Annotated in this window: 53 protein-coding genes, 1 other RNA gene and 3 pseudogenes (1 of these 57 running past the window's edge); 31 read left to right on the top strand and 26 right to left on the bottom strand. The window is 41.3% G+C overall.

Going from position 1 to position 57,671, the window contains the following annotated elements:
- Positions 1 to 451, top strand: partial view of a VP0952 family biofilm-associated protein gene (locus ACTRWI_RS07755; RefSeq protein WP_499130298.1) — the 3' portion only. Its footprint begins 293 nt before the window's first position; only the last 451 of its 744 coding nucleotides appear in the window; the start codon falls outside the window, past its left edge; the stop codon is at positions 449 to 451.
- A gap of 211 nt (positions 452 to 662) precedes the next feature.
- Positions 663 to 759, top strand: an RNA gene (gene ffs / locus ACTRWI_RS07750) — signal recognition particle sRNA small type.
- 108 nt (positions 760 to 867) lie between these two features.
- Here ffs and ACTRWI_RS07745 read toward each other — a convergent pair.
- Positions 868 to 1,629: a transporter substrate-binding domain-containing protein gene (locus ACTRWI_RS07745; RefSeq protein ID WP_499130297.1), complete on the bottom strand. Its 762-nt coding sequence runs from the start codon at positions 1,627 to 1,629 to the stop codon at positions 868 to 870.
- 192 nt (positions 1,630 to 1,821) lie between these two features.
- The gene (locus ACTRWI_RS07740; RefSeq protein WP_499130296.1) at positions 1,822 to 2,127 is read right to left on the bottom strand and encodes a hypothetical protein; all 306 of its coding nucleotides are present in this window, start codon (positions 2,125 to 2,127) and stop codon (positions 1,822 to 1,824) included.
- A gap of 248 nt (positions 2,128 to 2,375) precedes the next feature.
- Here ACTRWI_RS07740 and ACTRWI_RS07735 point away from each other — a divergent pair, with 248 nt between their 5' ends.
- The 13 genes from ACTRWI_RS07735 (at position 2,376) to ACTRWI_RS07675 (ending at position 10,063) form a co-directional block, all read left to right on the top strand.
- Positions 2,376 to 3,209: an AraC family transcriptional regulator gene (locus ACTRWI_RS07735; RefSeq protein WP_004739967.1), complete on the top strand. Its 834-nt coding sequence runs from the start codon at positions 2,376 to 2,378 to the stop codon at positions 3,207 to 3,209.
- 104 nt (positions 3,210 to 3,313) lie between these two features.
- Positions 3,314 to 4,042, top strand: coding sequence for an AzlC family ABC transporter permease (locus tag ACTRWI_RS07730; protein WP_499130293.1), 729 nt, complete (start codon positions 3,314 to 3,316; stop codon positions 4,040 to 4,042).
- Between the two features lie 2 nt (positions 4,043 to 4,044).
- On the top strand, positions 4,045 to 4,374 hold the full coding sequence (locus ACTRWI_RS07725) for an AzlD domain-containing protein (protein WP_499130291.1): 330 nt from the start codon (positions 4,045 to 4,047) through the stop codon (positions 4,372 to 4,374).
- 60 nt (positions 4,375 to 4,434) lie between these two features.
- Positions 4,435 to 4,740: an NIPSNAP family protein gene (locus ACTRWI_RS07720; protein WP_499130289.1), complete on the top strand. Its 306-nt coding sequence runs from the start codon at positions 4,435 to 4,437 to the stop codon at positions 4,738 to 4,740.
- Positions 4,741 to 4,821: 81 nt separating this feature from the next.
- Positions 4,822 to 5,604, top strand: a complete 783-nt coding sequence (locus ACTRWI_RS07715) for a ribonuclease H1 domain-containing protein (protein WP_499130287.1) — start codon at positions 4,822 to 4,824, stop codon at positions 5,602 to 5,604.
- 189 nt (positions 5,605 to 5,793) lie between these two features.
- A complete protein-coding gene (locus ACTRWI_RS07710) occupies positions 5,794 to 6,405 on the top strand; it encodes a polysaccharide biosynthesis protein (RefSeq protein WP_499130286.1) in 612 nt (203 codons plus the stop codon).
- Between the two features lie 7 nt (positions 6,406 to 6,412).
- Complete coding sequence (locus tag ACTRWI_RS07705) at positions 6,413 to 6,706, top strand: hypothetical protein (protein WP_499130284.1); 294 nt, start codon at positions 6,413 to 6,415, stop codon at positions 6,704 to 6,706.
- Positions 6,707 to 6,720: 14 nt separating this feature from the next.
- Positions 6,721 to 7,038 (top strand): hypothetical protein, encoded by a 318-nt coding sequence (locus ACTRWI_RS07700; protein WP_499130282.1) that lies wholly within the window; start codon positions 6,721 to 6,723, stop codon positions 7,036 to 7,038.
- A gap of 127 nt (positions 7,039 to 7,165) precedes the next feature.
- Positions 7,166 to 7,780 (top strand): LysE family translocator, encoded by a 615-nt coding sequence (locus ACTRWI_RS07695; protein WP_499130280.1) that lies wholly within the window; start codon positions 7,166 to 7,168, stop codon positions 7,778 to 7,780.
- A gap of 21 nt (positions 7,781 to 7,801) precedes the next feature.
- Positions 7,802 to 8,782: a phosphotransferase enzyme family protein gene (locus tag ACTRWI_RS07690; protein ID WP_499130279.1), complete on the top strand. Its 981-nt coding sequence runs from the start codon at positions 7,802 to 7,804 to the stop codon at positions 8,780 to 8,782.
- A gap of 36 nt (positions 8,783 to 8,818) precedes the next feature.
- The gene (locus ACTRWI_RS07685; RefSeq protein ID WP_499130277.1) at positions 8,819 to 9,595 is read left to right on the top strand and encodes a phosphotransferase family protein; all 777 of its coding nucleotides are present in this window, start codon (positions 8,819 to 8,821) and stop codon (positions 9,593 to 9,595) included.
- Between the two features lie 33 nt (positions 9,596 to 9,628).
- A complete protein-coding gene (locus ACTRWI_RS07680) occupies positions 9,629 to 9,772 on the top strand; it encodes a hypothetical protein (protein WP_499130275.1) in 144 nt (47 codons plus the stop codon).
- A 9-nt stretch (positions 9,773 to 9,781) separates the two neighbouring features.
- A complete protein-coding gene (locus tag ACTRWI_RS07675) occupies positions 9,782 to 10,063 on the top strand; it encodes a GNAT family N-acetyltransferase (RefSeq protein WP_499130314.1) in 282 nt (93 codons plus the stop codon).
- Between the two features lie 56 nt (positions 10,064 to 10,119).
- Here the strand turns inward: ACTRWI_RS07675 and ACTRWI_RS07670 are convergent, their stop codons facing one another.
- The 4 genes from ACTRWI_RS07670 to ACTRWI_RS07655 all read right to left on the bottom strand — a co-directional run bounded on the left by ACTRWI_RS07670 (position 10,120) and on the right by ACTRWI_RS07655 (position 13,165).
- Complete coding sequence (locus tag ACTRWI_RS07670; RefSeq protein ID WP_499130274.1) at positions 10,120 to 10,572, bottom strand: DUF3429 domain-containing protein; 453 nt, start codon at positions 10,570 to 10,572, stop codon at positions 10,120 to 10,122.
- A gap of 11 nt (positions 10,573 to 10,583) precedes the next feature.
- Positions 10,584 to 11,129: a glutathione peroxidase gene (locus tag ACTRWI_RS07665; RefSeq protein ID WP_499130272.1), complete on the bottom strand. Its 546-nt coding sequence runs from the start codon at positions 11,127 to 11,129 to the stop codon at positions 10,584 to 10,586.
- An 84-nt stretch (positions 11,130 to 11,213) separates the two neighbouring features.
- A complete protein-coding gene (locus ACTRWI_RS07660) occupies positions 11,214 to 12,557 on the bottom strand; it encodes an ABC1 kinase family protein (protein ID WP_499130271.1) in 1,344 nt (447 codons plus the stop codon).
- 221 nt (positions 12,558 to 12,778) lie between these two features.
- Positions 12,779 to 13,165 (bottom strand): thiol-disulfide oxidoreductase DCC family protein, encoded by a 387-nt coding sequence (locus ACTRWI_RS07655; protein ID WP_499130269.1) that lies wholly within the window; start codon positions 13,163 to 13,165, stop codon positions 12,779 to 12,781.
- Positions 13,166 to 13,327: 162 nt separating this feature from the next.
- Between ACTRWI_RS07655 and ACTRWI_RS07650 the strand changes: the two genes are divergently transcribed.
- The 4 genes and pseudogenes from ACTRWI_RS07650 to ACTRWI_RS07635 form a co-directional block, all read left to right on the top strand.
- Positions 13,328 to 13,885, top strand: a complete 558-nt coding sequence (locus ACTRWI_RS07650; RefSeq protein ID WP_499130267.1) for a YceB family lipoprotein — start codon at positions 13,328 to 13,330, stop codon at positions 13,883 to 13,885.
- A gap of 452 nt (positions 13,886 to 14,337) precedes the next feature.
- Entirely contained in the window at positions 14,338 to 14,859 is a 522-nt protein-coding gene (locus ACTRWI_RS07645; RefSeq protein WP_499130266.1) for an NADPH-dependent FMN reductase, read from the top strand.
- A 187-nt stretch (positions 14,860 to 15,046) separates the two neighbouring features.
- Complete coding sequence (soxR, locus tag ACTRWI_RS07640; RefSeq protein WP_008220909.1) at positions 15,047 to 15,487, top strand: redox-sensitive transcriptional activator SoxR; 441 nt, start codon at positions 15,047 to 15,049, stop codon at positions 15,485 to 15,487.
- 303 nt (positions 15,488 to 15,790) lie between these two features.
- Positions 15,791 to 16,039, top strand: a pseudogene (locus tag ACTRWI_RS07635) (L-serine ammonia-lyase, iron-sulfur-dependent, subunit alpha); the annotation flags it as partial.
- Between the two features lie 106 nt (positions 16,040 to 16,145).
- Here the strand turns inward: ACTRWI_RS07635 and ACTRWI_RS07630 are convergent.
- Positions 16,146 to 16,631 carry an Lrp/AsnC family transcriptional regulator gene (locus ACTRWI_RS07630; protein ID WP_499130265.1) on the bottom strand — a complete coding sequence of 162 codons (486 nt, stop codon included), beginning with the start codon at positions 16,629 to 16,631 and terminating at the stop codon, positions 16,146 to 16,148.
- Positions 16,632 to 16,751: 120 nt separating this feature from the next.
- Here ACTRWI_RS07630 and ACTRWI_RS07625 point away from each other — a divergent pair, with 120 nt between their 5' ends.
- Positions 16,752 to 17,351 (top strand): LysE family translocator, encoded by a 600-nt coding sequence (locus ACTRWI_RS07625; RefSeq protein ID WP_004739990.1) that lies wholly within the window; start codon positions 16,752 to 16,754, stop codon positions 17,349 to 17,351.
- Positions 17,352 to 17,509: 158 nt separating this feature from the next.
- On the opposite strand, the gene ahpF is transcribed toward ACTRWI_RS07625, so the two are convergent.
- Both ahpF and ahpC read right to left on the bottom strand, forming a co-directional pair.
- Complete coding sequence (ahpF, locus tag ACTRWI_RS07620; protein WP_499130262.1) at positions 17,510 to 19,102, bottom strand: alkyl hydroperoxide reductase subunit F; 1,593 nt, start codon at positions 19,100 to 19,102, stop codon at positions 17,510 to 17,512.
- A 201-nt stretch (positions 19,103 to 19,303) separates the two neighbouring features.
- On the bottom strand, positions 19,304 to 19,861 hold the full coding sequence (ahpC, locus tag ACTRWI_RS07615; RefSeq protein WP_008220943.1) for an alkyl hydroperoxide reductase subunit C: 558 nt from the start codon (positions 19,859 to 19,861) through the stop codon (positions 19,304 to 19,306).
- A 437-nt stretch (positions 19,862 to 20,298) separates the two neighbouring features.
- On the opposite strand from ahpC, the pseudogene ACTRWI_RS07610 reads away from it, so the two are divergent.
- The 3 genes and pseudogenes from ACTRWI_RS07610 to ACTRWI_RS07600 all read left to right on the top strand — a co-directional run bounded on the left by ACTRWI_RS07610 (position 20,299) and on the right by ACTRWI_RS07600 (position 21,882).
- Positions 20,299 to 20,776 (top strand): annotated as a pseudogene (locus ACTRWI_RS07610) (VOC family protein).
- 221 nt (positions 20,777 to 20,997) lie between these two features.
- Positions 20,998 to 21,303, top strand: coding sequence for a cytosolic protein (locus ACTRWI_RS07605; RefSeq protein ID WP_499130261.1), 306 nt, complete (start codon positions 20,998 to 21,000; stop codon positions 21,301 to 21,303).
- 240 nt (positions 21,304 to 21,543) lie between these two features.
- Complete coding sequence (locus tag ACTRWI_RS07600; RefSeq protein ID WP_499130259.1) at positions 21,544 to 21,882, top strand: cytosolic protein; 339 nt, start codon at positions 21,544 to 21,546, stop codon at positions 21,880 to 21,882.
- Positions 21,883 to 22,173: 291 nt separating this feature from the next.
- On the opposite strand, the pseudogene ACTRWI_RS07595 reads toward ACTRWI_RS07600, so the two are convergent.
- The 3 genes and pseudogenes from ACTRWI_RS07595 to ACTRWI_RS07585 form a co-directional block, all read right to left on the bottom strand.
- A pseudogene (locus ACTRWI_RS07595) lies at positions 22,174 to 23,112 on the bottom strand (IS110 family RNA-guided transposase); the annotation flags it as partial.
- 327 nt (positions 23,113 to 23,439) lie between these two features.
- Complete coding sequence (locus ACTRWI_RS07590) at positions 23,440 to 23,769, bottom strand: DUF2314 domain-containing protein (RefSeq protein ID WP_499130257.1); 330 nt, start codon at positions 23,767 to 23,769, stop codon at positions 23,440 to 23,442.
- 137 nt (positions 23,770 to 23,906) lie between these two features.
- Positions 23,907 to 24,248, bottom strand: coding sequence for a hypothetical protein (locus ACTRWI_RS07585; protein WP_499130255.1), 342 nt, complete (start codon positions 24,246 to 24,248; stop codon positions 23,907 to 23,909).
- A gap of 788 nt (positions 24,249 to 25,036) precedes the next feature.
- Between ACTRWI_RS07585 and ACTRWI_RS07580 the strand changes: the two genes are divergently transcribed.
- From ACTRWI_RS07580 to ACTRWI_RS07570, 3 genes are read left to right on the top strand one after another with little or no spacing between them, the layout of a single operon-like run.
- Complete coding sequence (locus tag ACTRWI_RS07580; RefSeq protein ID WP_499130253.1) at positions 25,037 to 25,285, top strand: hypothetical protein; 249 nt, start codon at positions 25,037 to 25,039, stop codon at positions 25,283 to 25,285.
- 9 nt (positions 25,286 to 25,294) lie between these two features.
- On the top strand, positions 25,295 to 25,720 hold the full coding sequence (locus ACTRWI_RS07575) for a PD-(D/E)XK nuclease superfamily protein (RefSeq protein WP_499130251.1): 426 nt from the start codon (positions 25,295 to 25,297) through the stop codon (positions 25,718 to 25,720).
- A gap of 51 nt (positions 25,721 to 25,771) precedes the next feature.
- Positions 25,772 to 25,918, top strand: coding sequence for a hypothetical protein (locus tag ACTRWI_RS07570; RefSeq protein WP_499130250.1), 147 nt, complete (start codon positions 25,772 to 25,774; stop codon positions 25,916 to 25,918).
- A gap of 300 nt (positions 25,919 to 26,218) precedes the next feature.
- Here the strand turns inward: ACTRWI_RS07570 and ACTRWI_RS07565 are convergent, their stop codons facing one another.
- Both ACTRWI_RS07565 and ACTRWI_RS07560 read right to left on the bottom strand, forming a co-directional pair.
- Positions 26,219 to 26,755 carry a GNAT family N-acetyltransferase gene (locus ACTRWI_RS07565; RefSeq protein ID WP_499130248.1) on the bottom strand — a complete coding sequence of 179 codons (537 nt, stop codon included), beginning with the start codon at positions 26,753 to 26,755 and terminating at the stop codon, positions 26,219 to 26,221.
- 144 nt (positions 26,756 to 26,899) lie between these two features.
- Positions 26,900 to 27,649 (bottom strand): competence protein CoiA, encoded by a 750-nt coding sequence (locus ACTRWI_RS07560; protein WP_499130247.1) that lies wholly within the window; start codon positions 27,647 to 27,649, stop codon positions 26,900 to 26,902.
- A gap of 464 nt (positions 27,650 to 28,113) precedes the next feature.
- On the opposite strand from ACTRWI_RS07560, the gene ACTRWI_RS07555 reads away from it, so the two are divergent.
- Positions 28,114 to 28,629, top strand: coding sequence for a tyrosine-type recombinase/integrase (locus ACTRWI_RS07555; protein ID WP_499130245.1), 516 nt, complete (start codon positions 28,114 to 28,116; stop codon positions 28,627 to 28,629).
- A 738-nt stretch (positions 28,630 to 29,367) separates the two neighbouring features.
- On the opposite strand, the gene ACTRWI_RS07550 is transcribed toward ACTRWI_RS07555, so the two are convergent.
- Entirely contained in the window at positions 29,368 to 29,655 is a 288-nt protein-coding gene (locus ACTRWI_RS07550) for a hypothetical protein (protein WP_255985426.1), read from the bottom strand.
- A 460-nt stretch (positions 29,656 to 30,115) separates the two neighbouring features.
- On the opposite strand from ACTRWI_RS07550, the gene ACTRWI_RS07545 reads away from it, so the two are divergent.
- From ACTRWI_RS07545 to ACTRWI_RS07535, 3 genes are all read left to right on the top strand, one after another.
- A complete protein-coding gene (locus ACTRWI_RS07545; protein WP_499130244.1) occupies positions 30,116 to 31,222 on the top strand; it encodes an AAA family ATPase in 1,107 nt (368 codons plus the stop codon).
- Between the two features lie 33 nt (positions 31,223 to 31,255).
- Positions 31,256 to 32,134 carry a coiled-coil domain-containing protein gene (locus ACTRWI_RS07540; RefSeq protein WP_499130242.1) on the top strand — a complete coding sequence of 293 codons (879 nt, stop codon included), beginning with the start codon at positions 31,256 to 31,258 and terminating at the stop codon, positions 32,132 to 32,134.
- A gap of 619 nt (positions 32,135 to 32,753) precedes the next feature.
- Positions 32,754 to 37,322, top strand: a complete 4,569-nt coding sequence (locus ACTRWI_RS07535; RefSeq protein ID WP_499130240.1) for an NACHT domain-containing protein — start codon at positions 32,754 to 32,756, stop codon at positions 37,320 to 37,322.
- A 494-nt stretch (positions 37,323 to 37,816) separates the two neighbouring features.
- On the opposite strand, the gene ACTRWI_RS07530 is transcribed toward ACTRWI_RS07535, so the two are convergent.
- The 6 genes from ACTRWI_RS07530 to ACTRWI_RS07505 form a co-directional block, all read right to left on the bottom strand.
- A complete protein-coding gene (locus ACTRWI_RS07530) occupies positions 37,817 to 43,591 on the bottom strand; it encodes an ATP-binding protein (protein ID WP_499130239.1) in 5,775 nt (1,924 codons plus the stop codon).
- A 382-nt stretch (positions 43,592 to 43,973) separates the two neighbouring features.
- Entirely contained in the window at positions 43,974 to 44,177 is a 204-nt protein-coding gene (locus tag ACTRWI_RS07525; RefSeq protein WP_499130238.1) for a hypothetical protein, read from the bottom strand.
- 355 nt (positions 44,178 to 44,532) lie between these two features.
- Positions 44,533 to 45,282, bottom strand: a complete 750-nt coding sequence (locus tag ACTRWI_RS07520) for a hypothetical protein (RefSeq protein WP_499130236.1) — start codon at positions 45,280 to 45,282, stop codon at positions 44,533 to 44,535.
- 908 nt (positions 45,283 to 46,190) lie between these two features.
- Positions 46,191 to 46,478, bottom strand: a complete 288-nt coding sequence (locus ACTRWI_RS07515; RefSeq protein ID WP_499130235.1) for a hypothetical protein — start codon at positions 46,476 to 46,478, stop codon at positions 46,191 to 46,193.
- A 588-nt stretch (positions 46,479 to 47,066) separates the two neighbouring features.
- Positions 47,067 to 48,458 (bottom strand): DEAD/DEAH box helicase, encoded by a 1,392-nt coding sequence (locus ACTRWI_RS07510; protein WP_499130233.1) that lies wholly within the window; start codon positions 48,456 to 48,458, stop codon positions 47,067 to 47,069.
- The gene (locus ACTRWI_RS07505; protein WP_499130231.1) at positions 48,452 to 49,009 is read right to left on the bottom strand and encodes a VspR family transcription factor; all 558 of its coding nucleotides are present in this window, start codon (positions 49,007 to 49,009) and stop codon (positions 48,452 to 48,454) included. The genes ACTRWI_RS07510 and ACTRWI_RS07505 overlap by 7 nt, the downstream gene beginning before the upstream one ends.
- 104 nt (positions 49,010 to 49,113) lie before the next feature.
- On the opposite strand from ACTRWI_RS07505, the gene ACTRWI_RS07500 reads away from it, so the two are divergent.
- Positions 49,114 to 49,431, top strand: coding sequence for a helix-turn-helix domain-containing protein (locus ACTRWI_RS07500; protein ID WP_499130230.1), 318 nt, complete (start codon positions 49,114 to 49,116; stop codon positions 49,429 to 49,431).
- 72 nt (positions 49,432 to 49,503) lie between these two features.
- Here the strand turns inward: ACTRWI_RS07500 and ACTRWI_RS07495 are convergent, their stop codons facing one another.
- The 5 genes from ACTRWI_RS07495 to ACTRWI_RS07475 form a co-directional block, all read right to left on the bottom strand.
- Positions 49,504 to 50,424 carry an IS5 family transposase gene (locus ACTRWI_RS07495; RefSeq protein ID WP_499130228.1) on the bottom strand — a complete coding sequence of 307 codons (921 nt, stop codon included), beginning with the start codon at positions 50,422 to 50,424 and terminating at the stop codon, positions 49,504 to 49,506.
- Positions 50,425 to 50,676: 252 nt separating this feature from the next.
- Complete coding sequence (locus ACTRWI_RS07490) at positions 50,677 to 52,107, bottom strand: tyrosine-type recombinase/integrase (RefSeq protein WP_499130226.1); 1,431 nt, start codon at positions 52,105 to 52,107, stop codon at positions 50,677 to 50,679.
- A complete protein-coding gene (locus tag ACTRWI_RS07485; protein ID WP_499130225.1) occupies positions 52,100 to 52,624 on the bottom strand; it encodes a hypothetical protein in 525 nt (174 codons plus the stop codon). Before ACTRWI_RS07485 ends, ACTRWI_RS07490 begins: the two co-directional genes overlap by 8 nt.
- A complete protein-coding gene (locus ACTRWI_RS07480) occupies positions 52,624 to 55,095 on the bottom strand; it encodes a hypothetical protein (protein WP_499130223.1) in 2,472 nt (823 codons plus the stop codon). The genes ACTRWI_RS07485 and ACTRWI_RS07480 overlap by 1 nt, the downstream gene beginning before the upstream one ends.
- Positions 55,089 to 57,437 carry a hypothetical protein gene (locus tag ACTRWI_RS07475; RefSeq protein WP_499130222.1) on the bottom strand — a complete coding sequence of 783 codons (2,349 nt, stop codon included), beginning with the start codon at positions 57,435 to 57,437 and terminating at the stop codon, positions 55,089 to 55,091. The genes ACTRWI_RS07480 and ACTRWI_RS07475 overlap by 7 nt, the downstream gene beginning before the upstream one ends.
- Between the last annotated feature and the right edge of the window lie 234 nt (positions 57,438 to 57,671).

Below are 57,671 nucleotides of genomic sequence, written 5' to 3'. Positions count from 1 at the left end.
TTTGATCGTGACTACTTTGCAGGTCGGGATTATGGTCACGCAATCAGCAGGTAAGCTTGATGGCACGCCATGGGTGACTCTATTACAAGTCTTATCCATCATGGTTATTTGGTGGGCTGCTAATCATCTTAAACCCGCGAGTCAACATAGCTGGTGGTCATTAGGGTTAATCTTGCCTCTTTGGATAGCCGACTTGCCTTATGCTGCGCTTGTGGCCTTGTGTGTGACGGGCATCATGGCGTCAATGGAAGCGATGATGAAGTTGAAAACCTTCCGCTGGAATAAGTTACTGTGTTGGACGCTACCAACTGCTGGCTTCGCAGCACTAGTGATTACACCGAGCATTGAAGTACCAAGCCCTGTATTTGTAGTCTGGCTATGTTTGTTAGGAACGGCATGGATGACGGACTACATCATTCGTACTGAAGATAACGAAGACATCGATATCTAGTATCTACTCAATCTAGATGATGTTGTACGAGAACTTCAAATCGCAGGTAAATGGCGAATTTACCTGCGATTTACTGATGGTTTGAATAAAGGATAAGCACTTAGACCACAATTGATCAAAAAGAAGGGGGAAGGGCTTGCAATGGTTGCCGGGATGCTTAATAATCCACTCACTCTTTGAGGCAAGCCTCTTAGAAAACGAATCTATGGGGGCCTGGTCCTCCCGCAACAATAGCTCGTGAACTCGGTCAGGTCCGGAAGGAAGCAGCCGCAGCGTGTGACTTGTGTGCCGGGATGTGGCTGGGTTCCCACCCTTTAAAAAAGCCGCTCTTAACGAGCGGCTTTTTGTTATCTGAAGCTTTCCAAAAATTGACCAGCAATTTTCATCAGTGAAGCTCATTCATTTTGTGCGCTAGGCTATTCATAAATACTGTATGAGAAGTACTTGCTAGCAATCTTTTGGTGTTGACCGTTGTCGATCAGTCTTTGTATTCCACTATCGATAAGATCTTTGAGTTCATTATCTTGTTTTCGTACCGCTACACCAATACCACGTCCGAACCACTTCTCCTCGGTGAATTTAGGGCCGGTAAAGTGATAGTCCTTGCCTTGTTCTGTTTCAAGAAAGCCCGAATTGAGGCCCATAGAGCCACCAAATACGGTATCTAGACGACCGTTGAGTAAATCGGTAAAGGCTTCGTCGAATGAGCCATAACGTTTAATGTCTACATCTGGGTAAATCTCAGAAAGGTACTTATCGCCAATAGTTGCTCGCTGAACCCCAATAGTTAGGTCATTCAAGCTGTCGTCGTTCATATTGATCTCTCGATCTTTCTTCATCACAAAACGAGTAGGAACTTTGGCGTAGGGGATAGTGAAGTTTACTTTCTTTTCACGCTCTTCGGTAATTGTCATCGCTGCTATTATTGCATCGTTTTTTCGGCTTAGAAGAGATGGGATAATACCGTCCCAGTCTGTTTTTGAGATGATGCACTTCACCTCTAGCTCGATACACAGTGCGTTGGCCAAATCGACTTCAAATCCTTCTAATTCACCGTCCTGCGTTGTCCAACTGAATGGAGGGTAAGCCCCTTCAACAGTAAATCGAATTTGCTTCCAATCTTTTGCGTATGTGAATACAGAGAAAACACTGACGAATGCAACAAGTATCCATTTCATTTGTTATTTCCTTATAGTCATAATGGACACTGATAATTAACCACTTGTTAACATTTATCAACGTGAATACATATTGTTGTGAGCAAAGGCATAAATGGTGTTCAGTTTGTTTTGGCTCTATTTCTAGAGGTGGCTTTTGCACATCACATTGAGTTTGACCTCTCAATCCGTAGGCAGCACCACCGCCGATGTTTATTCAGAATCTTTTTTGCCTTCAACTTGTTCAGCAACCCAATCAATCGTTTTGGTTAAATAAAGTTTATTGGTTTCTGTATCACACCAATGCTTTGATAGACCTCTGCGATTAAACTCGCTGCCAATAGCGGCCAGTGTTTGATTGCTCGGCCTCCCGTAATACAAGGTATCGCACAGTTGTAGGTTCGACATCGACTGCGGGTATGAATTCACAGACGAAGAGTTCATGCTTAACGCTTTTGACTGGTTGTGAGTGCAGCCTGTTAGGCTTAAGAAGAACATAAGTGCTACGGTTTTTTTCATTATATCTCTCTACGGGTAGCTTATGGTGGGTGAGAATTATTGGCATGATTTAGCCATTCATTTGTCAATTTTTCGCCAAGTACTAGCCTAGCACGACTTCGCTCTTAATTAGAAAGCATTATCCCGAGCTTTGAATCTAAAGCTAAAAATAGTATTACCGACCAAAAGCGCAATTTTGTACAAAAGCTAAAAGAGCCTATAGAGTAGACTGATAAGTCGTTCGATAATTAACAGGCTTGGGAATTGTTATGGAGAACAAGAAACGTTCTAAAGAAAAGGCCGAATATAAAGTCGCTGAGGAGCTCGGCGGCATTGAAATCCTTAATGCTGAGTACGAAAAGCAGAACTTCTCACGTCATAGCCATGAGGGTTACACGCTTGGGGTTATAGAGCAGGGCGCTCAACGTTTCTATCGCACAGGTGGTCACCATATTGCACCACAAGACGCCATTATTCTGGTCAATGCCGACGAGGTACATAGCGGTCATTCGGCAACGGAAGGCGGTTGGGCTTATCGCGCCATGTACCCGCTCCCAGAGCAACTAGCCAAAATTACACAAGAACTAAACCTTCCTAATTATGGTGCCCCTTATTTCCCTAGGGCCGTTGTTGAAGACCCTGAACTCGCTAATCAACTGAGGTTGGTGTTTAATGCGATTGATGAATCGGATAACCGCCTGCTCCGTGAAACCTTGATGTATGGGATGTTGGTTAAGTTGATTAGCCGACATGGTAAGTCGAGCCTTAAGCCTCAGTTGGATAGTAAAACCCAGCGCCAACTTGTTCTGGTTAAAGAGTTTTTAGATGATTTCCCGCAGGCCGATGTCTCTTTGGAAGAGTTATCTAAATTGGCGGCCTTAAGTCCCTTTCATTTAGTTCGATCATTTCAGAAAGAGTTTGGTCTTCCTCCCCATGCTTATCAGATCCAGTCTCGTTTGAGACTCTCTCGCAAGCTTTTGAAGCAAGGGCATACCATTTCAGATACTGCCCAAGAGTGTGGTTTTCACGACCAAAGCCATTTTCACCGACACTTTAAAAAGGCCAATGGTTACACGCCGGGGCAATACATTAAGATGCTTTGAGCGTTGGTGAAAAATACGGTCGCTTAATCGAGCAAGTTTGTACAATCGAATCTACTCAGGTGTTTTTACATTGAATAGCCAATGTGAAGAGAGAAAAGAACAATATGGATAATCAAAAGATGGATAGGCGAACACAGTTGTGGAAGGGGGTTTTAGCGGGCATGCCTCTGAGTATCGCCGTGATACCGTGGGGAATCTTAGCTGGTTCATACGCGATTGATGCTGGATTGAATCAACTGCAAGCACAAGCGATGTCAGCGATCTTGTTTGCCGGCTCCGCACAACTGGTCGCGGCAGGGATGTTCAAAGCGGGCATTGGCCTTGGCACTATGTTGCTGACCACACTGTTCATCACCTCAAGGCACTTTTTATACAGTGTGTCGATGCGCGACAAGATAAGCCACCTTCCTGCTCGTTGGCGCGTATTGCTTGGCTTTTGGTTGACGGACGAGCTGTTTGCGGTTTGTAGTGGGCAGTCTCAGCAAGAGTTTAATCGTTGGTATGCCGCGGGGGTTGGAGGCGGCTTTTATCTGGTTTGGAACATCGCGAGCTTCGTTGGCATTGTCGCTGGAAGCCAAATCCCATCTCTTAATGACATTGGTCTCGACTTTGCGGTGGCTGCGACTTTCATTGCATTGGTATTCCCGCTAATCAGAACATTGCCTGTTGTGGTGTGCGTCTTGGTTTCATTGGTGATCTCGGTTGCTATGTCGGTGAATAACGTTGAAGGCGGGCTTATGATTGCAGCAATTGCTGGCATGTTTGCGGGCTTTTTCAGCGAGTCATTTCAAGAGCGCAATAACGGCAAAAAGCCAATCATGGAAGGGAAATAGAGATGATCTGTTTAACGATATTACTGATGACAGCGATTGTCTTTTTTAGCCGATACTTATTTCTTGAGCCAGCGATTCCGCTTCGACTCAACCAAACGGCGCGACGTTTATTACGTTATTCGAGCCCTGCGGTACTGACTGCGATCTGGGGGCCGATTGTGTTTGCCCCAGAGCAGACATTTTGGCCAAGTTTTGAAAACCCGTATTTAATCGGGGCGCTTGTAACAGGTTTGCTGATATGGAAAACAGGCAATGTACTGCTAACCATTGGTGTCAGTATGGCGGTGTTCTTGACCTACAACCTTGTGGCAATTGATTTCTTATTCAGTTGATGGCCAATCTAAATTTGGTTTGTTATTTGTTATTTGTTATTTGTTATTTGAGGGCGATATATGATTACTTGTTATGTTCGATATGTAATTGATCCTAAAAAGATTACGGAGTTTGAGAACTACGCAAAAATGTGGATTCCTTTGGTGGCTAAATTTGGCGGTCAGCACAATGGCTACTTTCTACCATCTGAAGGCGCGAACAATATTGCGATGGCACTGTTTTCGTTTGATAGTTTAGCGGCTTATGAAGAGTATCGAACCTTATCCTTAAAAGACCCGGAGTGTATTCGAGCGTTTGAATATGCGGATGAAGTTGACTTTATTGTGAGTTATGAGCGCAGCTTCTTTAGACCCGTTTTTGAGTGATTGACCTTGCAAGACGTGACTTGGTGACTTCTAATGTATTGCTTCACTGTTTGTGTCGTCAGTTTTTCGTAAGGAGTTAATTTGGCTAAGAAATATTATGTGGTTTGGAAAGGTCGTAAACCGGGTATCTTTACCACTTGGAATGAGTGTAAAGCGCAAGTCGATGGTTTTGCGGGCGCGAGATATAAATCGTTTCCAACACAGGGAGAGGCTGAATCTGCCTTTGGTGGTAGCTCGTCTTTTACGACTAAATCTGCGTCAGGTTCTAAGTCTGTATTTCCGAAGTCTAGTGGTGCAAACAAGTCAAAGACTCCACCTCTTTCTCAGCTGCAAATTACTGACATGCCATTTGATATTAAAATCTTTACTGATGGTGCTTGTGAACCTAACCCAGGTGAAGCGGGAACGGGTTTAGCGGTTTATTTGAAGAATGATCTCACTGAACTATGGTATGGCTTGTACCAACCGATGGGGACTAACAATACTGCTGAGTTACAAGGCTTAGAACAGGCCTTTATTCTCGCAAAAGAGAAGCTGAAAGCTGGGCTGTCTGTTGCGATTTATAGCGACTCAAAATATTCGATAGACTGCATCACTAAGTGGGCATCAGGCTGGGAGAAAAAGGGTTGGACTAAGTCTGGTGGCGAGATAAAAAACCTCGATATCATTAAAGTCGCTTATGCTCTTTATCAAGAGCTTAAATCTCAAATCACTATCTACCACGTAAACGGTCACGTCGGTATTGAGGGTAATGAGCTTGCTGACCGAATGTCTATTGTGGCGATCTCTTCGAAAGAGCAAGGCTTGAATCGCTATACCGAAACAGACGATCTTGCAGAGATCTTAGCATTGCGTGCCGGTTAACAAGAACTGCTCGTAAGAGCAAAACCTAACTGAAGCGTTACCGCTTTGAGCATGTAACGCTTTGTTTTATTTTCTATTCTACTTGACAGCTTTAGCTGGCCCTAAGCGGGGTTCTCTATCCAGTTAGACAGCTGCTTTACGCTCAGCTTAGCGGTGTGTGTACTTGGCGGGGTGCTCATTGCGCTCAACATGCCTCTGTTGCTGCTGATGTTACCTGTTGAGTTCAAACCCTATCAGATTGTTCTTCTACTCATTCCTACGATGCTTGACGGGGCATCCATTTATATGATTACCGGACAAGAACGCTGGGTGATGGCAAGTTTTGTTGGAGTAGAGGAGCTGGCCGTTTACGCGGTTAGTGGTAAGTTTGCGTTAATTCTAGGCTTGCTACTGCAACCTTACGCGCTTTGGTGGTTTCCAAACCGAGTCGCTATGCTTCAGCACCCTGGCGGTAGCAAAATGTTTGCAGACAGAGCCTTAATCGGAGTTAACCTAGCCATAGTGTTAGGGGGCTTGATGATCTTAACTGTCCCTGGCTTTAGTTCCCTTATCTTACCAAGCAGTTATTATCAGGCTGGGGTCATAGTGGTCGAATTGCTTGCCATCGCTGTTATTAAAAGTGCAGGCGACTACCTCAATTTAGGTTTTTTCAGCGGTGACTCTGGTCAATCTCAGATATGGATACAAGGCGGCTGTGCGGTATTGGCAGCAATTGGTTATTGTACCATTACCCCAATATACGGAGTGTGGGGCGTGATTGCGGTTCTATGTGCTATTTATACTTTGAGGCTACTGCTTTAGCCAGTCGATGGAGCGTTTGCCTTATGATCATCGTAGATGGATAACTGCAATCAGCATTACCATTGTCGCTATTGTTTGTGACCGTGTTCTAAGACTTTTCCTGGTCGATGTCCATGAGTTTGTTTTAGGAACCTTTGTTGCATTGATTACGCTGGTGGCCTTTGTGAAATATTCGGTAATCGTTATTTCACAGGCTCTATTTGATAAGCCCACACCGGGAAAACAGCCACACGCCAATCAAATAAAACACTGTTCATTATTAACTAAATTAGATAGTATTTATAGATTTAATGAATGCTAGCTATGGAAAGATATATGAATAAGTGGATTGTACTTTCAGCGTTTTGCTCAACTCTGTCTTATGCTTCTGCTGAGCTTGTCAGCCAAGATTTATTGTCTCACCATTTTGATGCCCCAGAGCTCCCATCTTTGAAAACGCAACACAGTGTTTGTAACAGCCTTGTCTGTAATTCGATATCCGAACCCAAATTAGTTTCTTCTGCGGGGGATTTTCCTGAACGCGAATCGAACCCAACAATAGATACGATAACCAGCGTAATCTACTTTGTGGGTGAAATGGGCGTTGCTGAAAACCTATCGACTCCAGAATATGAACAATTCTTTGAGAACTAGCTGAAATGTGACATAACGAGAGGTGCTTCTTTTTTGTCCTATTACAAAGTACATAAAATGCTGTTATAAAAGCTTCTATCGCATTGAGTGATTTGATTACGTAATACAGGACGACTAGGACGCCCCGATGGAAATATGGAAGTTGCTGCTGTTTATTCCAGCGTGCTTTGCGCTGAACATGACGCCTGGCCCAAACAATCTTTTGTCGATGAATAATGCCCGTTGCTATGGCTTTAAAGCAGCATTTATCGCAGGGTTAGGCAGAATCTTTGCTTTCTCAGGAATGATTGCGTTGGCGGCGTCTGGTTTGGCTGTCGTTCTTTATACTTCTGAGACCTTGTTCTTCCTGATCAAACTTTTTGGCGCAATGTATCTATTGTGGATCGCGTTTAATTTATGGCGCTCTCAAGCTAGCCCTGTCGTAGGCATCGAACGCAATAAAAATGGGTTTGGTCTAGTTAAACAAGAGTTCGCCCTTGCAGCTGGTAACCCTAAAGCGATACTCATCTTTACCGCATTTCTGCCTCAATTCGTTGATGTTTCAGCCAATGTAAACACACAGTTCTTCATTCTAGGTGGCACATTCCTAGTGTTAGAGCTGATCGCGATATCTATCTACGCTACTTTTGGTTTATACCTCAGAAACTGGTTCTCCAAGCCGCAAATGGCGAAGCGTTTCAACAAAGCGTGCTCGGTTTTTCTTACTCTATCCGGTGCTAACCTGTTGCTGAGTCGACAGTAGCGAATTAGGGCTGAAAGTAATATGGTAAGTACAGAAATCCTTTCTCATTGGCCAGAAACCAAACCCCACATGTCCTTAACTGAAGTTACTCTTGGGGCAAACAACTCGGTGTATAAGGTTGAATCCATGCCAGCTTTCTTTTTGAGGAAGTACCTAACTCATGATGCCGGTCGTATGCTCAATGAGCATAAATTGCTGTTCTTTTTATCTCAAAAAGTACCCACTGTCGTTTCGCCTTGTCTCACTTCAGATGGGCAAAGCTTTGTTGAGGTCAATGGTGAATACTATGCATTGTTTCCAAAGGCTCATGGTTCCTTGATTGAAAAGCATGCTTTGACAGACAAGCATGCATTCGAAGCCGGTATTACCCTTGCAAAGCTTCATCGTCAGTTGAGTCTCTACCCTCGAAATATAATGCAAAACGAGGTATTTCCAGTTATTCAACTGTCATGGAATAGAGAACAATGGCTGCAGCGTCTTGATAAGATCATTGCTGCTATCGAAGCAAAAGGGGAGCAAAATGTTGAGGATGCTTGGGCGCTGCGAAGGTCTGTGCAGCAACGTTGTTTTTTAGCAAATGACCACTGCGTCCACTCTTATCAGACCAAAACCGAGAGAGTACTCATTCACGGCGACTTCCATCATTATAATCTCTTCTTTGATAATCGTTCTAAGGTGAGTGGTATTATCGATTGGGACTTGGTTCAATACATGCCACCTGCCTACGAAATAGCCCGGGCTTGCATGTACATGTTTGATATGGATGTGAAGAAGTCGGTCGAATTTGTTAGCGGTTACTTGTCCATTAATGAACTTTCAAAGGCGAGTATTATTGATGGGATCTGTGCTTGGGGCATTTTTGCTGACCACCATATTTGGGCGTTGGAAGAGGTGTATTTAAAACGGAACTTAGCCGCACGTAAATTCATACCTCATAAAAACTTTTCGCCTTTTGCTCAGCAATGGTCATTGATAGAGGCGCGCTTGGTAAATAAGCGATAAAGGTTAGGCGTTTCATTGTATTTTCAGGAGGCTCTAATGAGCAACGAAGACCTATCTAAAATGGGTTCGGCTAAGGTAACTCTTGTAAATCGTAACGGCGTACCTTGTATTCGAAAGCAGGGGGCGGGTGAGGTTGAGATTTCTTTTTACCAACATGCTGCGCAACATTTATCTGGCGTGCACAGCCCTAAATTGTTGGCTGCGGAAGGAGATACCCTGTTCATCGAGCACATTCCTCACTCTTTAACAATAAATGAGCTTCAAAAGACTTCTGAGTTACATCAGCAACTATCTTGTATTCATCAGTCTCAATACTCGCCGAGTTTTGAAGTGAAAGAGCATAGATGGAGTCCCTGTGACACTGAAGCAGCACTCATCCCTCTGAATTTACCTCAAGTGACTCAAGACAGCTTATTGTGTATCCAGAAGCTTAGTGATGTTCTGTTTAACCGTAATAACTTGATCTCTGGTGATGCGAACCAAGGAAATTGGGGCAGAAGAGACAACGGTGAGCTCGTATTATTTGATTGGGAGCGTTTTGGTTATGGCAGCCCAGCTATCGATTTGGCACCGCTCGTTTCTCGGATGGGCACTTTGTCGGATTATGAGTGTATTATTGACCAGTACCTGCCACATAACAATCTGGTTTCACGAGAAGATTTAATCAAGCAATTGATTATAGCGAAAAGCTGGATCGTTGTTGAAGTGACGAACCTATTAGTCACGCGCGACATTTCAGATGCGTCGAAGTATCTGGAATGGTATAGGAAGCAATTACCAACTTGGCTAGCTACTGTAGAAGGTCTGCTGTAACAAGGTCGGAGCCAAATCTATAAAGTTCTATCTATGAATATTGTCTGTGCCGAAAAACAGGAACTGGCTGAAATTTACCAGCTTGAACATGCTTTGTTTGGTGACCATGCCTATCCGCAATTTTTCATTCGTCAGGCATTTGATTGCTGGAGAAAAGGCTTATTAGTTGCTAAGTAAGACTCAAAGATTGCGGGCCATACCTTAACGATAACTACGGACACGCATAATGAGTTTTGGGTCCTATCATTAGCGGTAGGCCCAAACTATCGTGGTATGGGAATTGGCCGGAAACTGATGCAACATGCGGTTGAGCAGCTGCCGCGAGACGCTAAGCTTTTGCTCACTGTAGATCCAAATAACACATCTGCTTGCGCGCTCTGCGAATCAATGGGATTTTCTACGATCAAACAAGAAGAAAACTACTTTGGTGATGATGAGCCGAGGTTAGTGATGCAGCTCATCATCTAGGTTGTTGCTAACGGTTTTCAATCAAATGCTCATATTTCTAGGGCAGTCTAGTAGCTCTAGGTCAGCATCACGATACCGTGCATTAGCACGACACTAGAGGTGAGCCGAGTTCTCATATCAAAGTAGCCGTCGGGACCTTGGCTCTGGTTCTCTTCTCTCATTGTCCTTTCAGCGCGCCAAACTGCAACATAACCGAGGATAAGAATCAGAGTTGTCACCAGCTCTTGTTGTTCGCCAAGCAATACGGCCAGCCAAGCGACGAGCACAATCGCGTTACTCAGCAGTAACGCTTTGTTGCTTGATCGGCTTTCAAAGTTCTCGATCCCATTTGCCCACAAGATCCCTGAAAGAAAGCTCAAAATTGCCACGCTGTAGGTGATGAAGAGCGTTTCACCGCTTATCCCCATAAATTGGCTGTCGGTGAGCGAAAGGAGAAGACCGAATAAAAATGGAATTAACCCCATGTACCCCAGTTTGGCCATGGTGCTACGGGTTTGAGTTGTTGCCATATAGCCCGCCCTCATAGCTGCTGCTCAATCGCATTTTTGAGCGTAGCGCTCACTGGAGATGTGGAGCTAGGGAAGGTGGCGACGACTTTACCTTCTTTACTGATCAAGAATTTGTAAAAGTTCCATTTAGGCGTTACGCCCGCTTGCTGTTGTATCTCTGCAAATACGGGGTTGGCGTTGCTACCAGAAAGTGAAGCTCGCGCCATCATAGGGAAGGTCACGCCGTAGTCGAGGTGGCAGACTTTTGCCGACTTCTCTTCACTTCCCTTGTCTTGGCGAAAATCATTACTTGGGAAACCGATAACGGTAAAGTCTTGAGCTTTGTAGATTTGATGAAGTTGTTCGAGCTGCTCAAACTGCGGAGTGAAACCACATTGGCTAGCGGTGTTTACCACCAATAGAGTTTTGCCTTTAAACTCATCGCAAAGTGCAATTTCTTCGGTTGAATTTAATAAGCGCTGTTTGCCATCAAGTATCTTGGGACAGCTAGCTGCAAACGCAATAGGACTTGTGAGGCTTGTAATCAGTACGGTTGAGCAAAGTAGTGAACATTTCATGTGGTTGGCTCATTTTAGTTGGCGTAATGGTTTTTACTCATGAGCACGATAAAATGATCACTTTGTGTATTATTTACTGTCTTGTTAACTCGCGCTTTTAGTTGTGCTTTTGCTCTCTGAAATAAGATATGGAGTGACCAAGCGACTGATATTCACTTTCGCACCAAGGCGAGCCGCGAGTAGATACATACCTCCGATTTTTCGGTGTAAGAACAGCGCATCGGCGGGTGGGGTGTGCCAATATTCTTGTTCCATGCTCAGAATGGTGCCGGCTTCACGAAGACGTTGCGCTAACCCACTTGCATTGAAGTCGTAGTCTTCGTCTACTAACATAGGCTCACAAGCCATCTTCACTAGGTTTAGAATCGCTTGGCGTTGTTCAGGAAGAATTGTCTCGCTGAAGAATCCAATCTGCTCTAGCGCTTGATTGAGCCCTTGCTCGTTGTTATTAATGACAGAGGAAAAGGCCAAACGATAACCCTCGCTGAAGCGATCACTGTATTCACGGGTTGCTCCGAAATCCAACAAGCCAATTTGGCGGGTGTTTTCAACGTACAGGTAGTTGGCGAAATTGGGGTCGGTTTGCACCATTTTAAAGTCGAACAATTCTCTGAATAGGAGTTCAAGTAAGCTGTGCATTACAAAGTCACGGGTGCTTTGGTCGTCGTTTTCTATCTGTTCTATTGAGACGCCCTCAATGAAGTCCATGGCGAGCACGGATTCTGAAGAGACTTGCGGATGAATCTTAGGTACGACGAAGTGTGAGTATTCCTTTAATGCATTGTGATAACGAGTCGCATAGTCAGCCTCGCGAGAATAGTCTGCTTCATCATGGAGCTGTTTTTTTGCTTCCTCTAACAAACCTTTGTAGTCGACAGATTTTGGGATCAAACCAACAATGTTGAGCAGTGTGCCGACGTTATCTACATCACTGTCGATACTTTTTCGAATCCCTGGGTATTGGACTTTGACGGCGAGCTTGTCCCCGGCGTCGCTGTAGGCTTGATGGACTTGTCCTATAGATGCACTGGCAATCGGCTTAAAGTTAAAGGAAAGGAATTCAGTTTTCCATTGGTTTCCGAGTGAGCCCTCTAAGACTTGATTGAGCTGCTTTGTTGGCAGTGGGTCAGCGTCTGAGCGCAGGCGAGAAAGAATGTCGGCTAACTCCGGCTCTAAGACATCTCCCGCATCCATTGAAAGCATCTGCCCCAATTTCATCGCTGCTCCACGTAGGTGCGCGAGCTGGTCGGTTAGGCGAGCTATGTTCTGTGGCGTTAACAGCAAATCTTTTGCCTTGGGCCTGTTGCCCTGTGCAATTTGCTTGGTTCCTTCTGTTAACACGTTACCTGCGACTCTTGTCGCCAGCGAAGCGAACTTGCTAAATCTAGAAAGTCGATGAGTGGGAAGGTTTCTCTCTTTTGCCGACATAAAGTCTCTCTCTGGGAATTAGGGTTCACTACAAAGTTCTATCAATCATTACACAACAATTTGTTATGTTGTGATAACTTGTCGCCTGAATCAGTAACTCGATTGAAAAGGACAAAGCATGAAGTTTATTTGGTTGAAAGTCGCTCTTACCGTACTAGTATTTGCCGCACTGTTTGGCATCGTTTACTACAAAGTCGCCAGTGGTATGTCTTGACTCAATACTAGTTGGTACAGCTGTTTCCATTGCAACGTGATTTTCCGGTTAGCCAGAATGAGATCTTATATCGATTCTTGGCAAATCTCAGGTAGCACCAGTCTGCAAACGGCTTAAATATTGCCCAACGCAATGGCGCATAAAGCCAACCTTTTCCTACTAGGTTCCATGCTTGGTAGGTCACGTCCAACCCCAGTAGTAGCTTCCCGTTCCCATCAAGAGCATGCAGTACTGTGTTAGCCGCATCCGCTTCAATTTGAGGATAGTTTGCAAACGCTTCACTATAGATGTCTATGGTCTGAATCTTGTTCTTGATGTCGTATTTGGCGAGCGCAGCCATCTCTTTTGCACACAGTGGGCACGTTCCATCATAAAATATTGTTAATTCAGTCATTGATTTCTTTACTATTTTTGCAATTTTCAAATTATACGCGAATGTTGATTTGGTGGATCATTCTGCCCACATATCCGACACTGTCATTGTGACGACTGTTTTACGATATCATCTAGAGGTAACATCTGTTCCATGCAATTAGAAATTAAGAGTCGAATTTACATGACAACCAAGCTCATTAATCGCTTAATCATCGCCTGTATCGCGCTCATCTTGAGTGGTTGTGTCAGCTACAGCATTACCGAGCAAGAGATGACAGAATATCTTGCTGATTCAGTCATGCTTGAACAAGAGGTAGGTGTACAAAGCGTGATGTATGCGCAAGTCGCGGTCGATGATCTACAAGTGAAAATTGGTCGAGTAGATGAACAGAGAGTGTCAGTGTTAGCGAACACCAATGCAATAGTTCAAGTCTTCAATATGCCGAATATGGGGTTGGACCTAGATTTAGAATTCAGTGCGATTCCTGAATATGACAAGGAAAGTGGTGAAGTATACCTGAAGTCGTTGCGTCTAGAGCGATTTGAAGAGAAGGAGCAACAGCTATCTACTGAGATTGAAAAGCTGCTCAAGCCTACGGTATCAATGATCGGTTTTGCTTTGTCTCAATCTCCAGTTTACAAACTGGATAGCGACAAGGTTCAAGAGTCGTTGATCAAGTCATCAGAGCCGAATCTAGTGATCCGAGATAATAAATTGGTCATTGAGCTATTTGATTAACCCCACATACATTCGTTTCTACTAATCTATCAACATAATGGCTGCTTATTGGGCGGCCATTTTGCTTTCTATTGATCTAGCCAGTGCTCAGTTTGTTTACGATGAAACTAAACTCAAAAACATTCAAGCCTTCCATCTTAAAGGTGGGCATTGCGGCGATTTCTCCTTCTACTTTTAATTATTTCCTGTTTTCGAAAATATCGCTTTACCTCAAGTTAACTTGAGGTTTTATGATCTTTTCCATTCTACAAACACAAACTCTCACCTTTTTACTTTCCAAGGGCTGCAAGCTCAGTTGCGGAAATCATGAGGTGAAAAACGGCATTACCGAACAGTGGTGATTAGAGAATAAGGCGTCTTACTTTGCTGCTTTGCAAACCTATTTGAGGCTCACACAGACCTACCTTTTTCACTTCTAAAGAAATGTTTCTAACCAAATTTGAGGATAAACAATGAAAGTATTAGCGATTGGCGCAACCAACAGTACAACATCAATCAACCAACAGCTTGCGGCATACACCGCAGGTTTAGTCGAAGGCGCGCAAGTTGAGGTACTTGATCTTAATGATTTTGAGATGCCAATTTATAGCGAGAAAAGAGAGCAAGACTCGGGCATTCATCGACACGCTCAGCGTTTCTTTGACAAAATCGGAGAATCAGACGCGATTGTTATCTCCTTTGCAGAATATAACGGTTCATACACAGCGGCCTTTAAAAACGTGTTCGATTGGGCATCACGCATCGATATGAAAGTGTACCAAGGCAAGCCTGTGGTGATGCTTGCCACCTCTCCGGGGCCTGGTGGCGCGACCTCTGTGTTGTCTTCTGCAGTTAACTCAGCGCCTTACTTCGCTGCTGACGTGAAAGGTTCGATGTCAGTGCCAAGTTTCTACGATAACTTCGATATGAAGACGGGCGAGATGACAAACCTAGAGATGACCGAGAATCTTAAGATGATCATGAAGAATTTCTGAATATAAGAGTTATATTTCACACGAAGCTCAATCAGCCATCATTTGGCGGCTGTTTTTTGTTTCAGGTAAAGATGTTTCACATGTTGTGAACGTAATTTAGTCAATATAGCTAAACTTAAGGTTAACTTTAGCTATAATCCAAAACGGATTTGAATCTATCAGCAATACATTCAGGGAAACTAACAACATGAAAAACATCGTGTATTTAACGATTGGTCAACTCTCGGAGCGCAGTGGTGTCGCCCCTTCCGCTCTGCGTTTTTATGAAACCAAAGGATTAATTGCCTCAATCCGTACCAATGGTAACCAGCGACGTTATCAATCTGCGATGCTACGTCGAATTGCGCTGATTCAAGTCGCCCAGTCAATAGGGTTTACGCTTGAAGAGATCACTGAAGAGTTGTCTAGTTTGCCGATGAACCACACTGCAACCAAGCGCGATTGGGAGCGAGTGGCAAAGAAATGGCAAGGGCAACTCGACAGTAAGATGGCACAGATCCGGTCATTACAAGAAAACCTCACAGGCTGTATTGGCTGTGGCTGTCTGAGCATGCAGAAGTGCCACCTATTAAACCCAGAAGATATTCTGCACGACCAAGGGCAGGGGGCTCAGCGTATCGTTGACTAGATTGGTTTTCGGATTTAGCTAAAGCTGATCGAATCCAATGCATTCAATACTATTGTCAGAGAGCCATTGCTATAAGGCCGGATTTGTCAATAAGGCGTGCTCTTCCACTCACTTAGTGAGGTAGCTAGATAGTGATCTCAGTTCTTCACTGGCAAAAAAGCGGGATGGCACATCAACTCGATCGTGCCGTTAGGCGTCATGGCTTGGTGGCTCAACAGCAAATCGCGCAATTTATATCATTGCAATGACGTTCGTAGGCATGACTGGTTAGGTTTATAACTCTGGTATGGAAGCTATGATTGTTCCTTGGGTATGACGTGTGACCCAATTGGTGGATTGGTACAAATGCCGTGTATTGAGCGAAATGCGATTGGTGCGATGAAAGCAATTGATGCATCACGCATGGCTTTGAAATGCAATAGTGAATCTTTGCTCTCGCTTGATAAGGTTATCGCGATTACTTACCAAACAGGTAAAGACATGAATTAAAAGTATCGTGAAACCTCATTAGGCGGCTTAGCGCTTATTCATCTCGCACACCCTTGTGAGTAGAGGCCAACTCAGTCTTAAGTCTTTGTGAGACCGACACTCTTATAAGAATGACAACAAAAAGCTCAGTCACATTATTGCTGACTGGGCTTTTTAAGTTTTAAATCCACTAATCTTGCAGTGGCAGTTGGTAGCTGTTTTTAAGCTCTTTCACTGAAATGTTAGACTGAATTGCACTGACGCCTTTCACTCGTCGAATTGAGCTGATTCGCTCAAAATACTCTTCCAGATCTCTCGCTAAAACTTGAATCATATAATCGGCTCCACCTGCAATGCAGTGGCACATGGTGATCCAGTCTGTCACTTCGACAAACTCTTCAAAAGGTTCGGTGTTTTCAACCTCATGGTTGCCGAGTGTTACCAGGGTAAAACCTGCCACATGCAGCCCCAGCTTTTTACGATTGAGCTGCGCGGTATATCCATCAATATAGCCCGTCTCTTCCAGGCGCTTCCAACGGCGCCAGCAAGGTGTTTCACTCAGGTTGACCTTCTCGGCAAGTTTGCTGTTACTCATGCGCCCATCTTTTTGGATATGTCCAAGAATGGCAATATCCGTATCATCTAGCACTTCGTTGGTGGATTCTTTCACTTTCATGGTTTTTTAAGAAGAAGTCTGCTCAAATTTGATTTTATACTAGCGCATATAGCAATTTAATTCCTACTCGAATTGGTAAACTCTTCTCCCAATAACGTTTTATTTACTAGGAGAGAAAGAATGAGCGCTCAATTAATGCTAGCGTTCTTGTTGTTTTCAATATCGATTGGAATTACACCGGGAGCAGGAAACATTGCATTGCTTGGGATATCAAGCCGATATGGATTTGCGGCAACATTGCCTTTTGTCTCTGGTAACGCTTTTGGCATTATCATCATACTGGCGGGTTCAAGTGCTGGTTTAGTGAGCTTATTTACTCTTTACCCAGAGATCTACACGGTAATGAAGTACCTTGGGGCGGCTTATTTACTGTTTATGGCGTGGTCGATTGCCAATATGGAAATTGAGCAAGAAGAGTCGGTGAATCGCTCAGGGTTTATGTCTGGCGTTTTGATTCAAGTATTGAACCCGAAAGGATGGATTGCTTCGTTAACGGTGTTTTCTCAGTTTATTACCACACAGGCAGATTACCTGATTCAAGTGGTGACGATTACCACTATCATGGTGGGAACTGGTGTATTGTGTATGTTGGTTTGGGCGTATTGCGGCACTATGTTGCAGCGTCTATTACAATCACCAAAACAAATGGTGATGGTTAACCGCTGTTTGGGTGGAAGCCTAGCCTTAGTGGTTGCTTTTATGCTTTATCAGCCAGCGTAGAGCGTCTTTACTAAAGAAAAAAACCACTCCTAAACCCATAGGAGTGGTGTCCAAATGTCGACAAAGTCGTTAACGATAAACAGTCAGTTAATCATCACTAATAAGTTAATCATGACTAATACGTTAACAAGGACACTTAAGGAAATTTGCTTACAAGATTAAGCGGTTTCAGCCTCTTTAACTGGAACTGGGTTACGAATTAGGTGGTCAAATGCACCTAAACTTGCTTTTGCACCTTCACCCATCGCAATGATGATCTGCTTGTAAGGTACTGTTGTTACATCGCCTGCTGCAAACACACCTTTCATCGATGTTGCGCCATGAGTGTTAATCTCAACCTCACCGCGTGGTGAAAGCTCAACCTTCGAACCTTTCAACCATTCGCTGTTCGGCATTAGACCGATTTGAACGAAGATACCCGCGAGTTCGATCTGTTTCAGCTCTTCAGTGTTGCGGTCTTTGTATTCCAGACCCGTTACGCGATTTCCATCCCCCAACACTTGTGTCGTTTGAGCCATTTTGATGATTTCGATGTTTGGTGTTGCGTTCGCTTTATCGATAAGCACTTGGTCAGCGCGTAGCGTGTCTGCAAATTCAAGCACGGTTACATGTTCCACAATACCTGCTAGGTCGATAGCCGCTTCAATGCCTGAGTTACCGCCACCGATAACCGCTGTTTTTTTACCTTTGAACAGTGGACCGTCACAGTGTGGGCAGTAAGCCACGCCTTTGTTACGGTATTCTTGCTCGCCCGGAACGTTCATTTCACGCCAGCGTGCACCTGTACTTGTGATAACAGAGCGAGATCGTAGCGTTGCGCCACTCTCTAGTTCAACGTGGATGTAGCCGTCTTTTGTGTCTTCCGCAGCAATGATGTTGGCAGCACGCTGCTCAGTCATTACTTCTACACTGTACTCTTTTACGTGCTCTTCTAGGCTAGCCACTAGCTTAGGACCCGTTGTCGCTTTGACTGAGATAAAGTTCTCAATCGCCATTGTGTCCATTACTTGGCCACCAAAGCGGTCTGCAACGACACCAGTGCGAATGCCTTTACGGGCTGCGTAGATAGCTGCTGAAGAACCAGCAGGACCACCACCGACAACAAGTACATCAAATGGTGCTTGTTGATTTAGGTTGGCCGCTTTCTTTTCCGCTGCGCCTGAGTCTACTTTATTAAGGATCTCAGCCAGTGACATACGGCCTTGACCGAATAGTTCACCATTAATGAACACGCTTGGTACTGCCATGATATCGCGAGACTTTACCTCCTCTTGGGATGCTGCGCCATCAATCATAGTGGTCTTAATCAGCGGGTTAATCGCTGACATCATATTGAATGCCTGAACCACTTCTGGACAGTTTTGGCACGATAGCGAGATGAAGATCTCTACATTAAGCTCTTGATCTAATTCTTTAACTTGCTCGATTACGTCAGCTTCAAGCTTGATAGGGTGACCACCACTGTGAAGCAGTGCCAGTACCAGTGACGTGAACTCGTGACCCATCGGTAAACCGGCAAAACCAATCGCAGTGCCTTTCTCTTGGTTCACTACCTGCATGATAGGGCTACGCGTGCTTGCGCTATCATCTCGAGTTACTTCAATTTTGTCGGTTAAAGACGCGATGTCATTTGCTAGGTCTTGGAGTTTGTTTGCGGTATCGCTGTCATCTAGGCTCAGCACTAACTGAACATTGGTTTTTAAGTTTTCTAGGTATGCTTTTAGCTGCTGCTTCATTGCTTGATCTAACATAATCGTGCCTGCTCTTAAATTCTGTGTCTTGGTATTGACCAATACCTTCTTGCTGAAAAAGGAAAATAAAAAGGGGGCGCAAGTCGGCAAATTGAATGTGGTGTTGCTGCTTTGAAAGGGTGGCGCGCAACTGCCCTTTAGGAGGGAGGCCGAAGCGCGTCTGTAGAACCGTTTTATTTGTTCTTTTTAGATAGGCTTAGATTAAATCTTACCTACTAGGTCTAGAGATGGTGCTAGAGTCTCTTCGCCTTCTTTCCATTTAGCTGGGCAAACTTCACCTGGGTTAGCCGCTACGTATTGTGCTGCTTTAACCTTGCGTAGTAGGTCTTCAGCGTCACGACCGATACCTTCAGCAGTGATTTCCATTGCTTGGATAACGCCTTCTGGGTCGATTAGGAACGTAGCACGGTCTGCTAGGCCTTGACCTTCACGCATTACGTTGAAGTTGTTTGTGATAGTGCCTGTTTGGTCGCCTACCATGAAGTATTCGATAGTGCCGATTTTGTCAGAAGTATCGTGCCATGCTTTGTGAGAGAAGTGAGTGTCAGTTGATACTGAGTAAACTTCTACACCGCGAGATTGAAGTTCTGCATATTTTTCTTGTAGGTCAACTAGCTCAGTTGGGCATACGAAAGTGAAGTCTGCTGGGTAGAAAAAGAACACTGCCCACTTGCCTTTAACGTCTTGCTCAGTGATTTCTACGAACTCGCCGTTTTTGAATGCTGTTGCGTTGAATGGTTTGATTTCTGTGTTGATCATGTTTGGTCTCTCTTTCTAATTTGTAGTGTTTAACGCTATCCCGCGTCGATGGAGATATATTGCATCCACACCTAAAATTAGTGAAATCGGACAATTCTATAGATTCAATAGGTGATTCCTATCTTTGAAAGGAGGCAGTTAACGACAAAAGCTATCAAACGTCGGCAATACCCAATTTGATTAACGATGCTCTTTAGGTTGTTCTCTATATTAGGCTTATCTCTATTAACGTGAGTGCCTATGTATAGTGTGAGTATCTATGTAGCGTTTCTTGAAGTGGGTTAGGATCTCATCTGGGTTTCTAGTAACACAAAATTATCATAAATATAAATTATGATAATTTCATGTAATCTGCTTGTCTCCATTTACTCTCCATCGAGGCGAAATACAGAAGCTAAGTTTCGAAAGTACAGAATTAAAAAGAATTGGAGAAAGTTATGAAAATGAATCACGTAGGCATCATGGTTGGTGATATGGACCAAGCAGTAGAGTTCTACACAAAGGCTCTAGGTCTAAGAGTTGTAATGAACAACACTAAAGTAATGGAAGAGCGCGAATCTGCAATCGGCCTTGTGTGTATCGCTGTATTTGGTGAAGGCCATAGCTCACCTAGTAACTTCAGACGGTATCGGTGTTGAGCTATTCGAAATGGTTGACCGCCAAGAGCGTCACGAAGTAGATTTCTCTCGTCTAGGTATCTTCCACTTCTGTCTGCAGCTTCCAAAAGAGCAATTTAATTCAGCTATTAAGCGCGTTGAAGAGTTTGGCGGTAAAGTACGTATGGACATTCACCGTTACCACCCAGAAGACGAGCTAAAACAAGCACAAATGGTTTACCTTGAAGACCCGTTTGGCAACTTATTTGAATTCTACTCTTACTCATACGAAGATATGTACGCGACAGATTACGAGTAATCGTGCTACTGACTTCCATAAGGTAGAAAACCGAACATCTCCAAAGAGGATTGGTAGAGATACCAACCCCTTCGTTTTAAGGCTCCAAATTAGGTGCGACAAGAGCGTATTTTAAATAGATCGATAGAAAGACACCGATTACCCCGGTCAGAACTCAAACTCTACTCCGCTCAGCCTCAGATAGTGATAGAATCCCCGCATCAGAATTACCGAGAAACTCTATGTTTATCCATCAAGTTAATGACATCGACTGGCTGGTTATTACCGCTTTTGAAGAACTGAAAACTATGTTTATCGAAGATGCAGGCAGGATCCCTCGCTGCTTCTCTGTCACTAGCGAATTGAGCCTGATTGATCAAGCCAAGCGCGCTTATGGATACCTACCTCCACTTCGAGGCGTTATCACCGATACCGGCACTTTTCAAAGCCCGGATAATGAAGAAGATTTGAACCCACAGCTTGCCTGCTTAGTTGAAGGGCGTGGTCGAGTGTTTATTTATTCTGCGAATGTGACCTATAACATGTAAATCTTGTCAATTTCACCTTTTTGTTTTGATACCAAAGGTGGCCACTACCTAAAGTACATTAAACAGGTTCGATTAGAATAATATGACATCTGAACATTTTACTACCTTGTTTATCGAGTAATAATCATTTAATGCTTCAACTCATAAAGTGATTATTTATTCCCTTGAGCTAATCTCTATTACGTTCCTTTTTGATCGTCGAGTGATACAATCTGTATTTAATACTTATCGAGAAAATCTATGTTTATCCATCATGTAAACGGTATTGACTGGTTGGTGATCACCGCCTTCGAAGAACTAAAACCTCTATTTATCGAAGAGGCGGGGATAATTCCCTCTTGCTTCTCCATTAGCTGTGAGTTGAGTCTGATTAACCAAGCTAAACGTACCTATGGATATTTACCTACACTCGATGGCGTAATCACCGATACTGGCACATTCAAAAGACCGAATAATGAAGAAGACCTAAACCCTCAACTTGCTTGTCTAGTTGAAGGGCGTGGTAGAATATTTATTTATTCTAATTGTTATGTGGCTTTTGTAGATGACAATCAGACCTTTATCACTCGAATTAATTAAACATTTTTCATATAAATTTGATATTTCAAGCTTGTAACACGAAACTGGACAGAATGTATGGTAAGCCCCGTTTTGCAAGTGAAAATCCAAAAAAACGGAGTTGGTTTGCGCTAATGTATTCAGAGTCTAATTGAGACCAATTTACTTTAGCCCCAGCTCTACGATGAGATCCGCGCCAGATTGTCCTCAAAAATGAGAAAGCACTCTAAGTTGCTGTTCTGTCCACAAGGTCTTCAATCTGGTGGTCTAACCGTTTTGTCATCTTTCATTTTCATATGCAAACTTGATTTATATTCTTATTTCAAAAGGCTTTCGATGCTTTAGCTCTATTAGCCACTTACCAAAATATTTTTCAGCCGTTCCATCTCTCCAGAGTACTGCTCTGGCTGCGTGTATAAAGAGTTCTCGTAATTCTTTATTCCCACACTTTGAGATCCCAAGCATTCTCGGCTTCCCACCTGTTGAATACTGAAATGGAACGAGACCCAGCCATGCAGCGAAGTTGCGGCCATTAGAAAAATCTTCAGGATCGGACACCGAAGATATGCAGCAAGCAGCGGTCATAGGCCCGACTCCAGGTACTGTTTGTAAAATCGTGAATAACTCATTACCACTATTTAGAGTCTCTAGCTTTTTGTCTTGTTCTTTGATTTTGTTATTAAGCTCATTGTAATGATCAAGCTGATTTCGCAACTCAAAAATAAGCAAAGGTGGAACCTGTTGGCCTGTATCAGCCAACCACTGAAAAAGCCGTTTCATATTTGCGTGTCCGCGTGGAAAGCTGAACCCAAATTCAGTGAGGATTGAGCCTATACGGTTCATGATTGCGGTGCGCTCTCGAATATAGCCTGTTCTGATTCTTCGGATTACCACTCCTAGCTGCGCTTGCTCAGTTTTAGGTGAGACAAACCTCATCCTAGGTCGAGTTGCAGCTTCAGCAATCGCATCAGCATCAATGAAGTCGTTTTTATGACTCTTAACATAGGGCTTAACATATTGTGGAGGGATCAGTTTAACTTGATGCCCATAATCTTGGCATTTTCTAGCAAGCCAGTGCGCCCCACAACAAGCTTCCATTGCTATTAGTACTGGCTCATGAACCGAGATAAATTGAAGTAACTTTGATCTAGAGAATTTGTGTCTATAACGTTGTTGACCAGTGTAATCATGACCAACGACATGGAAAGTAGATTTACCTAAATCAATACCGATAGTTTTAATAGCCGACATGCTGGCACCCCCCGAAGTTCAGCGACATAGCTGAGTTTAGTGTAGGTGTGGGGCGTACCATCTAATTAATGAGTTTCGGAAAACCAAACATTAGCAAATCATGAATAATTACAGGTATGGCAAATAGCAAAACTTGAAGTTCAGAACGCACCGGATGATGTGTCGAAACCTCTGCCTTTCCAAGATCGCGATCGCCTTGAGAAAAGCAACAAGGCCGCCACCTTTCTAGAGCAGATCGCACAATTTACTTATATAAAGGCTCGGGCTTGTTCAACACTTGGGATTTAACGTTGGCTACGCAACGCTTAATCCTTACTTTTCATATGCTTATCCTTCGTGAATATCAATAATATGCTCAGGACCAAATACGACATTATCACCGCATTTTAGTAATACGTTCCCATATGGATCGTTGTCCAATGTACCTACATATAAGCCTTTCTCTAGCTCTTTGACTTCCACCCACATTCTTTCAATAGAAACCCCTTCTTCGGAGTCAGGGTCAAGCATATTGAAGATAAGCTTAACAATAGACCCTAACTTAATTGAAGATCGGGCGTCAGAACTAGGAACCCCAAACGTGTCAGGATATTCTTTGCTAAGTAACTCTCCATCCTCAAGAAAGTAACCATCTTTTTTATATGTTGCTAGTTCCATACTGCCTCCTACACATAGCCTTGTTGAGGTGTGAGGCACACAATAGCGAAGCTGCCGCATACCACCTTAACCACTAAAACTAACGCACAGCAAAAATGCGACGCGCGCCGAATCACTCTTGAACAATTTGTTGCAATTTAACTAAACGCAACACCAAAACCATCAAAGTTACATTGAAATTCCCAACCTTTTGTAACCATAAAGTCTAACCATTGAGCAAGGATGTCTTTGGTTACCGTTGTCGGGTGAGAATATCCTTCAACAAACCATGAGCGGTTAATAACCCCCTCACTTCTGATCAGTGACTCATAGTTTTCGAGAGCATCGTTTAGTTGAATGGCTGATGCTTTATTTGGACATAAGTAGCTAAATTCTAGAACTAACTCTGTTTCGTTGGTGAATCCGTTACTTATTAATGAATCCCAAGTCTCATTGAGCATGTTCAGCTGACTTTCTAAATTCGATTGATAACCACTCAACTCCAATTTCTCCCTGATTGCTAACGCTTTCTATACGGCTTTCAGCCGTTTTCATACTCCTATCATGCAATCTTTGTGAACGCAGTTCAATTGATAATCAATAGGTTAGTGAGATGTATTGAACATTAGATTGCAAGATGACGCATAATTTTTAAAAAGCTTACGTCGGCACTCTCTCGGATAACGGCAGGTAAGGCAAACTTACAATTACAGATTGTAGTTAGACTTTAGCGCTGAGAAGGAATGGTGCAAAACGCGCTAGATCTACGTGCTAACGCATCTAACTCAATGTGCCCTTCAAACCAAACCGCACAATTTAGACTTAATAGACGTGACGTACTGTTGTTGATTTCTGTGTCACAAGATTTAAGAAAAGATCAAGAAAAATATTTTTGAAGCTGGACACTAACAAACCAGTTTCACTGTGTATTAACCCAGAACTCCCAACCCTATTAACCCATACAGTTAGCAGATACTTACAGTTTATTTCAATATTTCTAGTTATCCACAGCGCACCCAAGATCGCCACCTTGAAACTCATCAGACATAGCATTATCTTGTGCTTGATGGGTAGATATACACTACATATTGTGTTTCATTCTATGAGCCTCAGGTGCAGATAAGGAGAGAAATTGATAAAAAGTAGATAAAGAAAACCCCTAACGATTGTCAGGGGTCACTTTAGACAATCACCTAACAAGTAGGGTGCTCATCTAGACTTCAGAACTTTAGCATAGCATCCAACTGGTTAACTGAAAATAATATTTACCAATAATGGAAGCATGATTATGTCCAAAAACAAAAAGCAAACCTCAAGCGATGTTGCTTCATTAGCAGCTCAGACACTTAATAACCCTAACTCTTCAGCTATTGCTAAAGCATTTGCTGGATCTGCTCTTTCTCAATCATCCACATCTAGGCAAACAAGCGCCGATATGGAAAGCAAGGCGTCTAAAGCGCTACAAAGCACCAAGTACAGCGAAGTGACAAAATCTCTAGCAGCATCAGTTCTTGCTCAATCTAACAAGTCACGATAGGAGTTATACATGTCTAGAAAACATCTTTTACACGACATCAAAACTTGTCTAGAAAGTGTAGGGTTCAAACAAAGCTTATCAGGCCAGCCAAACACCTTTGAAAGCAACGTTCGATATCCTAGCACCCTACTTCCTGAGAAAAATGACTATGCACACTTTGTATTACATACACCTCAAGGAACAGTGCAGATTGCAGCTAAGTATCAAGAGTCACATGGTACAGCTATCGAAAAACTAGCTTATACGGTAATGGATGCTGCAAATTCAGAGCATCAAGAATACCTAGTTGTCTGCGGAGGCGAAGAGTTACTTAAACACAACCGAGCAATCAACTTTCTAAATGCCCAGAAGAACATTGCACCGAAGTTGTTAGCACTTAATGTTAACGAGCTACATGACCAGTTAACTAAGTATTACCATCCTAAGGCCGCTTAGCTAGGATAGGGCACTTCGGTGCCTTTTACTCTACAAAGATGAGGTGAATATATGGATAAAAAAATTGAAGAATGTACCGCCTGTAAAGGTACAGGGGTCGGCAAGGTTAACCCACTTACCAACTGGATAGTAAATAAAGAAGATTATGAACCACTAGAATGCCAACGTTGTAATTGCTCTGGTAATGAACCAGCATAATATTTTATAAAGGGAGCGAGTAGTTCCCTTAATTATTTATATTCTCCATAATCTATGGTGTAGTGGATTAGCTAATTTGGCAACGTAGTAGAGTTCTAGCCATAAAGAAAAGTAAGCCAAATTTGCTGGGTAAAAATCAGGCTCAATCCTGCTCTGGCTCATTTGGGGGCACTTTTGAGTTAGAAAGTGCCACGGGTAAAAATTCAGCCTGTGAAGGTTTTGGACATAAACGCGTTAGATTAATGACTCTAACGTGCTTATCTGAGATTAGATAAAGTATCTTGAAACCTTAAACACTTGTTATATGCCTAACCACTCTGTAGACAGAACTGACATTAGTACTTTATCGACAAATTCACCATTACGAAAACCTGATTGTCGCATCACGCCCTCATGTTTATAACCTGCATTTTCATAAGCCCTAATCGCACCGTAATTAAGAGAGCTTGCTGTAAGCTGAACTCTGTGCAAACCAAGAGTTCGTATAGCGTAATCTGTTACGATTTTTGTTACTGATGTACCAACCCCTTTACCCCAATAACTTTTTTCTCCAATAAGAATGAAGTATTCACCGCTACGATTTAGAGTGCTGACCCCAGATATACCAGCATAACCAAGTAGCTGATCATTCTCGGTGCTACATATGCCGAAAGAGACATTTTTAGGGTTTGAATTTATGGATAAAAGCCATCTCTCGATATCTGATTTTGATTGAGGGTACGCGTATGAAGAAAGACTATAAAGTGTAACTTCACGGTCACGAGACCACTTGTAAAATGCTTCCTTATCTTCCACATCCAGTGAACGAAGATAGTAACCATCTAGTTCCAATTGCATGATTTTCCTTATAATCTCCGATTGGCCTATAACGCCCAATTAAGTTGTGAGCAACGCTGCCACCTTACCCGAACACTTCACCTTAATCACTAAACCAACTGAAACCGAAAGTGCCGAACGTTGCGTATCAGCTTGAATTGTTTGTTATGCAACTGCTCCGTAGCCTCTTAAGAACTCTTCTTTACGATGCGCTTGAATACAGAAAGAACTGAATTCGTTGAAGCGTTTTAGCTGCCATAGAATGCCCTTGCCAAAGTCAAGATACACAGGCTTCGTTGCATTTAGCCACGCTTGTTTTGGTCGTTTCCACTCATAGAAAAAATGACCAACATGAGTACCTTTAATTAAGCTCTCTATTTTATCAGATGAATGTATTTCGATTAGTTCGTCTGGTTGGTATTCAGAGATATGGAAGTAGATAAAGTGTGTTTTATGATTAGTATTTTGAACGCCAATGTTCACCATAGATGCATGGTTCGGGTCTGGTAAAGCAGCCCTTAACTTCATATTTTTAGCTAGGCTCCTACCATTTACAACCCAAATCATATCTCCGTAGAAATGCTCACGAGACTGTAATTCCTTATGCGACATCGGTGAGTTTTGGAACTCTATTACCATACCATTAGGTAATTTAACGTCTGCTATATGTTTTTCACCGACCTCATCAAAGTCGACAATCTCTTGATAGTCATTTGCCCAATGGTTTTTCCAGTCTCTGTGCCACTGACTTTCATTATCCCACCAAGGGTCACATGAACCTTTGCGTGCATGAGCCCAATGCCAACGTACTTTAGTGCCACACTTAGACAGCGTTGGCTTGCCACAAAACTGACATAAACCTTTTACCTTCGGGGACGGTTCCTGCCTAACTCCGTCAACTAACGAAAACTTCATTCTAGCCTCTTGTTGCATAACGCTTTCTATACGGCTTTCAGCCGTTTTTCATACTCATATCATGCAATCTTTGTGAACGCAGTTCAATTGATAATCAATAGGTTAGTGAGATATATTGAACATTAGATTGCAAGATGACGCATAATTTTTGAAAAGCTTACGTCGTCACTCTCTCGGATGACTACAGGTAAGGCAAACTTACAATTGCAGATTGTGGTTAGACTTTAGCGCTGAGAAGGAACGGGGCAAATCTACGTTACGATGCTCTACCTCGTCTGTTAATTTGCAAAAAATATTCTCCACTATTTGCACTGAAAAAGTGAGCCACTTTACAACTTGGTTTTACCAAGCGGTTCTCAATGCAAATTACCACCTAATATCTAAGTGTAAAGTTTATAAGCCTTGTCACATCTTGCCTCCCTGCGTTGTCTATAATAATTAAACATCGTCCAGCAATGAGATATATGATGAATAAACGGATAGTAAAAGAAATACGAATAGAAACTCCAACTTCTCAACAGGCTAAAAAGATCCCCATCTTGTTGAAAAAGCATTTTAGTGAACAATTGGCCGACTTTTGGAGGTTTGGTCTTGAAACAGGATTTAGGACTGAAGAAATTCTTAACCTTAAGTTTTCTCAGTTTTTCTATGAACAGTCATATGGTGAGCCTCGTCGATTATTTTGTGAAATTGAATCAAGAAGAGTTCATATTTCTATTTATGACAGAAAATTATCATCGAGTGCTGAAGAAATCTTCCATAAAATCAAACACAAACACCCAAAATCGGAATTTTTGTTTCAATCTTATCGAAGTAGAAATGTATCCAACAAAGATCCAAAACCACTTTCTAGGCAAGCTATTTCTCGTGCATTTAAAGAGGTTGGGGAAATACTGGGTATAAAATTGACACCAGCTGCGATGCGCCAATTGGCTTTGAAGAGAATTGGTGTTGATGTAAAGACTAATACAGTTGGCTAGTTATTTAATGGATGTAATCCATCTCGATGTCAAAAGTTGGTACAGTTGCACTTTGGATAATAGTGAGTTTTAGCTGCTAGGTTGATCTGTCACTAGCTCGAAAAGTAACATAAATGAATCATGGAACAGGTTGTTTCGCAATTGGGCAACCGCTTGTCGCCCAAAAATCTCATGATGGTTTCATACGTTCTAAACACGTCTTGGGGCAGATCTGCGTTACGATGTTCTACCCGTCAGCTGTTATTACGTAAACAGCAAAATGAGAATAACGTTTACTGTCGAAAAGCCGCTTAGTAAAGCTTCCTGACCTGCTGGTCTATCTGTCAATTTCACCGTGAAATCCTACACCAAAAGTCACCTTAAGCTACTGTGTTATAAAGGTTAATTTCAGTTGAAAAAGTTGTCGTTTTTTTTCGAAAAAGTATTCCGAACTAAAGGGGCTCAATATCTGCCACTATTGATCGCTGGTAGCGCGTAATTGAGCTACTTTTTGTGATTATGGTCGTGTCTGTGCTTTAGCTAAGGCTACCCCTTTGTGCTCCATGCGTAAATCAATGTTTTATGGGGGCTTTATGGGAAAAGCAAGTTCATTTCGCAGGTTGCGCTTCGCAGGTTGCGCTTCGCACACTGCGAAATGAGCGTCTAACTCGAAAATGGGTAAATTAACGGATTAGTAAGCTTTAATGAACAAACTGACGGAACACAAATAAGCCTCGCATTAGCGAGGCTTTAAGGTGTTCATTTGTAGTATTGGTGACGTCTTTTCGAGTTATGCTTCCAACACTTAGCAACGTCATATACGTGCGCAGGGTAATCATCCCACGGGTTAGCCAGTGATTTTCCTCTAGCTGCTCGCAGTTTGATGGGGTATTCACGACACTCAACTTTGTGGAGGAAATAGTAGCTCTTCTCCTGCTTGGTTGAAAAATGCTTGTGAGTTCCACTGCGTACGCTAGGGTACACATCCCATAGATAATCCCCTTGCGCTTTGACATAACTTCGGTACTGTCGCTTTAGTTTTTTCATTTACCCTCCAGGTTTACATTACCTAGAAGGGTTCCTCTGCAAAGTAGTTCATTCGTCCACCATGGTTTGCTCTTTACCCAAGTCTAGCAAATTCTGGTTAGGGCCTAAAACTATTGCCAATAGCTTATCAAGCAAACCATTAGTCTTAAAACACTTCGGGGCACTTTTGAGTTAGAAAGTGCCACGGGTAAAAATTCAGCCTGTGAAGGTTTTGGACAAAAATAAGTTAGGGTTGAAGCTCTAACTCGTTCCGTGAACATTAGAAAAAGTATCTTGAGTCCTAAACGCTTGTTAGGCGAACCTTCCGAAGTATCTGATAGGGTTACAAAAATCACAGCAAGCATATGCTTAATCATCAATAACAATGAGATGCTTACACTACTAAATTTTGATACAATCACAAGGTCAGTTTCAAACTACTGACTCTATGGAATGTGCCCTGATGCTGAGTTGAGTTCATATGTTACTAAAATTTTCAATCGAAAACTTTCACAGCTTTAAAAACCAAGCCAATGTGGATTTGTCATCAACAGATGATCCTAGCTTCAAGAAGACCGACTTTGGCAATGTTAGTCCTGTGATGGCAATTTTCGGTAAAAATGCCACAGGTAAAACCAACCTACTAAAAAGCTTAAACTTTCTTCGTGGATTTTGTGGGGGTCGAAGCTCAAATAGCACTTTAGATTCTGTGCATACCTACTTAAATAATAGCAAACCTACGAAATTTGATGTTGAATTTTTCGAAGGTGACAAAATTTACAATTATAAGTTAATTGTAGACTCCGAGAAATTTATATCTGAGTTCATAACTGAAGATGGGAATCTAGTAATGAACAGAAAAGGGAGCATAGCCACACTAATAGACAAAGATTCTAACTTAGATATAGATGTGCCTAAAGAGCAATCAGCTATTAGATACATTGAACGAAACTTCAATGACAAGTACAGTTATATAAATTCAGTATCGAAGTTTTTTTATTGTATTGAATCAAATGTCTATCACAACTCATTTAACATAGACAATAGTAGTGTATTTAATATTTCAAAGCGATTATCTAAAGATAATTTTTCATTCAAACTGACAGAAAAGCTCCTTACTCAGTTTGATCCGTCATTAGTAAGGATAGAGTTAAAAAAGAGAGAAACAGCTAGCGGGCGCGAACATTTTTTCCCAGTTTTTATCCATAAAGACGCGTCGAGCGAATTTTCCGTATTATTAGATCAAGAGTCAAGTGCACTCAAAAGGCTATATGGAATTTTACCTTTAGTTTTATTTGTTAGCGCTGTAGGTGGCGTATTAGTAATCGATGAATTTGAATCTCACCTGCACCCGACGATAGTAAATAAACTACTAGATTTATTCCTAGAATTTAATACAAATAACGCACAATTAATATTAACCACCCATCAACCTCTTCTAATGAATAATTTATCTAAAAACTCTATTTGGTTAACGGAAAAGAGTGAAAATGGTAGTACTATTCAGAAAATCACAGAGGTTGCAAAGCACAAGCAAATATCTGATGACAATATAAGCCACGCTTATATTAATGGTAAATTTGATTAATACTAATTAAAAGGCTACGGATTAAAAGTCACCATGAATGTTTTGAAATTTTTAACAGCATTGATTTTTCTAATACCCATTTATTCCAGCGCACAATTAGTATCGGACGATTTTACAAAAATAGAATTTTTAGAAATAAAAACATTCGAAATAACTAAAGAAGAATCCATAAAAAAATATAATCTTCCAGAAGAGCTTCCAACTTGGTTAATGAATGACTTGATCCGTGTCCACAATCGAATTGAAAACGTAGATGCTCTCGGAGCAACGAAAGAAGAATTAATAAGTTACCAAAAAAGACTAATCGAAAAAGAAACTATAATACGCCAATTAGAAACAGAAATGGCGGCTAATAATAAGCGAATTGATGACCTTTTTGAATATGGAACATGGTTTGTAGGCATTGTCAGTTTCCTCTTTATAGTATTTGGTATTAGTACAATTTATAACGCAGGTTCGCAGGCAAAAAAAGAGGTTGAAAAAGGCGTAAAAGACGCAAAAGAAGAAGTGATTAAGACTCTTAGTGAGACGGATACTCATGCAAATAAACTTATTAAAAATTTAGAAGAACACAATAAGTCCGCTTCTGAAACACTAGATAGATTAATCGAAAAAGAAGATTCTATTATTAATGAATTATCTGAACTTCAAAGCCTCATCGATGATTCAAATAATTTATTATCAGATCTAAAAGTAGAACGAAGTAGGCTTAGCAACTTTGAAGACAAATTTGAGATGCTTCAGAGCGAAATATCAAAATTGAAAGTAGAAATTTCAAGCTCTAAATCTGAAGAAGTCTTCAGAGAAGACAATTATAATATAGACATAGAAGACAAGGAGTTTAACCTAGCTAAAATACGAGAAAGTATGAAAAACAATCGGGTTGACATTGATGACGAATATCGTGAATAGCCTGAGCCTCGATTCGCCTAACAGCTATATTAGACAGAATTATTCTGTCTAGTATCTTAATGACGTAAGCCATACATCTGTTTTGCTATGAATAACAATAGTTTAAGTTCTACAGTTCTGTACCTACATCACTAAATACAGACTTTTTCTGTATAGCATGAATTGATCGGCAAAATATGTTCCAGCCTGATGCACGAATAAGTGTTAGACGATTTGCCAGCAAGCTGTTGCCACAATAGTTCTCATGCTAAATTCATACGTTCTAAACTCACTTTGTGGCACTTTCGAGCTAGAAAGTGCCACAAGTAAAAATTCAGCCCGTGAAGGTTTTGGACAAAAGCTTCTTAGGGCTTTTAATCTAATTTATAAGACTAAGATTAGATAAAGTATGGGTTACGCCAACGGACATATTTAGTCTCGCTTGTGCCAGCAATTTCAGACCACTAACTAGCCAATTTCTGTTGTGTCAACTCGTTACTGGCAATCGCCAATATCATTAAAGATGCCTTTAGTAGAGTGTTTGTTCGCTTGATGAACGGTCCTTCCATTGGAGCAGGGACTGGACTGGTCTTATCGTAGGAAGTTCACTCTAAATTGTGATATATAGGCTATTGATTTCTTGATTGAATTACATCAAAAAAAGTATTCTAGTTGTTATCTTTCAAACCGCAATTTCGCAACCTCCCAGACAGGAAAAGGACATACAAACTTGATTGATTTTTCTTCTATAAATGCCTTCAACAAAGGGCCTAGAGAGTCCTTTGAAGATCTAATTTGTGTGCTTGCTCGTCGAGAGAACCCTAAAAATGGTCTTGAATTCCAACCGAATGATGGTTGCGGAGGAGATGGAGGTGTAGAGGCTCTTTGGATTCTAAACAATGGAAGGAAAATTGGTTATCAAGCAAAGTATTTCACTTCGATTGGTGACTCCCAATGGAGTCAAATGGATGAGTCGGTAGAACAAGCGTTAAAGGTACACCCTGAACTTCAAACTTATATTTTCGCAATACCAAAAGACTTAACTCCACCTAGAGGGACAAAAGGTAAATCTCAGCGAGAAAAGTGGGATGAGCGAGTAAATAAGTGGAAAGATTGGGCGGAAAAAAAGTCAATTGACATTAAATTCGAGCTTTGGTCCGAAACTACCCTAAAAGAAATGCTCCTTCGAAAAGAGAATGCCGCATTGATCAAGTTTTGGTTTGGAGGTGATGTACTAAACGATTCTTGGTTTGAAGACCAAATTAGTACAGCGAAACGAGCGTTAGATGACCGTTTCAATCCTCACGATCACGTAGAAGTCTCTGTTGAATCTTTGTTTGACACCATAGCTCGAGGTCCAGGCACAACTGAACAGTTGATAGACGCATTCAATGGGCTCGAGGAATCAAGAGTTCCCACTATAGAGCTTTCTTCAACAGATCTTGCACCAGATGCCGACGCACTTTTAATCGCAAATGAGGCATGGCGGGAACTGGTGCAACTTAAAGGTTCGTTTACACACGATTTTACTGAAGAATGGAACATTGAGGCGACAGCGATTATTTTAGATCGGCTTCAAGACGCTGTTTGGAAGCTCGAAAGACAGTACGCTTCAGTAGATAAAGGTATATTGATTGAGGATGATAAAAGCAAACTTGAAAATGTGCGTTCAAGTCTCCGGGCGCTTTCATCCTCTTGCTCTTCATTAAGCGAAATTCTAAGAGACCCTAACTTTATAGCTGAGACATTACGGTGCGCTGTCATTTATGGACCTGCAGGTGCAGGAAAGTCTCATATTTTAGGGCAAATTGCAGAGCAGCGAACTCGTTTAGGTTTACCAACAGTTCTAACGTTAGGCCAGAGTTTCTCTACGTCGGTGTTTTGGGAGCAATTCGGCGGAATTTGTGGCCTAGAGGGTAGAACAGTCGATGATGTTTTGGGCCCCCTTAATACAGCTGGCGAACGTAAAGGAGAACGGACCATTCTGCTCTTTGACGCAATCAACGAGGGTGTTGGTGCACATTACTGGAAGTGTAATCTCCCGGAAATAGTTAACGCGATTCAAAAATACCCTTACCTATCAGCAGTTTTCTCTTGTCGTGATGAGTATCTTCCTTATGCGGTTCCGGATAGTTTGCTCGAAAAACTTCCTAAATATCGGATAAATGGATTTTCCACTCCAAAGGAGATGGAACGAGCAGCAATTCGATACCTTGATACCAAAGGCATAGCTCGGCCCAACACACCATGGTTATCGCCAGAATTCAACAATCCATTGTTCCTAAAAACGACTAGTGAGGCTTTGCATGCTAAAGGATTTACGGAATTTCCTCGCGGGTTGAACGGAATATCACAAACTATGGCACTGTATCTCGATGCGTTGAGTTGGCGCACTGGGATACAAACAGCAAACTCAGCTACCATTTCAAATTCCATTAAAAAATGTGTTGGTCAAGTCGCTAGTATGATGGCTATGAATGGTTGCGATTTCATAGAAGTCGAAGATGCGATAGCAATTGCAGACGAGAGCTTTAAGGGTAGAACTGCGCCAGAAGGAAAAACTTGGCTACAGGTGCTAATAGAAACAAGTTTATTTAGACGCGACCCGCCTCCTTATTCGGAATGTTTTGATCCCTTTAATCCCCCATCAGAACTAGTGCGCTTCTCATTTCAGAGGTTCCAAGATCACCTCATGGCGACATCCTTGCTTTCGAAAGTGTCTAGAGATCAGTTAAATACGGCTTTCGATGCGGGCTTTCCTCTGAATTTTCTATTTTATGATGGGAAGCCAAGCCATGGTCTTCACTATCAATATACAGGATTGGTTAGCGCTCTATCCACAATCTACCCAGAGAAACTCGGGGTAGAATTTGCTAAAACTCTACCCGATTGGGAATTACATTGGGAAAGAGATCAGTCACTGCAGGAGAGCTTTGCAGAAAGCTTCAAGTGGAGGAGTGCAGATGCCTTTTCGAATGACTCGCGAGAATTACTGAACCGATTAGATGGCTACAATGTTGAGCCTTTAGGGTTACTCTTGGAAGTTTCAATGACTATTGACCATCCTTTTAATGCTCTTCGCCTTCATGAGCGTCTGAAGCAATGGCAAATGCCAGAAAGAGATAGTCATTGGACACGTTGGATTAATTGGGCGTCGCGAGAAGAACTCAATCAAGTTGAAAGAATTGTCTCATGGGCGTTATCAAAGCATAGTCGCACTGCAGATTTAAAACATTTGGAGTTAGCGTCATTAGTTTTGGTATGGTCCTTATCTTCGTCTCACCAGATATTGCGTGACCGAGCGACCAAAGCACTAACGACGCTATTTTTAGTAAACTCAAACATATTTATCTTCCTGCTCGAAAAGTTGCACGATTGCGATGATCCGTATGTTGTAGAGCGACTCTATGCAGCAGCCTTTGGAGCTTGTTGCATCGATCAAAGCTCTGAACGTCTGAATGTTTACTCGCATGAAGTCTTCGCCAAAGTTTTTGCAGACAAACAGCCACCGGTAGCTCTACTTACTAGAGACTACGCATTGGGGATAATTGAACTTGCAAATAGCAAGTGCGCATTGAGTGAAGGTATTAACCTAGAAGATTGCTATCACCCTCTAGGTTCTGAACCTCCAACATTTGGACTGATTGAAGATGAAGTAGAGAAAATTGCTGAAGAAAGAGGAGGCAGAAAAATATTTAGTTCTGCTTCAAGTGAGTGGGGTGACTATGGGAAATACAGTATCCCTGGTCGTGTGCGAAATTTTTTATCGACTCCCCTTGGTAGTCCAAAACCAGTTTCGAAGAAAGAACTAAAGCGAGTTTTTTTAGAGGAAGTGATACAACCCTACACTGAGCGCGTCGAGGCTCTAGAGGCGTTTGAAAAAGCATCCAGTTCTAATTATTCTCAAGCTATGTTTTATGTCCAATCAGAGAGTGACACTGCCAAAAAGGAAGCTACAGTACTAGAAGAAGCAACAGTTATTGCTCGCACCCGCTTAGAAAGCTTATTAAGTGAAGACGAGCTGAAAAGACTTTCGTCGGACTATCTTCGTGAGGGCAGCGGCTACGAGGACTTTGATTCGGTTGATATACAACAATGCAGATTATGGATCACTAAAAGAGCCTATGAACTTGGTTGGAACTCCGAGCTCTTTCCTAGAGATGGATATGGCACTAGTAACTCAAGACATGAAAATGACCTCGAACGGATAGGGAAGAAATACCAGCGAATAGCTCTAGACGAAATTCAAGCCCGATTAGCTGACAACTATTGGCTTCTTGACGGGTGGCCCGAAGAACCATGTATTTATCGGTATAGCCATCACGACTTTCGACGAAATATTGAACCGACTATTTTACCACTAGAAAAGCAAGGCCATCACTTTGAAAAGTGGATGGTCGAGCCTATTATCGAGCTTCCCAAAGTGGCCGAAGAGAATTTGAAGCAGTGGCCATTTGAGGAAGATCCGACGCTGACGATAATTGAGAAGCTCTCTAGGATTGATGAAAATAAAAAGGCATGGAGTGTGTTGTATGAATTCAATTGCTCTAGCGAAAAATATCAAGGCCGTAGAATCGGCATGCATGGAATGCGATATGAAGAATTCAGATTCCTTTATTGCATATTTCTTAAAAAAGGAAGTGCGAGAAAGCTAGCCGAGTTTCTTAAAGAGAATGAAAGTATTGATGTTGACTCTTTTAAACCGAGGGAATTTACTGACGGTCCGTACCTTCGCGAAGCATATTGGCGAAATACGTGGGAATCTGAAAAGTTTTCAGACTCTCTTTGGAACGGGCCTGAAGAATGTACATTTGCGATACCTACAGTTAATTACTATTGGGAAAGTCATTTAGATAAATCTCTTCCTGATGGTTTTTCGAATTATATGCCACAAAAATGGTTTGCCGATGAACTTGAACTATCTTTGTCTCAAAATGAGCCAAGCAAATGGTTAAACAAACATGGTGATGTTGTAATACAAGCTCAAGAGCCTTTTGAGCATCAAACTGCAGTAGTTATTGATGATGAAGCTCTTCATGACTATGTTAGCAAGTTTGACATAGAACCAATGTGGGTAATGATTGCGGAGCGAAACACGTGGCCTAATGGAAACAACGATGAGTCTTGTTGGCGTCGTTCTGAGGGTATTGTGTGGCGTGAGAGAGGAGCTTGGCAAAAAGTCGCTTGGAACAAAGATACAAAACGCTAGCCCGCCTTAACGCTAAAGACACCAACTATTACAAGTCAGGTATATTTCCATCCACATACAACGACAAAGCCAGTGGGAATTTTCCTTTCACTGGCGTCTGTTTTTAAACGCCGAACCGACTATCCAGATTAGTTTTCTTAGGGAAAAATCAAATTAACAGTATTTGAATGGTGTTTGCTTTAAGAAGGAATGGGGCAAGCTCGTGCCAGAACTGGTTGGCCTGACACGAGTTTGGACAAAAGTGACTTATAGCTGGTGCTCTAAGCCCCTCATTTCGCATAAGCTAGATTTTGATGAAACGAAATACACTATTGTGTTGCTCTAGAGCACAATGTCTCTGCTCATTTACACCTTGTTAGGACTAACATGGAGCAGCGTTGTCGTTATGTGGCCACTCTCAAAGGACATTCACCTGTTTCTGAGAAGTGGCGTCCGTCTTCAATGAGGACACCACACAGGCTATCTTATCTAGCCCCAAAGCAAATCTGGAACCGTTATTTTTCTTCAACTGAAAATTCGAACACTTTCTGGTCGTAATTTCTAAAGCTATCTTCAGATTTAAGTAGAATGGCTTTACATAAGTAACGACTTTGCTGCTCATCTTCATTTGACTTATGCCATACCTCAATTCTTTCTTTGCTTACTGCGGTATAAGACCCACATAAAGAACGAATACCCATAGGGTGAATAGGTTTCCAACAATTGTACCAGAACGATGAAAAACCGATTTTAGAACCATCGACAGAATAAACAAACAAACCATCGGAAGATGAACCAACAATCTTTTTTCCATCAATAGTACATTTGGGAATGTAGAACCCGCGTGATTCGAGATCGGAGTGCCAGTGTCCATACCTCATAAATGGATACGAAGTGCCGGCCATTGTAGGAGCTTCAGGCATTTTACTATCGCCAAATTCATAAGACAGTTTCCTATCCAAAAGATTACCAACGGCCAAACAACCGGAACGCTCTTCTATCTGCATATCAGGCGTAAGATCAATTCCAGAGCTCACATTTATAACTGTCAGATCAATCCAGTTATTGCCATCAATTTGTATGGGCAATGAAAATGCTAAAAGGTCATTACTGTCATCTGATTGTGTAAAGCTGGATAACACCTCTTTAACATAGTTGATTAAATTAGCTTCATTCGGGGAATTATGACTATTCCAAACCGGTAACCATTTAGGTTTTTGAGGGCGAAACCCCATATATGCTGGTTCGATAGGCAGCGTTAGCATTGATAAATGTTCAGCATAAGAATTAGGCATACCGTAAAATTGCTTTGCGACTTCTATAGTCCTCAGATATGCAGAACGACCACGATGGCTTGCTTGCGTATAAAATTGCCCGGTAGCTCTTTGTCTATCACTACCAAAAAAGTAGTCAATAGCTGTTCCTGAAGAAGGCTGATATTCGAATGTAGTGTTCCATTCAGACTGGTAATGACTGGTAAAGGGCAAACTGGTTCTTCGCTCTTCTTTTTCCAACCATGAATTGTACAGTAGAGGTACATGGCTTCCCTGGTAATATTCAAATCGATTGTTTCCATTATCTAGACTAACAAAAGGATAAAATGGATAAGAATACTTCCCGAAATCCTCTGGCGTTGAGATTAATTCAGAGAGCATTAGATCAGACAGTGTGGACCTTGCTTTGATATATTGGCCCAGATCATTTGGGCACACATACCCCTTAGACTTTGCAATGAAAAATACGCATAATACTTCTACGCACTCAGATTCCAGCTTTCTATTTGCTAAGTCTTCCTTCAACAACTCCTCAACTCTTGGGTGCTGAGCTATTAAAAGCAGTGAAAGCTGGTCTAGTACCCAAAGCTTAATAGAAGGTACCGGGAGCTTCAGCCTTGAAACTAAAATTTTAACCAATGCTTCTTCGAGGGAGTCATCCTGACGCCAATCCCAGGCCGGCGCAGTAAGTTTAAGGTTACGAACGTCATCTTCCAGCTTTTCAACCATCGCTAAAGTAAGTGCAAGCGCTTCATCTTTCCTACCACTATGAGAAAGTAAAAAGACTAACTTGTCGTTGGGAATAATTAAGCTGCCAAGTTTATCCTTCCAGTTATCTAGCTGTGATGTTGTTAGCTTTATAAACTCATCAATCCTATTAGGATATTGCTCTGCAACGACTTTAAGCCGGACAATACTATTCTCAGCTCGCTCGTACCAATCAGACCAACCGCCCATTGCTTTATGAGCTGCAACCAAAAGCCCAAATGCTTTTGCTTTCCCCTCTAACTTTTTGACACTGAAAAAAAGGAGATCTAACAGGTATCGTTTGTCACCAAAACGATCAACAAATGTCGATGCTTGTGGCATTAAGTGCTGTAATAGCTCACTCTCTTTACCCTGAACACACCAATATTTGTACCAGGTCTTCCAAAATTCACCAGTGTTGTATTTACCTTTGAGCGCCACAGTCAGCTCTTCAAACTTGTCAGGCGGATAATCCGATGGTTGCAACGTAATCTTTTCATCTAGCTTATCAGTTGATGAACGCTTATCTTCAGCCATGTTTTGAACTTCAATACCAAGCAAGTTCTCTATTTCATCACTGATATGAATGGCCTGTGAATTTTCTTGTTCAACCTTTTCTCTGAGAATTTGGTAACAGTTTGAGTGCAAACCTGTCAGATATAAATGTTTAGTTATAGGTGAAGAAAAGTCACACCTTTCAAGCAATCTTAGAATTGTCTCTTCAGCATAATACCATTCGCCATCACTGAGCTCTTGCTCATAAACTGAAGCCGCTGTTTGTGGGTTTAATCTTGCCAATAATGAAGATATGGAGTGCTTGGAGTGCCTAGTTTCATCCCCGTCTGTAAACTTGGATATATTGAAAACTATAGGTGATATTCGCTCTAGTATCTCCAGAGCAGAATCAGGCTCAGCATCAGATAAGTATTCCACAGCTGTCAATACATCAAATATGGTAGGATCTTTGTGATGTCCGTAACCGAGCACAAAATCCCATGTTTTCCTCAAACACCTTTCAAAAAAGACTGGATTATCATGTTGGAGAGCTATTTGAGTAAGTTCGAGGTAGGCATTAGAATTCTCAATCGTTTCTTCTAGCTCATTTAACTGCCGTTTATCATCAAGCTCAAGAAGCAGTTCTACCGCATCATCATCTAACAGCTTGAGACCTATCTCTTTATACCATAGCCTTAGCCATTCAACCCTGAAGATGCCAGAGTTTACAGTGTTCTCCAGCTCCTCACGTGTGATTTCTGACTTGGTTGTTATCAGATGACAATCTGCAGCAATTCCAATCCAATCACGCTTTAAATTGATATCAGCTCGTCGTGTGTCCCATTGAATCTCGTCCAATATTGGTTCCGAAGGAAAGAGTGAACAAACTACATCAAAGTTTAATGTATTTCCTGCTAAGAGCTCATTTGCAACCCAACCTGTGAGCTCGTTGAGCAAATCGTAATGGGCTGACACATCTGCTTGAGCCGACTTTGCAGTAACTGGCAACCAAGAAAATTCACCTTCCGCATTTAACCTAGTGCAAAGTGAAGCAAAGAACCAACTATGGTAACTGCCCGTCTTTTCCACCTTGAAGGCTGCCACCGAATGGCCATCAAAACGGTGAGTCTTAACAGTGGCAGCACTTTTCTTAGGGAATATATCTATAAACTGAGATAATTGTTGCGAGGAAAAAAAACTATATTCCGGCCTGCTGGCAATATCTGCATCCTCGACGATGCTTAGTCTAATTGCATCAAGTTCGATTTGAGCAATATGATGTGAATCTCCGGATAGACACTTCCAAGCTCTGAGAAGCAGGCCAAGTTCTTTTTTTGTGCGGCATGCTCGTCTAAAGCTAGCTACATATCCATCAGGCCAACTAGAGAAGTTTCCTCCTTCAAAAATAGCATCGTAGTCAAGGCTGTCAGTTAATACTCCTGCTTTTATCAATACAGCAGCTTCAGCTTCGTTAGCTTGAGAGTGTCGTGAAGACAATAGTTTGATTTTAGTTCGATATCGATCGATAGCTTTCTGTGATAGTAGTTCTGCTTGATCAAAGGTTCCTCTATACCATAATGCAATTGCCAATATAGATAATTTGGTTGGTGAATACTCGCTTTGCCCCGAAATTATCTCATTCATTGAAGGCTGATCAGAGAGAATTAGAGAAAGTATTTCTAGGTTAGTGTAATCCCATGTCTGGAACTCAGGACCATTGATAAGTCTGGTTTTTAATGCTCTATGTCGATATGCCTCTGCATACTCCAGATCCTGAAATGCATAAGTTTCTGCCTCGGATAGCAGTCGAATACACGATTTCACAGGCATTCCAACTTTAAGCTTATCAAGCACCCAGTCTCGAGTGACACCTTGTCGTAACTCTGAAGAATCGCCTGCCCTAGCCAAACTCGACCAAAGCCAGTTATCTCTGAGGTGTGTTGGGGCACTCAAACTCAGCCATTCACACACACGTGGCAGCAATGCGTTTATACGCTCTTGGTGCTCCTCCTGATTTCGCACAAATACCACCAAGCTCTCATGGAAAGGCCTTACCCCGCAGATTCCTTCGGACAGCATATGTGCAACTGCATCCACACTCGGTGCAAATTCGTGATTATCATTTACAACAGTACCAATGGCCTTTCTCGGCCACGCAAACTGAAAATCACTGCAAAGGTGAAGGACATCCTTTTGTCTATAATTGAGGTTACGCCAAAGCTCGGAATAATAAGTTGTAATGTTGCCATCGGTACATGGAGGAAGCTTCTCAATTTGCCAGGAGGAAAGCGCTAATCCATGATGAGACAGATACTCAGATGAGTAGATCACATGTAGAGGATAGCCGTTTGTAACTTCTAATAATGCGCCAGCACTTTCCTGAATTTTTTCATCCGCTTGATCCTTATGACAGTTCAAGAATAAACGACCAGATTCAATATGAAGTTTTAAAAACTCGTATATTGAATTCCCTGACATTTCAGGCAACCAATGCCATTCATTCTTAGGAGAATAAGTAAGTAGTGTGCAAGGAAGCAATTCATGGTCAACTGGTTGCGTTCCAATAAGTATCACTAAATTATCTGTTACAGGGAGCAACTGTCTGAAGGTTTCATCTAATGGCTTTTTATTTCTAGCATTATCTCGCCAGACATGGTCTAGGCCATCAATCAATACTACAAAAGGTTTCCCTTTGCGTTTGTAATAATTCGCGCAGGTTAACAATGCATCACGCAAGTTTTCAGGGCGGGATGTACTGGCAGTTGATTCTTTGTGAAAGCTATCAATCTGATGTAACAGGGATTCAGCAACAATCCTTGGGCTTAGTCTGTCTTCAGTTGTGTCTCCCAACGATAAGAAATAGTGGTGGCGGATTAGCGGAACTTCCTGCTCTTCTAGTTCCTGACATAAAAACGATAGATATGTACTTTTTCCCACACCAGGCTTCCCCGTTAACGTAATAACTTCGCCGTTTGAGCGATTAATTCGATTAAGTAGATCAGTGTGAAAAACTGAGTTGGGGAGGCAATAATCCTCAGGTACAGAGAATATCTCTGGTATCGGTTCCGGTCTTTTTGGTGATAAGACTTCTCTAACATGATGAAGATAAATCCAACCATTTTCTGGTGGGTTGTTATGAAACATTGCCCACTCGCGAGCTCTCGCTAAGAGCCGTTCAACACCAATATCGTCAGAAAACTTTAGAAGCTCAGCTCGAACACTACGCTTTATACTAAGATAGTCTCCATCGCTATGCTGGACGGTCAACTTCGAAAAAAGAAATATAGCGTCTTCGCTGCTTCCTAATTGTTGGATAATCTCTCGTTGTAACTCATTATCAACTTGATTAAAGTCTATTTTCGAACCAGATAGGCAGGACTCCATAGACCTGTCCGGCCGTTTGTTGGTCAAAAGAACAACATCCCCAAGCTTTTCACCAGGTACCGCATTAATAGCATCGTGAAGCTTTTTAAGTATGGAACGAGATCTCGCTGTTTTTCCTGAGATTTTTAATAACCAATTCCACGAAAGGCAGTTTTCACCCTTGTCTGGGGAAGGGGTAAATTTAACTTGCCAGAAATCTTTAACACCATTTGGTCGTTCACAGACAATATCATCTATACCTTCAGGTGTTTCATTGCTATCCGTATCAGCTTCAAATGCCACCCTAGCATACTGAGTAGGGCTATGAAGCCATTCCGCAAGTAGTTTTACTCCCTGCAGAGTCTGATAATCATAGCCCGTATAAATAATCGCAGAATTTTTAACTTTCATGTAGAGAGGTACGGCTCATTAATTTTCATTATGCTCACTAGTCTGCCACCTCATAACAGCTTTCCCAACATTAAATTTTCGCGAATAGTGAATTTTTGGTTAGAGTGTTAACACACACTTTGTCGTTGAAATAGCTAAGGTAATTACCAACAGGCCGTTAGAATCATCCCCCCATAGGATAGGTACCAAATATCCCGCAAACTAACGCTCTTACTAGAGTGAAATGCACCTACGTTATTTATACACACCTGTCATTTAGCTTTAGAAAAATTATCGCCCCCCCTTAAAGTGAGGCTAATCATGTGGGCTTTTCTAAACACAGAAAGGGGCAGGTTTGTGCCAGCCTAGAGGGAGCCGGTTGGTACGTCATTGATTAACTCAACTATTTGGGGTTAACTTTACCTTCAGCCACAAGCTCATCGTAACGTAATCTGGCTATAGCTTTACGTTCTCCCCTCTCTTTAATAGCAGTGAACTGGGAATACATGGCATCAACGCAACCGACATATGTTTTCAAACTATCGTCAACAAAGAACGACCATACAACATATCCTATTATCGCGGTGGCAATAATCTTCTTAACCATAATTCCAACCTGTAATTAGCTGTGTTTAACCAATTTCTACTCTTTGAGAGGTGGTCCCTCAACACCAGATACTGAAACACATTTATGGTATGAGGAAAGTAGGTCAAATGAAGTTCTACTGAACTGAGTGGGCAAATCGCCCTTAACATTGAATGGGGGCACTTTCGAGCTAGAAAGTGCCACGGATAAAAATTCAACCTGAGAAATTCTTGGATAATTATTTGCCAGTGCTTTTGCTAAATTAGCAATTCATGAATAATCAGAGGAGCGGCAAAGAGGTTATGAAGTGCCAATGCAATTAGTAGAATCGTACTAGCAAAAGGTGGGATTCGTTATGTTAGCTGTTGTTCGATTTTTACCTATATACTTCAATGATTTCACTTTTTTCTGGACTTATATTTGCCGCAAATGTTGATATATCCATTTCTAAGTAACGCCATCCCTCAGCATCCACACCGGATTGAACATGTATTTCCAAATTGAAGTCCAATGATTTTCCATCTTGATAGATTTTTTTCTCTATGACGAATGGACTGTCTTGTACGCGATGAAAGAAGAAGTCAGATGCGAAAAAAGCTGCTCTGTACTCGCTTTGGTATTTGAATTCAGCATGTTTAAGGTAAACTTCTCGCCAAAACTCACCAATAAGCGATTTAGGATGATTGTGTATATCATAATATTCAACCTCCCCATGACTAAAAAACTGGTGCCCATTCGGACTTTCAACTTTTTCGTAGGGTTCATTTAAAAACTGCATAAAAAAATCGAAGTTATCTCTATGCAACTCTACAGCATACTTAGAGTCACCGATTGCAGCCTCATCTTTTTTTGTACTCATACAAAAAACGAAATATTGTTTTAAATATTCTTCATCATTTCCTGCGCTGATACACTTAAACTCAACCCCCTTAAACCTCCCAACTGGAAGCTTTTCCGGAAAGTGTTGATACTCTTCAGGGAGAAAGCTCACTGAACCTTCGGAGGAGTCAGCTCGACCGACATCATCTTCAATTTTTATGTATTTCGTTAGCTCATAGAAGCGAAATATACCTAGGGATATCTTTTCAGCGATATCTAGGGAAGGAGTAAATTTGTATAGTTTCATTTTTATTTTATTCCGTACGACACAAACAATTTGGCACTCGGACAGCTAACGCTTATTGGGCGACACATAGTCGTCTATCATCCTTCGGTAGTGCAGTCTTTATCATATTAACTCAACAGATAATCAATAAGTTATACTACATGAAGGGAAGTTAGACTGTTAGATGTCTCCTAATGACGAGAATGAACAATTATCAACTCCATCGAATAAATTTTAGTAGGGTAAACGCACTCCCCCTTAATATTTAGAGTATTAGCTCTGAATGATTTTGGGGGGCGATATGAGGTCGTATGCAGCGCTGTCCATCGCGTTAAGAATGGACCATCTGTATCACCAGATGAGCCTAAGAGCCTGAATCAAGTAGCGGCTCTGACAATGTAACGAAGACAAGAAACTATCTTGTCGGGAGCTAAATCGCGAGAGAAGGCTCCTCCTGATAACCATATCAATCGGGTGAGTGCTAGGCAGGTAGTATGGTGAATAAATATTAATCCGCATAAGATGCGCTATATCGTAAGCAGCGGTAGTGGTTTTTACGCTGTCGCCAAAAGGCACTAAGAGTAGGAAAGAGATTGCCCCATGCTCTTTCGTGATAGAGACGCTCTTCGCATGATAGCGGGCACCTAACCTACCATTGCGTTGCATACGGAACATGGTAAGCCTGTATCACTCCCTCTGGGAAAGCCGCATTGGCCGATAGTGATGCAGGTAGAGGAGGTTGGAAAAAGCAAAGGCTGTATGTAACGATGTAGATACAGACTTGTGTCAAATCACGAAAGTGAGCCAGTTATTGATAGCAAGGTAATGGACAAAGGTGAGTTCATCCATCACGCAAGTAGCGTGATGGATTTATAACGTAGAAATTGGCAGATACAAATAAACCTCTCATATGAGAGGTTCGATGCTCTCTATTTATAGTATTGGTAAGGCCTTTTTGAATTGTGCTTCCAACATTTCGCTACGACATATACGTATGTAGGGTAATCATCCCATGGATTCGCTAGTGATTTTCCTCTGGCAGCCCGCAGTTTGATAGGGTATCCACGACACTCGACCTTGTGTAGAAAGAAGTAGCTCTTTTCTTGCTTAGTTGAAAAGTGTTTATGAGTTCCGCTACGCACGCTAGGGTACATATCCAATTGATAAACCCCATCTGCCTTGACATGATTTCGGTACTGTTGCTTCAGTTTTTTCATTTACCCTCCAGGTTTACACTACCTAGAAGGGATCCTTTTCATAATAGTCCATCTAAAACGCCTCTAATTGCCTATCAATTCAGGGGGATAGTAGACTGGTAAAACGGTGGCGAATAATTTTGAAAGATACTTCGAAATTGTTCTCTACTATCAAGAACTAAAACAACCCTTACGTGATCAACGTAATAGGTGGTAAGCATTGATCGCAACCACCCTGCGAGAGAGGTATTTAGAAGTGCATTACAATTGTTGAACCAGATCCAGGTTGGCCTTTCTCCTCGAATAATATTCAAAACAGATGACTCGTCCCTGTATTGGCTACCCAGAGAGTCAAGATATATATCTATCGCTTCAACACCTAGCTCATGATTAATTCGATTATATGCATCTTTCAGCTTCGTACTGCATTCACCAGTATAAATGTGAAACCTTTTCATTCCCAATTCCCAATTCCCAGAACCTATGTCTTAGGCGCTCTGGACTCCCTATAGGTAAGCTGTTGAAGTTAGTTGAGAAAGATTTGGATAAACTATCCATTTTCATTGTTTGTTCTCAGTTTAAATGGCAAGCGAGACTACTATTTTTTCACTACCTAAGACTACCAAAAGCCGAAATCACCCTTTGCCTAAATGCACCAAGTTGAAGCTCATCAAATACCATGAATGCTCCTCCTAAACCGTTTCCATAACCACTATCGCCACTATTTCCCCAAACCATATTTGAGTCGTTACCACTTTTACTCTGCAGCAAAGCAGGTTGATTCCTTGAGCCGGTTCGTGGGCCTGGATGCTGTGGTTTGATTGGTTTACCCATATGCACATAAAGACAAGACTCCGGGATATCAAGCTCAATGCGCTCTGCAAACTGAATTAGGCTTTGCTCCGCAAACGTAAATAACCAAGCTTGTTGAGAGGCCGATGAGTTAACTCTAAGTATGCGGCCTAATACCTGACGGAAATATAGTTCAGTTTTAACCGAGCTCATATGGCAACATACTTGAAGACGCGGTATATCTGTTCCTTCGCTGATCATTCCAACACTTACAATCCACTGGTAATCACTTTGTCGATAGCGTTCGATTTCAGCCAAAGGCTCTTCGTGTCGATAGGTAACGATTGATACAGTTTGACCAAATTTATGAGAAAGGATTTCTTTGATCACTTGTGCATGTTGAACTGATGCAGCAACAACCAACCCCCCAGCAGTTGGAGATTCAAGACGGATCTTGGCTAAACGTTCACAGCCTAAACCAAGGAGATACTCCATAGCGTCTTGGTTATGTATCACGCTCTGGTACGAAGCTTTTGTTTGTTTAAGCATCTCCAATATGGATGAAAAAGATTCCACTTTCTCACTGTTGCTAACGGATAAATGTTCATTATCGATCAGTACTATTTTAGGTGCTCTGCAAACCCCATCATCGATTGCTTGTTTTAGAGTATATTGGTAATCAACAAGGAGTTGCCCGTCAGGATCACTGTACTCACCCAATACTATTGGTAAAGAGTCGGAGCGCCACGGTGTCCCTGAGAGAGCGAGTGTAAAAGTAGCAAGTCCTTGTATTTTGGTGAGAACTTGTTGCCCCCATATATTCGCATTTTCAACCTCAGAGCCTGAGCAGTGATGAATTTCATCAAATACGACAAAGACTCTATGGTTTTGCAATGTTTGCCAAAACTCTTCATTCAAGAACTGGATAGATTGGTACGTAAGCGACTGCCCAATAGCACCCATTCCGCCGTTAAACGTACAACCTAGGATTGAGGAAAAAGTCTTTTTAATGCCATCCGAAACCGTCAAAGATGGCGAAAAGCACAATACAAGATCCACCATGTCGTTTTGTAGCAACCTTGATGCGATATTAGCAGCAAGTACGGTTTTCCCCGCTCCAGGAGTCGCTTGGCAAAAAAAATGAGAATGACCCATTGAGTATTTTTCTAACGCTTTGTCTGAACATTCGCCTTGCCACTTTCTTAACATGGCTCACCACCTTTATTCAGAGTATTCAGAGTATTCAGAGTATTCAGAGTATTCAGAGTCGTCGTTAGCGCGTTAATTTTACCAAGTAGTAGGGCTGCACGTTCTTTGGCTTGTTGATGAATTGGAGCAAGCCTACTTTCTAGGTTAGGGAATCTAGAGACAATTGACTGATACTCATCAACTTCCCCAAGTACGATCTCAAGTTCACCTTTGTAGTCATTGCATTCATTTACCAGCACGGAATAATCTTGCTCAGAAGTTGAGCTATTTAATTCGGGGTGATGTCCTGACAATTTATAATCCGGTAATTCTTTAAATTCTTCCGTTTGAAAGTAGCGCTTACCTCGACCTGAGCCTTCATATCGCAACCAATTCTTCTCTTCAAAGTTATAAATTGCTCGATATACCTTTTTACGAGCTTCACTTGAATTCGAGTTTGTATCATTGATTGATAGCCATAGATCCCTAGCTTCTAGAATGGTAAATCCATCTAAACCATGTTCAATCAATAACTTGTGCATGATCGCACTGATTCTTCGAGAACGTTTCATCTTCTTAAACAACACCAATAAAAAACTAAGGATTGCTTAGTATACAGATTTAATTAAAACTAAGAAAATCTTAGTTATCTTAAGGCCAAAGAAATGAAACCTAAGTGTCATTCCAAAACCCAATTACAGAGCGACTCAAACAAGCTCGCAAAAAAGCCAAATTCTCCCAAAAAGCCTTGGGAGAACGTATAGGTATGGATGAAAGTTCAGCTAGTGCACGTATGAATCAATATGAGAGAGGTAAGCACGTTCCAGATGTTCATACTCTAAAGCTCATCGCTGATGAATTAGGAGTGCCACTTAACTACTTTTTTTGTGAAGATGAAAGCTCTGCTCAATTAGCATGTATGATTGGTGAGATGACCGAGAGTGAAAGAACAAATCTCATTGAGTTATTGCTTCACCGTAAGGAGCAAAGTTAAAAGTGTATTCATTTCTAAGGCTTTGTTGCTTAATTCAGAGAGAAGGCATGCCTGCCCCATTGTGCTTAATTCTTAATCGATATACTGTGTTTCAGGCATACCAAGCCCTGTATGCTTATTCAGGGCTTCAATCATAGCGTAAGTCTCGCCAACTTGAGCGTTGTAGTTCCTCAGGCTTAATTTCCCACCTAGCAGCTGTTTTACTCGGTACATTGCGGTCTCTGATAGAGAGCGCTTATGATAGCCATACCGCTTTTTCCACTTCTTGTTGGAGCCATAGAGCTTCTGGCAACCTACCGCTAAGTTACGAGGATGCCCTTGTTCCCAGAAGGCTGCTCCTTCTCTTGGTGGGATGAGCGGAACAGCTCGTTTGATCCGTATGGCATCATGGCAACTCCTTGTGTCATAAGCGCCACCACCTGATATCTCAATGATTTTCCGACGTGTCTGCTTGAGTAAGTTGGGGAGCACTTCGGCATCGGTTACGTTAGATAAGCTCATCTCTGCTGCGACTATTTCGTGGGTGCTTGTATCTACTGCGGTGTGCAGCTTACGCCAGACTCTGCGCTTCCGATCAGTTCCATGCTTCTTGACCTTCCATTCACCTTCGCCATAAACCTTGAGACCAGTGGCATCAATGGCTAGGTGTTGTATCGCACCTCTGGTTTTAGTTTTAAATGAAACCTCAACATCCTTAGATCGACGGCTTATACAGGTGTAGTGTGGGCAAACAAGAGGGATGTTAGCCAGCTTAAATACGGAGTCTAGAAAACCTTGCAGCGCTCTCAATGGCATAGAGAAAACGCGTTTCACCATTAGAGCGGTAGTAATGGCTAAGTCGCTGAATCGGCGAGGTCTACCACGCTTGCCTTGTTTGTTTTGCTTCCACTCGGCTATCGCTTCCTCATCAATCCAAAAGGTCAGAGAGCCACGGTTGATTAAGGCTTGATTATACTGCTTCCAGTTAGTTGTTTTGTAACGAGGTTTAGGCATGAGACTACGACGATTGATGGGTGTAGCCGATCAGATCGTAGCTTCCTGATTTAGTTCCATCGATTTAAGCAACAAGGCCGATCTGATGCTTCAACAAGTTGCTCAAGCTGTTCAAAGATCTTGGCTTGATTGACGGCCATAGTTTTTCCTTGATAGAAGACTGCAATAATATGCTGGATTCTACCCTACAAAAAGCCAATGCTCATTGATTTATATAAGGTATTTAAAATCTGTGATGCATTAAGGAAGAGGTTAGCCCCCTTTGCTATTACTTATCGAGGCTTCAATATCTTTTTTAAATGCAAACATAGCAGATTTAATGTCTTGTATTGCTTGTACTGACGTTATTTCTTTGCTGTCTATTCTCTGTTCGAGGTATTTCATTTGATCCTGCATTATATCGACTGCCATTTTAAGCGATACAGCGCTATATACCTCTTTGTAGCCGTGAAGTTGTTCCCAAGCAAGAGTTAAATAGACGTCCAATGAGCTGGTTAGTTTGTGACCACTGTATTGTTGTAGTTCTTTCTTAAATTGCTGTGTGTGTAAGACGTTTTTTCTAAAGTCATCTTTACTGTTGATTTCTTGAGAGGTCAAAATTCTTTCAACTAACCAGTTTGTAAACCGAGCATGTCGCCATAAGTGAGGTGAAACTTTTCCAGCAATTCCAAGCTCTCTTCCCCATGAGTTAATATAAGTTTTCCATGATTCTTTTGAAAACGGCTGACCATTGTTTAAAGCAACAAATAAGAAATCATGCTTAATTGAGTATTTCTTCATAACTCTTTTACGGACTTCTTCATATTGGGCAATATACTCGAGTAGTATGTTATCTACTGGGATGTAACGCTCGCTACCTCCGTTATCACGTTTTTTGCTTGTATGGATGCGAAGTTTGCCTGTTCTTCTGGCTTCAAGATAGTCACTGTAACGGATCGAATGTAATTCCCCAACACGTCCTCCGGTCATTTCCATTGCCACATAAATTGCCACATCTCGTTTACGTTTGTCGTACTGTTCTCGTTTCGCAAGACGCTTCGCTTTGGGATCTTTTATGTACGAAAAGTTCTTTTTTTGAGTTGTTATGTATTCCCATATCTTTAGCGCATCATCCTTTGAGACAGGGTGTCGAGTCTTGATTACATCTTTCTTTGGTAGTGATGCATGCGAGGTACTAAAATTTTCTTGCGTGTTACTATAAGCTTCCACTCTGGCTCTCTGTTTCTTCTTGATAACTGAGATAGCATTCGTTTCATCAACACCTATATAATTATTCAAGCTATGAAAGGCACTCACAAACTCAAGAAATTGAATGCAAACTTCTCCAATTTTTGCAACCTCAGTAGGTGAACGCTTTGGCTCACCATTTGGTTTCTCTTCTATTGTTAAATTTTGGATGAATAATGTGAATGAGCTATCAGTTAGTTGACTGAATCTGCTTAAAGTCGGTTGATGCTCGATAAATCGAATTAAATGGACGATTTTATCGGCATAAGTACGAATAGAGGATGGTGCAAGACTTTTTGATACAGCCAAGTGATGCATATACGCATTAGCTTCTAAGCAAGGCTTGTAGTTAGAGTAACTGAGAAATGGAATATCAACCGGTTTTCTTGGCTCAGCAATACTTGGCACACCTAAATGTACCCAAAACTCTACATCTTTAATGATATTACTAATCATAATTAAAAACTAAATCGCAGGCATTTTGAACTTGGCGATTCATTTCAGTGTATAACTCCCATCGCTCATTTTCTGTTCCTTTGCATACCGCAATAGTTTTCATTTTTGAGCGAGCTTCATGAACTAACACTGTCAACATGAGATTCTCACGCTGTAATGATTCGATTTGCTTTTGCTGATCTTTAATTCGTTTTTTTTGGCCAATTGCTGTAGCTACATTACCTTTGCGAGTCTGCTTAACTTTAATTTCGAATTCTATAGCATTTACAGCATTTTTTCGTAACCTTTCAATTGTCTCGAAACCACCTCTAATAACATCATCAGCATTTGTTTTAAAAGTGTTTAAGGAACAAGACTCAATATTTCTCTTTTCAGATACCAGTTTCGCAAGCCCTCCCTGAGACTTTAACTGTTTCAACAACACTTCATCTTCTTTATACTGCTTTGGTGAGCTAATTATTTCCTTTAAAAAGTCTCGAGTTCTTAGCACCTTAAGTTGATTTTTTGTCTCTTTCATTAGCCACATTCCAGTTCATTAACTTTTAAAATAAGGTTAAAGTTTTGATGCTCTTCGCCATCTTCATCTTTCACAGTAAAAAATTCAGGTTGTAAGGTAATCGTGCCATTTCCAAGCAGTCTCAGAACTTCGGTCTCTATATCATGTTCGGCTTGAAGTTGAGAGATATGAGGGTAAGTTTTGTATTCTGATTCATCTTCATAATCAAATATCACATTATCTAATGTAGAAATAGAGAGGAGGGCAGCCTCATTTCCTGTTAGTCGCTTCGCTAGTATTTTTCGTAGTTTATCTAGCTCATCAAAGTTATCTATGATTGACTCCTTACTAACCACACTTTGGACAATCGTACTTGCTTTTACACTATTAATAATAGTCCCGTCCACATTGTCAGTAATGTAGCTGTCTAAGTGCTTTAGATCGGAGTGAGCCAACATCCAACGTAATGCTTCCATATCTGAATAACGCTTTGACCAAAAAAACACAAGCGCAAAAAACCTTCTTAGTTGATGCTGCCTGACGTAATGTCGGCAATACTCACCACAACCCATTTCAACTATAGTTGTTTCAAAATAATCGCAAAGCGCGTCCAAAGCTGAATTAAAGCCATCATCCCAGGCTTTTCGTAAATTAAAATTGTTAGAGGTGATAAGATTGAATAGAGTGAGCTCCTTTTCTTTAGCTAATCCTTTTTTTATAGCTTTTTGGTTGAAGCGTTCTAATTGCCAAACAAAACGAGCAATAGATAAGGGTATTGGTTTATCTACTGTTAAATTTTTACCACTTGTACCTGTTTTTTTTACCTTGAACCGCAAAAGCCATCGCTCACAGTCTTCAATAAAAGGATTGGCTGTTGTTGATGAAGTGCCATTATCATGTATATAAACAAGATTACCAAAGGGCTTGAGGTCAATAAGCTCTCCTTGTCTCCTTGCCATTACTGAGCCTAACAACAGCTGCACCGCACCCTGGAGAACCATGAAAAGTTCCAACATGGACTCGTTACTACGAATGCGATCATGACGATTATCATCTGATACAGGTATACTTTCGAATTGTGCCACCCCTTTCGCTTTAAAGTCTGCATGAATATAGTTTATTGACTCAAATTTAAGCCAATGGCCAAGCTCTGAAGTTGGCAAGCTACGATGAAGTGCCTCATTGAAATGTTTGCTACTTTGTTGAGGTCGATGAGTATTGGAGTTTTTTTTTGTTGATTTTCTACTTACCTCAGTCAGTAACTTAAAAATATTGTCCCAGAAACACTCTCCTTTTTCATTAGGGCCAGGACAAAACGTTTTGAGAAGTTCATAACTATTTTTAAATAAATTTAAAATGAACTCCGGCGGTAAGGTCTTCGTACGACCTATTTTTCGAAGACCGGTTATACCTTTAATAGCATCAACTGAAACATTACTTGATACTGGATTGAAATGACCAACCTCATTTTTGTCAGCGTTGGTATTAATCAATTTAACAATCGAAAGCCAAGAAGTAAGCTCTTCAGTGCTAATACCTTTGTTTTTCTTTGTATTAGGTACAGATCTGTATTCTTTTTTTCTTGGTATTGGATTTAATGCTAATTCAGGAAAAGGCTCCATTGTGACACTGTTAACAAGTATCTTCCCATCAAATAGCAATCTAATCAAGATGCGATTATTACCTTGAGGTGAATTGTGGTCACTAATTCTTTCATCTTTATTGCGTGCGTAATAACGAAGTTTCTCCAACCAGCAACAAGCCTTTATTCTGTCATCTAAATCTAAAATTATGTCTTCCGAATCAATGTTACGTCCCGCATGAGGGTATTTCATTACAAAGGCTTCTATCTCATCATCACAAACTTCAGCATTATTTAGTAATTCTTTAATTCGATCATGTGTTTGATATAAGCTATGAACTATTGACTTCCCACTTTGAGCTATAGTTAATAACACTTTGAGCCAAAACTCATCTGTAACTTTTCCCAAATGATACTCAGGTAATTTTAGTGCTTCACCATTTAACAATATGACATTAATCAAAGTAACAATACGGTTAAATTTCTTCGCAGCATTGTTGGAATTAATAATAGCGCCACCATTACTCAGTGGATCATCACAAGCGATCAGCCAATATTTGAAAGCATTCAGTAATGGTTGGTGCTTGATGCTCGTAAGTAATTCGCCATCACCAAGCGTAATATCACACCATCTTATCTCCCTAATGCCTTTGTAGTGCTCAAATTTCACTTCAGTAATATCATCATGAAATTCCGATAACCACCAGTATGGTAAACGATTATGACTCGTTTGTATGCCTGTATAAAGTTCGGTCAATAAAGCAAGAACCCGAAAGTCATTTTTTTCTACAGCATAAGAAGTTAAATCCGAAAGCGTTTCAATATGCATCCCATTAAGAAGAACTGGATTATCAATTATATCATTAGTTAGCACTTCCAAATACGAATTATTATCTATTGCACTCAGCATATAATAGCACCTTTGACAACATCTTGATTAAGCGGTTTGCTCTTGGCTGTTTCATACATTTCTTTAATATCATCATTACCAGAAAAATCACCAATTGAAAATCGGCCTAACAGATAACAAGCTGATTGGTACCAATGCTGAACTAGATCGTTGAAACTAGAAGGATCATTGTCAGAGTCAATAATTTTTTTGATACTAATGAGAAGTTGAATTACTGGTACTGTGATTGTAAACACAACACTATCAAACCAACTTTCTTCTCTATTTGAAGCTGCTTTATCAAAATTATCTACATTAAAGTCTGGCATTTCGTTTAAGCCGTGATTTTCAAAAAATTCTTTAATTTCTTCAAAATTCATATTCATCGAGTCAAGAAGATGTTGTGAACTTTCCATAGCTTTTAAAATGATAGCTTTTTGAAATTGCCGAATAACACGTTCTGAAAAAAACTCCATCAAAGGCTTGGGCAGATATGATGTCAGTAATTGGTTATTAGCTTTTTTATGCCCCAAAGCATCAGCAACTGCACTTTGTGAGCGCGTTTTTAAGTAGATTTGTAATCCACGATGGCGACGAATAGCTCTGTGTGTAGTAATGCTGGCGATAGTATCCAAATCCCCATGACTTAGCTTATCCTCATCAGGCAAGCATACTTTATCACTTAACAATTCCATAACGATTTTATGTGGTTTGTATAAAGGATCTGCCGCCGTCGGATTAGTTGCCTTGTTAACTGAACATGTGAGCAACAAACATTTCCAGTCAGGATTTCCGATTAATTTAAGGTGCTTTCTTGCTGGTTCGGTATGTTCAATAAGAAACTCTACAATAGACTTAGAAAAATCATTTAAAATAACATCTTGTTGAGCTAGCGATGGACCTCTACGCTCTTTTATACTGCTCAAAATAAATTGCTCACCCGTCTGAAAGTAACCTATTCTTTTTCCATTCTCATCAAAAAGATGAAGTTTTTGAAGCCAAGAGGGAGTAATTTTAGGATGCTCCATAACCAGTAACGCGGTTAGAACAAATAAAGTAGAGTTGTTAGGTAAATTTAGCTGTTTTTCTAGCTCTTCGGTATTGCCAGAATAACCTAAGAAACTTGAGTAATTTGAACCGTTATAACCAGTGATACCATAATGGTAGAAGGTCGTTATTGTGTTTTGGAGGTGATTGGGACCAATTTCGAGAGCTTGATAATCGCTTAAGGTGCCACGATTTCCGGTTAACGGTTTAACCCAACCATTTTTAATGAAATCTTTATTTCGCTCTTGTTTTATTTTTAACTTATTGAAATGATTTATTAAAACAGACTTAATGTATCCCATATCCCGATTAAGACGAGATTCTATAATAAATATTGCTTCTTCATCTTTTATGGATAAAGGGATATTAGCAAACCAGCGGATTTTCTCATTGTCACTGGGCTTTCCACCACTTGAAAAACTCGGTGGTTCTTTTATGTCCTTAGCAGTAGGGGTAATAAAAGGTATTAATGGCTCTGGATATATTTTGGTATTAATGAAGATCGATTGATAAGTTTCTATACACCCCTTAAAAACCGTATTGAAAGAGGAGACATTATTATTTTTCACAACGCAATCTGAAAGCATGCAGTAGTATACGTTAAGAAAAGTAGACTGTGCATTAAATGCACTAAGCGAGTATTCTAAGGACTGAACGGTACCTTTTTTATCGAGTAAAGAGACCATCTCTAAAAAAGGGGTAAATTTCCAAATTATGTTTTTTAATGTAATCGTTTTTTGTGTTAAGCCAAAGTTGATTAAAGAATTATGAATTTTGTCTGTAAAATCACGACCGTATTTTATATACAAAAAATCAAGGTGAACGGGGATGGACTTACGTTCTTGAGAAATTAACTCCCACCCGTCAAGATATGTGAGTCGTTCATCATCACTTGGTAAAGCTTTATACAACTTTATACAATCCTGCACATAGTCATTAATTCTCGAGTGACTAAAAGATCTCTTTTCAATATCAATGTTATTATCATTTGCGAACTTACGCATTATATTGAAGATGAATCGTGCATAAACACACTTCGCCTCAAGTCCTAAATTTTTAGACTCTTCGTAGCAAAAGCCAACTAACTCATCAATGTGTTGTTGAAGTTTTTCTTTATCACCTAAAACATACTTTACATTGAAGTTCTGAGAACCCTTACAAAAAATGAAAGATGCATAAATATTCACAAACAGTTCAAGGACTTTTTTTTGCTTATTAGGATATAAATCCATAGCAATAGTCTGTAATTGCGCCCTAAGCGACTTTGATATCGCACTCGATACTAAAGATAGGGTAACAAGCTTGTCTGTTTTCATTAGCAATATCCTTGAAAGTATACTTTTAACAGCATAGTTGACATTCAAAAAGTATGTCAAAAAATATAACAACCCAAATACTGGATAACCAATTGTTTTTAGGTAAACTAAATATCAATTGACAAAAAAAACTGATTCGCAGAAAGTGCTTCACGGAGGCTTTGTCGCTTTTGTGGATGATGAGCAAACCTTCATTACCCGAGTGGACTGAAACTATCAAGTCGGCTTTCAATG

It is taken from the genome of Pseudoalteromonas sp. G5_S1_14_S5 (genome assembly GCF_054968605.1).
Note: the sequence above shows the minus strand (reverse complement) of the source record. Positions and strands in the feature narration are given on the sequence as shown.

Excerpts from the sequence above, each read along its gene's own strand:
- ACTRWI_RS07745 (WP_499130297.1), bottom strand. The coding sequence starts at position 1,629 with ATGAAATGGATACTTGTTGCATTCGTCAGTGTTTTCTCTGTATTCACA.
- ACTRWI_RS07740 (WP_499130296.1), bottom strand. The coding sequence starts at position 2,127 with ATGAAAAAAACCGTAGCACTTATGTTCTTCTTAAGCCTAACAGGCTGC.
- ACTRWI_RS07735 (WP_004739967.1), top strand. The coding sequence starts at position 2,376 with ATGGAGAACAAGAAACGTTCTAAAGAAAAGGCCGAATATAAAGTCGCT.
- ACTRWI_RS07730 (WP_499130293.1), top strand. The coding sequence starts at position 3,314 with ATGGATAATCAAAAGATGGATAGGCGAACACAGTTGTGGAAGGGGGTT.
- ACTRWI_RS07725 (WP_499130291.1), top strand. The coding sequence starts at position 4,045 with ATGATCTGTTTAACGATATTACTGATGACAGCGATTGTCTTTTTTAGC.
- ACTRWI_RS07720 (WP_499130289.1), top strand. The coding sequence starts at position 4,435 with ATGATTACTTGTTATGTTCGATATGTAATTGATCCTAAAAAGATTACG.
- ACTRWI_RS07710 (WP_499130286.1), top strand. The coding sequence starts at position 5,794 with ATGCCTCTGTTGCTGCTGATGTTACCTGTTGAGTTCAAACCCTATCAG.
- ACTRWI_RS07705 (WP_499130284.1), top strand. The coding sequence starts at position 6,413 with ATGGAGCGTTTGCCTTATGATCATCGTAGATGGATAACTGCAATCAGC.
- ACTRWI_RS07700 (WP_499130282.1), top strand. The coding sequence starts at position 6,721 with ATGAATAAGTGGATTGTACTTTCAGCGTTTTGCTCAACTCTGTCTTAT.
- ACTRWI_RS07695 (WP_499130280.1), top strand. The coding sequence starts at position 7,166 with ATGGAAATATGGAAGTTGCTGCTGTTTATTCCAGCGTGCTTTGCGCTG.
- ACTRWI_RS07690 (WP_499130279.1), top strand. The coding sequence starts at position 7,802 with ATGGTAAGTACAGAAATCCTTTCTCATTGGCCAGAAACCAAACCCCAC.
- ACTRWI_RS07685 (WP_499130277.1), top strand. The coding sequence starts at position 8,819 with ATGAGCAACGAAGACCTATCTAAAATGGGTTCGGCTAAGGTAACTCTT.
- ACTRWI_RS07680 (WP_499130275.1), top strand. The coding sequence starts at position 9,629 with ATGAATATTGTCTGTGCCGAAAAACAGGAACTGGCTGAAATTTACCAG.
- ACTRWI_RS07670 (WP_499130274.1), bottom strand. The coding sequence starts at position 10,572 with ATGGCAACAACTCAAACCCGTAGCACCATGGCCAAACTGGGGTACATG.
- ACTRWI_RS07665 (WP_499130272.1), bottom strand. The coding sequence starts at position 11,129 with ATGAAATGTTCACTACTTTGCTCAACCGTACTGATTACAAGCCTCACA.
- ACTRWI_RS07660 (WP_499130271.1), bottom strand. The coding sequence starts at position 12,557 with ATGTCGGCAAAAGAGAGAAACCTTCCCACTCATCGACTTTCTAGATTT.
- ACTRWI_RS07655 (WP_499130269.1), bottom strand. The coding sequence starts at position 13,165 with ATGACTGAATTAACAATATTTTATGATGGAACGTGCCCACTGTGTGCA.
- ACTRWI_RS07650 (WP_499130267.1), top strand. The coding sequence starts at position 13,328 with ATGACAACCAAGCTCATTAATCGCTTAATCATCGCCTGTATCGCGCTC.
- ACTRWI_RS07645 (WP_499130266.1), top strand. The coding sequence starts at position 14,338 with ATGAAAGTATTAGCGATTGGCGCAACCAACAGTACAACATCAATCAAC.
- soxR (WP_008220909.1), top strand. The coding sequence starts at position 15,047 with ATGAAAAACATCGTGTATTTAACGATTGGTCAACTCTCGGAGCGCAGT.
- ACTRWI_RS07630 (WP_499130265.1), bottom strand. The coding sequence starts at position 16,631 with ATGAAAGTGAAAGAATCCACCAACGAAGTGCTAGATGATACGGATATT.
- ACTRWI_RS07625 (WP_004739990.1), top strand. The coding sequence starts at position 16,752 with ATGAGCGCTCAATTAATGCTAGCGTTCTTGTTGTTTTCAATATCGATT.
- ahpF (WP_499130262.1), bottom strand. The coding sequence starts at position 19,102 with ATGTTAGATCAAGCAATGAAGCAGCAGCTAAAAGCATACCTAGAAAAC.
- ahpC (WP_008220943.1), bottom strand. The coding sequence starts at position 19,861 with ATGATCAACACAGAAATCAAACCATTCAACGCAACAGCATTCAAAAAC.
- ACTRWI_RS07605 (WP_499130261.1), top strand. The coding sequence starts at position 20,998 with ATGTTTATCCATCAAGTTAATGACATCGACTGGCTGGTTATTACCGCT.
- ACTRWI_RS07600 (WP_499130259.1), top strand. The coding sequence starts at position 21,544 with ATGTTTATCCATCATGTAAACGGTATTGACTGGTTGGTGATCACCGCC.
- ACTRWI_RS07590 (WP_499130257.1), bottom strand. The coding sequence starts at position 23,769 with ATGGAACTAGCAACATATAAAAAAGATGGTTACTTTCTTGAGGATGGA.
- ACTRWI_RS07580 (WP_499130253.1), top strand. The coding sequence starts at position 25,037 with ATGTCCAAAAACAAAAAGCAAACCTCAAGCGATGTTGCTTCATTAGCA.
- ACTRWI_RS07575 (WP_499130251.1), top strand. The coding sequence starts at position 25,295 with ATGTCTAGAAAACATCTTTTACACGACATCAAAACTTGTCTAGAAAGT.
- ACTRWI_RS07570 (WP_499130250.1), top strand. The coding sequence starts at position 25,772 with ATGGATAAAAAAATTGAAGAATGTACCGCCTGTAAAGGTACAGGGGTC.
- ACTRWI_RS07565 (WP_499130248.1), bottom strand. The coding sequence starts at position 26,755 with ATGCAATTGGAACTAGATGGTTACTATCTTCGTTCACTGGATGTGGAA.
- ACTRWI_RS07560 (WP_499130247.1), bottom strand. The coding sequence starts at position 27,649 with ATGAAGTTTTCGTTAGTTGACGGAGTTAGGCAGGAACCGTCCCCGAAG.
- ACTRWI_RS07555 (WP_499130245.1), top strand. The coding sequence starts at position 28,114 with ATGATGAATAAACGGATAGTAAAAGAAATACGAATAGAAACTCCAACT.
- ACTRWI_RS07550 (WP_255985426.1), bottom strand. The coding sequence starts at position 29,655 with ATGAAAAAACTAAAGCGACAGTACCGAAGTTATGTCAAAGCGCAAGGG.
- ACTRWI_RS07545 (WP_499130244.1), top strand. The coding sequence starts at position 30,116 with ATGTTACTAAAATTTTCAATCGAAAACTTTCACAGCTTTAAAAACCAA.
- ACTRWI_RS07540 (WP_499130242.1), top strand. The coding sequence starts at position 31,256 with ATGAATGTTTTGAAATTTTTAACAGCATTGATTTTTCTAATACCCATT.
- ACTRWI_RS07530 (WP_499130239.1), bottom strand. The coding sequence starts at position 43,591 with ATGAAAGTTAAAAATTCTGCGATTATTTATACGGGCTATGATTATCAG.
- ACTRWI_RS07525 (WP_499130238.1), bottom strand. The coding sequence starts at position 44,177 with ATGGTTAAGAAGATTATTGCCACCGCGATAATAGGATATGTTGTATGG.
- ACTRWI_RS07520 (WP_499130236.1), bottom strand. The coding sequence starts at position 45,282 with ATGAAACTATACAAATTTACTCCTTCCCTAGATATCGCTGAAAAGATA.
- ACTRWI_RS07515 (WP_499130235.1), bottom strand. The coding sequence starts at position 46,478 with ATGAAAAAACTGAAGCAACAGTACCGAAATCATGTCAAGGCAGATGGG.
- ACTRWI_RS07510 (WP_499130233.1), bottom strand. The coding sequence starts at position 48,458 with ATGTTAAGAAAGTGGCAAGGCGAATGTTCAGACAAAGCGTTAGAAAAA.
- ACTRWI_RS07505 (WP_499130231.1), bottom strand. The coding sequence starts at position 49,009 with ATGAAACGTTCTCGAAGAATCAGTGCGATCATGCACAAGTTATTGATT.
- ACTRWI_RS07495 (WP_499130228.1), bottom strand. The coding sequence starts at position 50,424 with ATGCCTAAACCTCGTTACAAAACAACTAACTGGAAGCAGTATAATCAA.
- ACTRWI_RS07490 (WP_499130226.1), bottom strand. The coding sequence starts at position 52,107 with ATGATTAGTAATATCATTAAAGATGTAGAGTTTTGGGTACATTTAGGT.
- ACTRWI_RS07485 (WP_499130225.1), bottom strand. The coding sequence starts at position 52,624 with ATGAAAGAGACAAAAAATCAACTTAAGGTGCTAAGAACTCGAGACTTT.
- ACTRWI_RS07480 (WP_499130223.1), bottom strand. The coding sequence starts at position 55,095 with ATGCTGAGTGCAATAGATAATAATTCGTATTTGGAAGTGCTAACTAAT.
- ACTRWI_RS07475 (WP_499130222.1), bottom strand. The coding sequence starts at position 57,437 with ATGAAAACAGACAAGCTTGTTACCCTATCTTTAGTATCGAGTGCGATA.